Genomic DNA, 57,671 nt, shown 5'->3' on the forward strand with positions numbered 1-57,671 from the left:
TACCGGGGCCAGGCATTGACTTAGGCACCGGTATATGCTATAATCAGTTTCGTGACAAATGGAGGGGTGTCCGAGCGGTTTAAGGAGTTGGTCTTGAAAACCAATGATCTCGTAAGGGACCGTGGGTTCGAATCCCACCCTCTCCGCCAACTGAGTTTTATGGCGGGTGTAGGGAGAGATTTTTCCGGCAGACCTTCTTTTGAATAGATAGCTTGGATTGCAGCCATATTTTGCACAAAACTGAATAGCACAAGGTTTAGCCACAAATTTGGAGAAGTACTCAAGTTGGTGACGAGGCGCCCCTGCTAAGGGCGTAGGGTGGGCAACTGCCGCGAGAGTTCGAGTCTCTCCTTCTCCGCCAAAGCATTGTAATCCGAACTCTTTAACGCCAATTGGCGAGGGGTTCGGATTTGTGCTATTTATAGGGTAAAAAGACGAGGGATAACCGCGAAGGTTGTTCCTCGTTTCTTATGTATAGTGACATTGACCTGAAAACCTGCAACTGTGGCCACAGCTACATTGATTGCTGTTTAGCGTGAAAATAACCTGTTGACAATTGGAGTGCATAATGCTATCTTATTTATAGAGCGCATGGCGCACTCTAAAACGGGAGGGTTTGCTATGGCATTGCAAGTATCAGATTTTGAATTAGAACTTATGAAAATCATATGGATGAACGAGGGACCAACCCTATATACCGATATTGTAAAAGCACTCGAAGAAAAGAATATGTCTACCACAAAGAACACAATTATCTCTCTGCTTTTACGCCTTATTGATAAAGGTTTTCTCAAGTCAAACAAAATAGGCCGCAAAAACAAATATACCGCGCTTGTTTCTGAAGCGGAATACCAAGCGGAGCAGACCAAAACGTTTCTTGATAAGATTTACGAGGGTAGTGCCAAAGAAATGATCGCTACCTTAATTCAAAAAGAGATGATTTCGCTTGACGATTACGAAGACTTAAAAGCACAATGGAAAGCCGGTGACATGGAATGAATGAATTCTTGAAAGTCTTTTTGTCGCTCTCCTTTTCTGGAACGCTGCTCATTTTGATTCTGCTTTTATGCAAGCCGCTCTTTCGCAAAAAACTAAGTAAATCGTGGCAGTATTATATCTGGCTGATTGTAATAGTACGGCTCTTACTCCCTCTCACGCCGGATACCAGCCTTGTCGGGAATTTTTTTCAAAAGATAGATTCCGCCCCTGCACCAACCGTATTTGTGCCAAGTGAGGACTTACAGCAAAAAACACCGTCGGGAGATATTACGATCTCCTCCGATGTGGCGAACGAAACACAATCCGTGCCAACGGCAAGACCAAGTGGAAACGTCTTGCAAATAGTACCACAAAAACTCTGGCTAATCTGGATCATAGTGGCGGTGGCGCTCTTGATGCGTAAGATTACGGTCTATCAGAGTTTCGTAAATTATTTACGGGCGGGGCAAACTGAACTTACGGATATGGAAAAGTGGGAGCAATTCGGCAAACTCGTTGCCCAGTCGGGGGTTAAAGCGCCAGTGAACATTTACACTAACAGCTTGATTTCTTCTCCGCTTTTGATTGGCTTTTTCCGTCCTTGTATTATGTTGCCAACAGCGGAACTTTCTAAATCTGACTTTGAGTATACGGTGCTGCATGAGCTCACGCATTTTAAGCGGCGTGATCTATTTTATAAATGGCTTGTACAGTTAACAATCTGTCTGCACTGGTTTAACCCATTTGTATATCTGATGAGCCGAGAAATTAACTGCGCTTGTGAATTATCTTGTGATGAAGCGGTAGTGCGCTCGCTTGACAAAGACGGCCGCCGTGCTTATGGTGATACCCTACTGAATGCTATAGGAATAGGCGGTAGTTATAAAAACGCAATCGCATCCATGACCCTTACAGAGAGCAAAAAGCTCTTGCAAGAAAGGCTGGATTCCATAATGACATTTAAGAAAAAATCAAAAATCGCTGTTTGCGCATCTGTCTTTCTCGCAGCGTTTTTGCTGTGCGGTTCGGCATTTGCGGGCGCGTATACCGCGAAAGGAGACGCTAATGGCAGCGTAAAAAAACTCCTCGAAAATACCGGACGCTTAAGCGGTGGAGAAATACCGAAAAGCGCAGAGAAAATCGAGATTTCCTGTGATATCAATAATGGCGGAGTGGATATATTGCCTGCTTCCAATAATAAAATCGAAGTAAGCTACGATGATAAATACTATGATGTAAGTATCACACGAAAGGCAGACAAATGGCTTGTTCGTGTCTCAGGCAAAGTAGCAATGATGGGCACAACGGACGATGTTAAACTATATCTGCCAAATATAAAGCGTGTTATGGATATCAATGTGAACAATGGTAACTTGAGTTACGACTTGCCCGAAAACTCGATGGATATAATAAGCGTCACCGCCCTAAATGCAGGTTTGAATTTTACGTCTGCGAACAAGTACGCAAATAGTGCCATATCCTTAACAGCAACAGACAAAGACTTTCTAAAATATGAGCTGCCCGTATATCCAAGCTATTTCACGAAAACAGATTCTGGCTTTCAATATGAAAACGGCACAAAAGTAAATCAAATCGGCATCAAACTTACAGGGTATACTGGCGTTAACTTTGCCGAGCATCCAGCATCGGCAAACGAGGGCGCCGTAAAGAAAAAAACAGATGATAACGATAATTACGCAAAACGGGACTCGAACAGAACCTTCACTTACAACGATTCTCTGGCTCACTTATTAGAATACGCACAGTGGGGCATTAAAGAATCGGACGGCATCTTCTACTATAACAATGTGCGGATTCGGATATTTATAGATAAGAGAGCGGACGGTTCTTTTGAAAATGCCTTTATGGACGATGATGGGAAAATAGACATACGTTTGATCCGTGACAAAGGCGGCAAAATCATCAGAGTAGGAAAGATAAGCAAAGAGGAAGCAGCAGAATTTTCAAGTGATTTTGACGACACTTTTCAGTTTGGGGAGGAAATGAATAAAATAGGCGCCGAATTTGAGTTTGAGTTTGGGAATAAAATTAACCGTTTAGAAAAAGATGAGATACCCACCAAGGTACAAGAGGCTATCCGCACGTCTTGTACGGGTACAGATTTTTTTATCATCAAGGGAAATGACAGGCAGTATTTATACTATAATAACCTGTCTACCGGTTACGCTTATGAAATTAAAGATAAGACTGTAAATATCGTCAGTATGAGAAACTTGAAAAAGGCTACTGTTCTGCTTGAATTTCCCGCCGATTGGAATTTGAGCGTACAGTATAATTCTAAGGCTGTGACTTGTTACACTGTACAAATATAAGCACACGTATTACTTCGGACCAAGTGGTCTAAAGTCCGGCCCCACTGTGGCTCCACTCCTATTCCATTTCGATTCACTAACCCTTAAAAAACTGGAATGGAGGAACTTCGTATAATTAAAAACAATCTGCGGAATTTTACCCGTAATGTAACAGAGTAGCACTAGTTATCTAATACTTGTTCCGAATTGTCCATTATGTTTATGACATACATAAGAGGCAAGGGCTGATTATTTATATAACCGGAGGTAGTAAAATGAGGCCAAAAGAAGTCTTGCAGTTGTTTGTTGACTCTTTCAATCAAGCTGATGCCGAAGCATTATCATTGCTTTATGCAAAAGACGCCGTCAATCATCAGGTTGCAAATGAACCAATATGCGGTCGTGAAAATATTAAAAAGTTCTTTGAGGATGAATTTGCTCAAGCCAAGATGGTTTGTATCGTTGAAAATACGTTTGAGGATGGGCAGTGGGTGATCATGGAATGGCGCGATCCCCTTGGGCTAAGAGGTTGTGGCTTTTTTCAGGTTGTGAATGATAAAATTGTTTTCCAGCGTGGCTATTGGGATAAGCTTTCTTTTCTTAAGCAACATGGATTGCCGATCGAATAACATGTTTTGAGCACACTCGGTATTCCAGCGACAAATATGAATTGCCAGTTATGTTTATTCGAAATCAAATCAGCTTCGTTGTCCACTCCTCCACGTTCCACACCTGTGTGACCAGATCGCTGTAAAACTCCGGTTCGTGGCTCACCAGCAGCATGGTACCCTTGTAATCACGGATGGCGTCCCGCAGAGCGTCCTTCGCGTCCACATCCAGATGGTTGGTGGGTTCGTCCAGCACTAGCAGATTCATGGGGCGCAGCATCAGCTTGCACAGCCGAACCTTCGCGTTCTCGCCACCAGAGAGCACCCGCATCTGTGTGGTAATATGCTCGGTGGTTAGGCCGCAGCGCGCCAGCGCGCCCCGCACCTCACCGTTGCTCATTTTGGGGAATTCCTGCCAGATCTCCACCAGCGCCGTGTTGTCGTTGCCCCGCTCCTCCTGCTCGAAGTATCCCACCTCGGCAAACTGACCCAACTCCACCGTACCGGACACCGGCGGAATCAGGCCCAGCAGAGTTTTCAGCAGCGTAGATTTTCCCAGACCGTTGACACCGCGGATGGCGATTTTTTGGTTGCGCTCCACCGTCACATCCACGGGACGAGTCAGCGGCTCGCTGTAACCCAGCACCAATTGCTTGGCTATGATGACCTCGCGGCTAGGGGTACGGGCAGGTGTGAAAGAGAAGACAGGCTTGGGCTTGTCCATTGCCAGTTCAATGACATCCATCTTGTCCAGCCGCTTCTGACGGCTCCGCGCCAGCGTGGCGGTGGCAGCACGGGCCTTATTGCGGGCCACAAAGTCCTCCAGCTGGGCAATCTCCTTCTGCTGCTTCACATACGCCTGTCCCAGCTGATGGCGTTTGATGTCATAGAGTGCCCGAAACTGCTCATAGTCGCCGGAGTAGCGGGTCAGCACAGCGTTCTCCACATGATAGATCACGTTGACCACATCGTTGAGGAACGGAGTATCGTGGGATACCAGAATGAAGGCGTTCTCGTAGTTCTGCAGGAACCGTTTTAGCCACGCGATGTGGTTCTCATCCAGAAAGTTAGTCGGCTCGTCCAGAATCAGGATCATTGGGTTTTCCAGCAGAAGCTTCGTCAAAAGCACCTTTGCCCGCTGACCGCCGGACAACTCGCTGACATCCCGTTCCAGTCCGATGTCCCCCAGCCCCAGACCGTTGGCATACTCCTCAATGCGGGAATCTATCACGTAGAAACCGGACTGCTCCAGAATCTCCTGAATTTCGCCCACATCCTCCATCAGCTTCTCCAGCGCATCACCCTCGCACTCGCCCATCCGGTCATAATTTGCCAGCAGCTCCTGCTCCAGCTTGTACAGGGGCGCAAAGGCGGAGCGTAGAATATCGCGGATGGTTTTTCCTTTCTCCAGTGCGCTGAACTGATCCAGATACCCTGTTGTGATGTGGTTACACCACTCCACTGTTCCCTCATCTGGCATCCGCTTGCCGGTGATGATGTCTAAAAAGGTGGTCTTTCCCTCGCCGTTTGCGCCCACAAGGCCGATATGCTCGCCTTTGAGCAAGCGGAAGGACGCGTCTTTTAAAATCTGTCTGGCCCCGAAGCCGTGACTGACATGACTGACTGTCAATATACTCATGTTTGTTCCCTCAATTTCCTCTCACAGATTGCATGATTTCATTATCTTAACGGGATTTTGCACAAAATGCAACCGCGCATGGGGCAGTCTGCAAAATTTTCTGTCCCCACCGCCCCTTTTTTCGCAATATAATAATTCCAGTCTGCCGAGCTTTGTATTATGTTTAATAGCCATGATGCTCAGCTGAACATCATGGCTAAGGGATTGGAGTTAACGGCAGCTTGAAGTTGATTGTCGTCGACATGCGTATATATTTCTGTTGTAGCAATACTTTCATGGCCAAGAATTTGTTGTAATGATCGAATATCTACATGACCATATTTATACATAAGAGTTGCAGACGTGTGTCGGAGCTTGTGGGTGGATAGACCTTCTGGATTAATGCCAGAAGCAAGAATATGCTTTTTAACAACATTTTGAATAGAACGAGTAGAAAGCCTCTGGTGATTCCGGGAAATAAATAGTGCATTGGTATCTATATTCATGGAGTTGCGTACAGGAAGCCACTTTGACAAGGCTTGCTTTACTGATGGCGTCATATAAATTTTTCACTCTTTGTTGCCTTTTCCAATGACAGTTAAAACATCATTTTCAATCTGCTCGACGTTAAGTGCCGCCAATTCAGATAGGCGCAGAGCACAGTTTAGAAATATTGTGAGGATGCAATTATCGCGTACAGAACTGGAGCCTGCTTGAATTAGAAGCCGCACCGATTCCTTTAAGGTCATACAGCGAACAATACGCTTTGGTAGCGTTGGTGTCTCCAATCCTTCGGCAATGTTGTTATCAATGATATGAGCCTTAGCTTTGAGATGCTTCCAAAACTGCCGAATTGACACGATCTTTCTGCATCGTGTACCCGGAGAATTATGAAGCGTTTCCAGATGATATGAAATGAAGCCGTACATATCTGTTAATTGTATGGAACGAATAAAATCTGCATCTGCAAACTGAAAATGTGTTTCAGTAATGCCTCTTTGCACTGCAACATATCGGAAAAACTGAAGCAAGTCCATTCTGTATTCAAGGATTGTATTTTGGCTTTGGCCTTTGATTATAACGAGATAATCTAGATACTGCTCTAGTATTGGGCAAGTTTTATCAGACTGCATATTATCACCCGATGTGGAGTATAGGCTGCGTTCATTACCGACATACAGTGAATTGAACTTTTGGTAAAACCAATTTACCGTTCGCATTTGTAGCTTCGAAATGATAGCAAATTATGTAAAATTATGATACTATTTAAACAGAGGATAATTACAAATTATCCTCTGTTCATAAACAAGCTAAAAAAGCAAAGCTCCCGCATCAGCAGGAGCTTTTGGCTATATTGTAATTCGATTTCTTGGATGTTTATTTTCATAATGCTTCGTTGTTTGCTTAGTGAAACATGGGCATATATTTGAGTCGTTGTAATAGAACTATGTCCCAGAATACTTTGTATGTAGCGAATATCTACATCCTCTTCTGCATTAGAGTTGCAAATGAATGTCTAATCATATGAGGGGTAATGTGCTCAGGGATTTTTGCCCTGTTTGCATAAACATCGATCATAATTCGCACCGATTGCTCATTTAACCGATTTCCCAAACGATTGATAAAAAACCAATCTGTGTCTGAAATGATCTTGCAGTAAGTATTCTTATAGGTTCGTAAAGCAGATAATGCATCGATATTGCTGATAAAAACGATTCGTTCTTTTGCGCCTTTGCCTTGAACCTTAACAAAGCCATTTTTAAGATCTATGCTTTGAGGCGTGATTGAACACAACTCTGACACACGCAGACCCGTTGCAAACAGCAGTTCCAACACAGCAATGTCGCGTAGGTTTGTATTGTGTTGATATTGGGTTTGGGGCTTCTCTAAAGCTTGATAGGCCACTTTGAGAAGCCTTTTAATTGTATTTAAGGGAAGAGACCTCGGTAAGGCAATCGGTTCACGGAAATCTAAGTGGATTTTACTTATAGGATTTGATTCAATTTGTTCATCAAAATCTAGATAATTTATAAATGCCCGAATACAAGCAATTTTCCGTTTTACCGTTTTGGGCTTAAATTTTGTATGTAGTTACTAATACAAGATTTTGTGAAAGGCTCCTGTTCGTCTGCGCAGTAGCTTTTAAACTGATCTAAATCAATGCGGTAGGCCTTAATGGTCTTTTTATTTAATTTTTTTGAAACTGACAAAAATTGAGATAATTGCGGATATGGTCTGTGAGCTGATTCATATGATTCCTCCTGATTTTGAGCTGGAATCATTATGCCTTGTTTTTCACCCGCTGTCCAACTACCTCAATTACGCATTGTGTTTATGACATACATAAGAGGCAAGGGCTAATTATTTATATAACTGGCAGTTTGGAGATTAAGAATTGAACAAAATTAAGACGATTAGAAGGTTAAAAATGATAGTGCCGATATTAGTCTGCTTATTGCTGCTGTACTTAATTGTGCAGGGAGTGCGGTGCGGTTTTGCGGTTAAGCACGCAGAGCATCGGCTTGAAACTTATGGTGCTCAAACAGCTTCACTAAGCTACGGGAATATGACCTATATTGATAGTTTCGCCTTTGATGATACTGGAAAAAGTGATGTCATACTATCGGTTCATGGCATTTTTGGGGGATATGACCAAGCATTTGTCACTTGCAAAGACAAGGCTTCAACGTATAGAATTATTGCACCCTCCCGTTTTGGCTATCTGGAAAGCGATGTCTTAGGCAAGGGTACTCCAGCGGAACAAGCCATTGCTTATGTGGAGCTGCTGGATAAACTTGAGATTGATAAAGTGTATTTACTGGCGACTTCTGCCGGTGGGACTGTGGCCATTAGATTTGCATTAGATTATCCTGAACGGACAGAAGGGTTGATTTTGTACTGCTCTGCATCGCCTCTTACCCAAAAGCCCGATACATACCTTGAGTATCAAGGACCGCCGGCCTTTCTGTGTAATAATTATGGCATGTTCTTAATTAGCCCGTTCTTTGAACCGATTATGGGGATGGAGCCAAGCACAATCTACAGCATGCTGCCCATTCACAGGCGGAGTATTGGAGTGGAAATGGATGCTTCTATCACAAACCCCGATATGGCAAAAAACTATGATCAATACCCGATTGAGGATTTGCAGGCGCCTACGTTAATACTTCATGCAAAGGATGATAAAATGTCAAGCTATGATAATATGGAAAAGGCAGTCCCTCGCTTTCCTGATTGCACTTTTATATCATTTGAAACTGGTGGACATTTAATGGCAGGGCATTCAAAAGAAATAAACAAAGCGTTGTCCGACTTTACTAAAAGGGATTATAACCGTCTAAAGCCTTTTTAAGAGCTCGGTTGGTTTGAGCCCATTTTGTTTAGCGGCTGCGTTCCAGAAAAAGTGTGTTCCAGCGAACCGCCAGCCAAAACGCGGGAAATTAGGGCTGAATAGCAGAGTTTCGCCGCTGCTGCTGGAATTGAGATTATCCGCAAGGACGATTAACGCTCTGCCAAGGTTTTTAAGCGGGCCATGCCCCATAGGTACTTTATCTATAAATTCAATCATTTCCCCAGCACCTTGCCCGATTCCCTGTCCGAAATGAAGCCCGCACCTTATACACCAGTTTTGGATGATCTTGATTGCAATATGATTTTGCGCCCCCTCATAAAACCCGTTATTTACAATAACATAAACATGAATGTCCTTTTTTCGTTCTGCCTTCATGTGTTGCTCAAGAGAAATCAGCATTCTCAATAAATGTGAAGGCACGGCGTCAATGTATAAAGGAAATCCAAAAATCAACGTGTCCATGTGACAGAGCTCCATATATTGCTCTTTGGTAAGCGGGACTTTGCTGATGTTGTAATGTAATACCTGATGCTCAGGATTTATCAGGGATTGGAATGACTGGAGCATCAGACCGGAGTTACTCTTCCCGGGTTTTGGGCTTCCGTTGATCATCGCAATTTTCATTTTAAAACCTCCTGAACAGCATGCAGGCTGTCATAGAAATACGCCGTGTTTCCCGTGCTGTAAAAATTCACGCCATTTGCCTCTACCAAGGCTGTCGCTGTTTCCCGTTCCTCTTGGGTGATATTATCGCCGTAGAAATGCACAGATAGTAAGAAAGTGTTCTGATAGCGGCTCTTATGATGGGTTTCAGCGTTTTTGGTTATAAAATAGGGCAGAAGATAGGGGATGCTTCGATCCCAAACGTTGCGTATGAAAGGGCTGTAGCTGCCATATACGCATTGGCTGATGATGATTAATTCATCGCACTGGGAAAGCAGTTCTCCCATATTGCTGTAACCATCCTTTAATACGCACACCCCCGGTGTCTTAATCCAGCATCCAAAGCACCCAATGCAATGACGTATTGTGCCGTTGTCAGAGATAATGATCGTATCCGCATCCTTATTTAGCTGCCATGCCGTGAATTCTTGCTGATTCAAATCATGTAGAATAATCTTCATTATGCTTCCCTCCTGAATAAAATGTTGTTCTCAAAAATATCGCTCCAGTCCCCGGAATAATGTATGTTTTTATTGGTAAGCAGCGAGGAAATGCCATGTACCATTGACCATAATGTTATTAGTGTCTTTAAATACTCATCCTCCGGCAAGCCGATGCTCTGAAACATTTGATAGGCGGTCGTCCGAAATAAAACAAAGGGCGGACAGTTGTCAGCATTATCGTTGTTCAGATCAATGGTTGTTCCGGAGTTATAGAATAAGAACTGAAAATATTGCGGATGCTCGATGAAAAAAGAGATGTATGCCCGGCCAAGGAGCGAGATGGATTGGGGGCTGTGTTCCTGTCCAACCATCGACGCATTTAACTTTTCCATGAATTGTTTGGTTACATGTTCGCCCATTGCACAAATCAATTCATCAATATCCTTGAAATGGCTATAGGGCGCTGCATGGCTGACATTGCATTTTGCAGCAACTTTGCGTAAGGAAAAACCTGCTATACCCTCACGGTTAATCAAGTCAATCCCAGCTTCGATAAGATTATTCCGCAGGTCGCCATGATGGTAAGGCCTATTGTCCATTTTCATATACCCCCACATAAAACTTGACACTGTAAAGATTATAGCAAACAATCTTTACAGTGTCAAGCTAAGAAAAGCAGGTTAATTCAGATTGCAAGAAGTAAACTTTATATAATGGGCACACTCGGTATTCCAGCGACAAATATGAATTGCCAGTTATGTTTAAAATCACGCTGCCGAACAAAGCAAAGAATTAGACTGCCCTTTTGCCTAACAGCAATTGGACAGCCCCACAAGCAATCTTTCTTGATGTTCCCGCCAAAGTGTATTAAAGTATTGCTGTCCTTCTCCGCCAGATTAAAACCGCTTAAACATTACGTTTAGGCGGTTTTTCTTTGCGCGAAATTAGGCTCTGACCCCTTACGGGACTTTATAGAATACTCTTTTAAATAGGGAAGCGTTCAAACCCCGATTTTACTAGGAGGATTAAAAGAGCCTGTGGTGGCTTGCTCCTTATCTTGCACTTATGTATAATGATTTTATCACCTAAAATCATCCTTGTTGAGGAAGCATATGAAAAATAAAGTGTGGACACATTTACTTTTTATTATTGTTACAATAACTTTATCTTTGCTGTCAGCGGCTTGCTCAGGGGCGGAAAATCCACCTGCAAATACAATGGAATCGGATTATCCTCAATCAATTTCCATACCTGCGGAACCCAATACGGATTTTCAGAGCTCGTCCCAGCCGGAGCCCAATTTATGGGAGCACCCCATATCTATTCGTGAAGGCATGCCTGTGTTTACGCTGCAATTGCGGGGTGAACAAGACATTTTTACCCAGCTTTCCGTTATCAACACCTCCACTGGAGCCATTGCATATCAAATGGAGCTTGATGAATCCAATTGGATACACAAAGACCGGTTTGTAGTTGGAACTATCGATATGGATTTTGACGGTTACCCGGACATTGACATTGAGACTGGGTTTGGGGGGAATTGGAAGAAATATCACATTTACCTTATGTGGGATCCGGGTGCAGCAAATTTTGTGGGGGATATTTATGGCCTGGCTGGATTGGGATTGCCAAGCTTTGATGGAGAAAAGAAAATCGTTTCTTCAATGGCGCGAGCTTCGGCTTCCGACCATTGGTACTATAAGCATCGGTATATAGATGGCCAGTTGGTCACAATCGAAGAGGAAGCCTTGAATGGAGTCCGGGATTTGTATAATGATAATTTGGCAAAGGAACAAATTAAAACGCTCGAGCCTTTATATGATGAAGAACGAACGGATTTCATTCAATCCGTGAGAAAGCAACTGGACGAAGAGACGATGAAAACAGTAGTCACCGAAGTCAAATTCTTATTGCTGGACATCTCAGAGGTAAAAATACTTGCTGAGTATGCTCCCGATTCCACAATTGGCTTGTTGTTGGTACAATATGAAACCAGCGCAGATATTAATTAAAAACTAAAAAACAGCATGACAGTTTATATTACGGCCATGCCGAACAAATAAGCTATTCCGTTTTCACTCTTCTCATTATATGAAATACATGGTGACGAACAATCATGGTATCGATATCCTTTATCCAAATTGGGCCAAGTCCTTCAGGGCGCCACATTTTATCGCCATCTAAAATAAATATTTGAATAACATATGCATTCTGAAAATCAAAGCTGCTATACGATGCACGCTCAACGCTTGCAAATTCCGGTGGATTTTGCAGCACAAATCTATATTCCGGGTTGTCCAAAACCATTGTATTCTTAGGCCCGTGAAAAACAGCCTGCTCTTTGGTCAGAGACAGAATACCACCGATGGCTGCGCCTTTGGGGTCAATCGCATCGTAAACATAGCCATCTCCAACCATTTCTCCAACTAACCAGTCCCCATAGTAATAATCTATGGCAATATCCACCAATTGCCCCTCGGTGAGAGAGGGTAATTCTGATTGGGTTTGGGGTTCATTTGGGGTTACTATGTTTGTCTGCTGGTCATTGGGGAAGGACATTTCAACCTCAGGGTTGGGATTTACTAGGCTGAAAATAATGTATACAAGGGAAACAAGCAACAGCAATATTATTCCAGTGTGCCATCTTTTTTTGGCCATGTGTATCCCATCTCCTCCAATTCTGAGAGATCATAGTTATAGTATTCTCCTGTAATAAACAGCAAAGCTTCATTCATTCGCCTTTTCCATAAGCCCTCATGAGCAGTGGTTCCTGACACATCAAACCGGCCCATTTCATATACTATCTGCTCGGATGTCCATGTACCGGATTTCAATCTAAAATCCCTGTATTGCACATTTGCAGTTGGGATGGAACGGCGGAAGGTTTCCGCTTGCCTGCGCATCCCTAACCGGGTAGATGGCGCCTTCATGTCCTTCGCATTTCTCACAGGCGCCTTGATTGCTGATCACCTGATAATAAATAAAGCCTTTACGTGCAATAGATGCAATGTCCGTGTTTTTATGAATGAGACTCGCCATTTCTTCATTTGCATTTAGTACTTGACCGGCCTTGACAACCCGGTGTGACCAATAATCGGAAGCCTTTTTATAGAGATAAACACCATCGTTGTGCGTGCTGATTACATACCCTGTGGTTTTCTTACTATACATAAGATTATATCCTTTCCTACATGATTGTAAAGGATGAAATAGCCCTTTACAAATGTTCTAAAACACAAAAACTAGGCTTTATAGTGCAAAGCTCTTTTAAAATGCGTAAATGCCTGAGTGCGATAAGCAAGATTTTTTGTGTCGTGAGGAGGAATCCTGTATCATAGTTCGCATAATGGTGCTATTAAGCAAAGTTGAGAATTATAGGTTTTTTATTCGCCTGAAAGCGTTTAAATAACCTTTAATCAATTTTTTTATGTTCCCGCTAAGGCGTATTAAAGCATTGCTGCTTTTCCTCTCCAGGCAAAAAACGGCTTAAACATAACGTTCAGGCGCTTTCCTCTTTGCCTTAGAACAGGTTTTCACCCCTTGGTAGGTTCCTCACAGAGAAATAAACAGCAACAAGCCGCCGCCCTTATGTGAAAAGGGTGACGGCTATTTTTTTATGCCTTGCTGACATTTCGAATATACAGCTCCGTGCCGTTTGCAGAATCCCTTTTTGCTTGCCGGTTCTGGGGACACGACCAGCAGTATAACGGATCTCCACCGCCCGTCTGAGTGCTGCCGGATAGAGCCGATACCTTCAAGGTCCGGGGGTGGGATCCTCTTTAGAACTGATACTTTTTTTAGGCCAAGATGCATTTCTAGGTTAATCCTGATGGGAAAAGCCTTTTAAGAATTTGTATACAGTATCATAAACTGTCGAATTCTGTAAATTTATTAACAAAAAAATTGTTTTTTGCCGAGACCTTATATATTCAATATAAAAAAATCCATTTTTATGAATAAAGATTATAATTATAATCAAAAAAAAGTATCAAAAGTTCTAAAAAAATTGCGTAGAAAAATATTCAATTTTTATTCATAATATATATGGAATATTTTACCAAATAAGATTGATTGTATGGTAAACCAGCAAAAACATATTATTGAGTTATGATATCTGCTTTGTTGTTCCTTTTTTGAAATGTCAACGGGTCACGATCTGCTGGCTATTGTGATTGGGCTGTTACATCTACTGCTGTACAGTCAAGAGCATTTCAGCCAAATAGAAATGAAGGAAGGAGTTGCGTATATCAGCTCTATACGCAGTAGGATGTACAAAAAATTGAGAGGAGCCGTATCATGAAAAAGAGGTTGTTATCATTTTTGTTGGCGCTGGCTATTACCACTCAAATGCTTGCGGTTACAGTGAGCGCCGCCGCAGTGGTCGGCGGATCGGACAATGGAGATGGCACATACAGAAACGCCTTTATCGATGCAGATGTGCCCGATCTGGATATTATTCGTGTTGGCGATGCTTACTATATGTCCAGCACCACTATGCACATGGCTCCCGGTGTTCCGATTATGAAATCTTATGACTTGGTCAACTGGGAAACAGTAAGCTACTGTTATCTCGCAATGGAAGATACCGCTAACAACAAATTACAAGGGACAAGCCACATGTATTCCAATGGTACATGGGCCAGCAGCCTGAGGTATAAAAATGGCACGTTTTATCTTGTAGTGCCTTCTCAAACATCTAGAAAAACTTATATTTTCCAAACCACGGACCCAGAAAATGAGCCGTGGAAAAGATATGAGATTAACCAGCAGTTTCACGACTGCGGCCTGCTTATGGATGACGATGGCCGGAACTGGCTTGTCTGGGGCAACAACGGCCTCTATATTATAGAGCTTAACGCGGATGTGACCGGCCTTGCAGCGGGGGCAACCCAGCGGCAGTTTGTTACCGCTTCTCAGCTCAATGATTTGATCCGTGACCCGGTAACTGGCAATGTGCAGAATGCCGGCCTTCGGGAAGGTGCACATATACAAAAGGTTAACGGGCAGTATTACATATTTATCATCACAAACGGCAATAGCCGCAATGAAGTTGCTTTGCGAACTTCAGTGCCTCCAGCCAACTTCACAGGAACCGACTTTGAGTGCAAGGTGGTTTGCCAAGAGAGAATCTCTGGCGAAGGCCCGGCTCAAGGCGGCATTGTAGACGATGAAAATGGCAAATGGTGGGGCTTTGTATTCCGGGACAGCGGGCCTGTGGGCCGTGCCCCTTGGCTGATGCCCATTACTTGGGAAGATGGCTGGCCTTATTTTGGCCAGGATGCAAACGGTAAAGGTTCCCACACCAACTTGCAGAGAGTCGGCGAAAAGCCGGTGCAGGGCAAGGAAATGAAGAGTGTGGTTGCCTCCGATGAGTTTAATAATACTGATCCCAGACCCCAGTATTACGATTCGCCAAAACCGACTCGGGTCGACTATGTCGAAGGGGAATACGATGACAACGGCTCAAACCTGAATATGGCTTGGCAGTGGAATCATAATCCTGACAATCGTTACTGGTCTATGACAGAACGGCCTGGCTGGATGCGTTTGAAAGCGATGCTGAACAAAACAGCTTCAGACCGCAACCTGCTCAATGCCCGGAACACCTTGACCCAACGCACCTTTGGGCCACAAAGTGGTGCCACAACATTGCTTGATGTTTCCAACATGAAGGATGGGGACGAGGCGGGCCTAACACTTTTTACCGCCAAGTATGGTTCTATAGGCGTTAAAATGGAAGACGGCCAAAAATACCTTGTTACCACTCTTTCCAACAGCTGGTCAAGCGGACATGCCACCAATAGGGGTGTGGAAAGTGCCCGCATCGAGCTGGAGGGAGATAAAATATACCTCAAGGCTGAGGGCGAGTTCCCGCTGGCCAGCCTGTATACCCCACAGCCTGCCCGTTTTTATTACAGTTATGATAACAGATCCTGGACCAAGCTGGGCGATGACCTGAACATGGCCTACAGCACAGGCAACCACTTTATGGGTTACCGCTTCGGTCTTTATAATTTCGCCAAGACCGAAGAAGGCGGTTATGCAGATTTTGATTTCTTCCGCCTGAGCGATGTCAACACCGGCGCTGTGGAACCAAAGACATACTCCGCTTTTAACCCGATTGTTCAAACCACCTATACAGCTGATCCGGCTCCCTTGGTTTATAATGACACGGTATATCTCTATACCGGGCAGGATCTGGATCGGGCCGTGCAGGCAAACACCTACCGGATGACCGACTGGAAGTGTTATTCTTCTAAGGATATGGTAAACTGGACCGACCATGGCAGCGTGCTGGATGTAACAGCGTTCAGCTGGGCGAACCAGACGCAGGATGCCAACGCATCTCAGGTCATTTATAATCCCAAAACAGAAAAATTCTATTACTTTGTTTCGGTTGGAGGCCCGGGCGGCATTGCAGTGGGCGTGGCAGTTTCCGATAGCCCCACCGGCCCTTTTGTTGATGCAATCGGAGCCCCTCTTGTAACAAACGCTGATACCAACTATGCCACTCATAGCTGGGATAATTTAGACCCCACAGTCTTTATTGACGATGATGGGCAAGCTTATCTGGTTTGGGGCAACGGCGCCTGCTATTGGGCCACCCTCAGCGAGGATATGACTTCACTAACCAGCGAGATCGGCTGGTATGACATTAAAGATCCGGCTCAATTTGTGGACTTCACCGAAGGCCCATGGATTTATAAGCGCAACGGTCTTTACTATCTGCTTTATGCATCTTCTTTCCCAGAAACAATCAGCTATTCCACCAGTGACAGCCCCACCGGACCATGGACTTATAGGGGCATCATCATGGGGCGGACTGGAACTACCTGTTCCACCATTCATCCCGGAGTTGTGGATTTCAAGGGAGAATCCTATTACTTCTACCACAAGGATGGGCTGCCGAACCAAAGCGCGAACTTCCTGCGTGCCACATGTGTAGAAAAGTTTAAATACAACAGCGATGGCACTATCCCCCTTATTCCGATGACCAACGATGGCGGGATTCAGATTCTGGAATATGTTAATCCTTATGAAAAGGTTGAGGCGGAGACAATCAAACAGGCCTACCCACTCCTTGGCCTGATTACAGAACCCCGCAACCCTGCCAATCCGAACAACACCGTTGTAGAAGACTGGACTGTAGCCGACTGGCAGACCGGGCTGGTACTAGCTAGGATTAACAGCGGCGACTATGTTCAGGTAGGCGGCGTTGATTTCGGTGACGGTGCCGAAACATTCACCGCCAGTGTTTCCAGCATCTCGGATGCCGGAACCATTGAGCTGCGGCTTGATAGCCCCACTGGCAAGCTGGTGGGAACGCTGAAGGTACCCAACACAAACGGGGCATATGCCGACCTGACCACCGCAGTTTACGGCGCATCCGATGTTCATAACCTGTATTTGGTATTTAAGGGCACAGGCAGTGATGAGCTCTTTAAGATGGATTATTGGCAGTTCTCTCAAGAAGCCGCCAACCCTCTCTTAAAGCTGCAAAGTATGATTAGTCTGGCACAGCTGGTTGAAGAAACAAACTATTCCTCTGAGAGCTGGGCCACATTTGCCGCTGCGCTGCAAAACGCCATTGCTGTAGCCGCTATGGAGAATCCTACCGATGCACAGCTCAACGAGGCCTACAATGCGCTGTCTGCCGGTTATAACGGCCTTGCTTACAGCAATTTGTATAATCTGAGAGTTCTGCTGGCCAAAGCAGTAGCTGCCGATACGACCGATTGGTCCAACAAGGATAAGGCTGCTCTTACCAGCGCCATCACAACGGCACAGGCACTTTCCGACGAAAACTCCAGCGATTCTCAGGCCATTCTTGCCGCTATTTCTGCACTGGAAAGCGCCATGAAGGGCAAAGTGCTGGATCGGTACGGAATTATTCCTTATGGCACACCCCAACTGGGCGAAGGTGTGGTCGATCCCCTGTGGGATACTGTTGAAGGGCTTTATGTCGACAAGCATTTGACTATGGCCAGCGGCCCATCCAGCGGTATTGGAAAAGCCATGTGGGATGACGAAAACCTCTATGTAATGACCACAGTAACCGACCCCGTGCTGAACAATGCCAACAGCAACGATTATCAGCATGATTCGGTGGAGATCTTTGTGGATGAACACAACGCTAAAACCGCTTCTTATGGTGACGGTATGGGTCAATACCGGGTAAGCTACACCAACAAGAAGAGCTTCGGAAGCTCCACAGACAGCACAGGCTTTGAATCGTGGACCTGGACAGTGGATAAGGGATTTGTAGTACTCACAAAGATTCCCTTCAAGCATGCTTCTCCCGGTGCAGGCAGTGAAATCGGTTTCGATTTGCAGATTAACGACGCCAGCGCCAGCGGCTCCCGCCAAGACGTTGTCATGTGGTTTGATTTAACTGGTCAATCCTATGCCGATGGCACCGGTTGGGGTACTGCCCAGTTAATCGATAAATCTGCATTGCAGACTGCCTACAATGAAAATCAGGGCAAAGAAGAGAACTCCTATACCCCCAACAGCTGGAAAGCATTTAAACAAGCGCTGGATACCGCAGCTGATGTGTTGGCAAGCACCATTGCTACACAGACTAAAATTGATGATGCCAAAGAAGCACTTACAGCTGCCGCCGATGCTTTGAAACAATTTAGTGTTATCCTGAGTCACCCCATGGATAACCAGACAGCGTATAGTGAAGTTGTGGACCGATATATTAACCGGGTCAACAATTACGATGACAGGCGCTCGCCCAGCTACGATATTGCCCGGCAGGCTATGAACTATACCACCACCGGATTGTGGACCTCCAGCGGCTTCAAGTATGATATCACCGATTTGGTTTCGGAATATCCTGCCGGCACGGAGATCGAACTGTCTATGGAAGTGAGATCAGACGCAGCCTTCGCAAATATGGGCTTCTTGTATGACAGCAATACAAATGCCAACGCAGGGCCCGCCTTTACACTAACAGCCAATCAGTTTAACACCATTACCACCACCATAACCCTTGGCTCCTACAACTCCAATGTGTATTTCTATCTGTATCCCGGCACGCCCACAGTATATGTAAAGAATATTGTACTAGGGGTGGCCTCTAAAGTAGAGCCTCCTGTTGTGGACAAAACTGCGCTTAAAGCTCTGTATGATGCAAATGCAGGCAAGCAAAACATCGGCTATACCGCCGACAGCTGGGCTGCTTTCCAGGCTGCTATGACCTCTGCCGCACAGGTGCTTGCAGATAATACTGCAACACAGAATGCAGTGGATGCCGCAGTCTCCAAGCTACAGACCGCAATCGATGGTCTTGCTTTGGAGCCTGGAACTCCAGCAGACAAGAGTGCCTTAGAAGCACTGGTCCGTGATGCATCTTCTTTGAAAGAATCCAATTACACGGCAGAAACATGGAAGGTCTTCAAGGCCGCTCTGGATGATGCCAATGTTGTGATGGAGAAGAAAGACGCAACCCAGGCCGATGTGGATGCAGCGATTGCCGCTCTGCAATCCGCCATGGACAGCCTTGCCGAGGAACCCGGAGCCCCAGTGGATAAGAGTGCCTTGGAAGCGCTGATCAGCGATGCATCTTCTTTAGAAGAATCCGACTACACGGCAGAAACATGGAAGGTCTTCAAAGCCGCTTTGGATGATGCCAATGCTGTGCTGGAGAAGGAAGGCGCAACCCAAGCCGATGTGAATGCAGCCGTTGCTGCCCTGCAAGCGGCCAAGGATGCGCTAAAAGAAACCGATCCCGGTCAAGTGATTGAGGTTGAATCCATCCGCATCACTGGCAGTTTGACTGTAAAACGCAACAAGACTGTGAAGCTGACGGCTGTTGTGAATCCGACAAATGCCACTGTTCAGGATATTACTTGGACCTCCCTCACCCCGGATGTGGCCGATGTAGATGAGAATGGGGTGGTGACTTCCACAGGCAGTACCGGATTTGCTATCATTCAGGCAGAAGCCAACAATGGAGTCATTGCACAGTTCACGATTCGTGTAACTGCGTAATTCAAAAGGCTATCTGTTGGAAAGAGTGCTCCTTTTCGAAATAGATTCACTTGTATTTTAAAGGAGAACCAAACAGAAGCCCCGTCATATTGAAATGTGTGTAAGCACACAGCAAAGAAGCCATACCGTGCATTTCTACAATGCGCAGTATGGCTTTTGATGGTATTAGAGTGTATAAAAGTGTGGATATCTTGCTCTGCCAAAGAAAAAACCGCTTGAATATCACTTTCAAGCGGTTTTTTGTTATATGCCCACAGCGGCCATTTGTGTAACCACCTTTTCTATCCTTGCATTCATATCCTTTCCGTTGAATTGATCAAGCAGCAAATCCGATACGATTACTCCGTCTTTCATAAATAAAACTCTGTCAGCCTTAGCGGCCACTTTTGTGTCATGGGTTACAAGTAAAATAGCTGTGCTGTCTTTATTGATGTCTACAAGCAAATCCATAATTTCTTCGGCCGATTTTGAATTGAGCGCACCTGTGGGTTCATCCGCAAATAGAATCTCAGGTGAGTTCATCAGTGCGCGGCATATACCAGCCCGTTGCAGCTGCCCTCCGGATACTTCTGAGATATCTCTTTTTTCAAGTTCGGCTATCCCTGTTTTCTTCATAAGGGATTTTGCCTTTTGAATTATTGCGGCACTGTTTTTTTTATTCTCTTGCAAGGTGGGGAGAATAATATTATCCAACAGATTTAAATTTTTAAGCATAGTCGGCTGTTGGAACACAAAGCCCATCTTTTTGCGGCGAATATCCGCAAGAGCGTTTTCATTTAATTCAGACAGCTCAATGTCATCAAATTTGACTGACCCACTGGTGATGTTATCCATCCCACTTAAGGTAAACAGCAAAGTGGATTTACCCGAACCGGAAGACCCCATGACAGCAATGAATTCACCTTTTGCTATTTCTATATTTGCCCCGTTAAGCGCGTTGGTTTTCTCTTTTCCCTCGCCGAAAGTCTTTACAATATTTTTTCCTGTAATGATCTTTTTCATGGCTTACGCCTCCTTGATGTGATCCGAGATTTTCAGTGAGCGAATGTCCGAGACGCCCAATAGTGTGGCAATAAACACACATACCGCAATCAGCAAGGGCGAAAAGAGATAAGCAAACAACGGATTCACCACAAAATGAAAGGATGAAGCCCCAAATGAAGAGATAATTGCCATACCAACCAATTCACCCAAAGTATTTGATAGAATTGTTCCGATTATCACACCAAAGATCAGCACGACCACTCCGCGTGTTACATACTGTATGCGAATATCTGAGGTAGTAAAGCCCATGGATTTTAGGATCGCTATAGGATATCGGTCTTTTGTAACCAGCATTTTCATAAACAGCAATGTAATGAGTATCGTAAGTGCAATCGTTGCCGCAATAGAAGCATAAGAAGCTTTTTGCATGGCCGCAATCGTGGAACCAAACATCTGCTCAATGTGTTCATCAATGCTGGAAACCTTTGCAAAGGAAAATTCGTCTTTATACTGGGATACTTTCGCCTCTGTCACGGAGCTGTCGTAAAAAGCAATGGGTATTGTGCTCCAAAGGATATTGTTTTGACTTGTTTTGAAATTAGCCTTTGCCGTTTTGCCGCCATTGGTGATGTCGGAGTAAATTCCACATACTGTCAGTTGTTTTTCTTTTCCATCAAGAATCAACACAATTTCATCACCGACTTGTTTTTTCAAATCATCTGAATTCAGCTGAGAAATAGCAATTTCCGAATCGGTTTGCGGCATGTTGCCTTTGGAATACGTTATAGGAAAGATTGCATGGTCACCAAGCTCTATTTTAAGCCGCTGTACTGTGCTATTGTCTGCTTTCATATCAAACATCATGCTGGTGAGTACAGTGTATTTTGCAATGCTTTTATCTTGCGCCAACACGCCGGCTATTTTCTTTGTCTTTTGTTTTATATTGTCTGTTTGCTGAACATCAAGACGCATATCGCAGCTTCCAATGCCCATATAGGTTATAAAGCTTCTGGATGAAATGGTGTTATAGATATTTTGAGGAACAATCATAATAAAAGAAGAAATCACTACTACCACCAGCATGGTTACATAGAGTTTTTTTCTGGAAAGCACATCCTTTATTCCAAGAAATACATTGTGTGAAACGATTCGATTCCTGCTTAACAGAAAACTTCTTGTTGATTTTGATTTCTCCTGCGGAGCACCAAACCGTATGGCTTGTGCCGCAGAGATTTTGCGAAAACGGCTTAAAATGCCATTCACATACAGCATAATGACAAAGAATATTCCCACTGCACTCATAAAGCCAAGCAGCAGCCCCTGAAAAGAGCGGTCACTTTCACCCATATAAAGTCGGATGTTTCGCATAAAAGGTTCTTGAATGAGCAATGATGCGACAAAGCCAAAAGCACAGGCTATCCCTGCTACTAGGCTGTATTTTGCCAGATAGAGTCTCTTAATGTGCGACACTCGAAAGCCTACAGCCTTTAACACACCAATCTCCCTATAGTCCTCCTCAACTTTGGCAAGCAGGGTAAAACGAATGCATAAAAAGGTCACAACTATAACAAGTATGCTGATAAGCACCAATACGGCTATCATAATTCCATCTGAAATTGCGTTAGCCACCTTAAAAAGAGAATAGGTTATGGCAGGAGGTCCGTTGGCTTCTAACCCCGCCTCAAGATAGGCGGCTTCAAAAACAGCCAAAGAAGAACTGTCTTTCAGGCGAAATTCAATCAGATTTTCCAGTATTCCAAAGCTTCTTACCTTTTCAAAATCATTGGTGCTGACAAGAAATCTTTTAGATGATATCAAAGCGGGATTCATCATGGAATCTCTTAAAAACCCGGCAACGGTAAACTCAACGCCATGTATCGTTACCGCATCGCCTGCCTTGGCTTTGCCCTCTTTCATATAATAAATGGGGACATAAATTTCGCCGTCTTTGGGATGGATCATGTTATTGTCTAGGTCGAATAAAAAATCAAAGGTTTCACTTTGCACCGAAAGGCCATTATCCTGCACGCTGCCAGCAAGCGAATTTTCCCTAATAACAATTTCGGCACCTTCAATATTTAAAAACTCAAGCACCTGAAAGTATTCTACATTGCTTTGAATACCTGCAAAATCTGTTAGCCGTTCTATATCAATGCTGCCGGAGTGCATTTGCATAAAATGAGGCGTTTTTGCTTCTACAAGCATATTATCAATAGCGCCCACCAAATTTACAATCAATAAGGCAGCAAGAGAAGTCAGCATTGCGGCAATGAGAATAAACGCTGTAATCGATGCAGTGATGAGTGGGCTTTTTCGTATATCATTTTTTATGATCTTGTTATACATAGCGCACCTCTAGTTCTCCAAATTAAACAGTTGTATTACGGGAGAAAAGCTCCCCGGCTTTGCCCCAAATAGCCTATCCAGATTAAAAATAAATGCCCTGATTCTTTTAAGGCGTTCCTCAGGAGGTAATGTTTTCATGTAATTATCGAAAACGGTGTTCACATGGGCAATCACCATCTCCACTGTTTCATAAGGATAGGGCAGATCAAAAAGGCCTTCTTTTATGCCGTCTTCAATGATTCCGGTTATTATAGGTGTTAGATTCTCAAGTATAGCTCTATGGCTTTTTTGGTGCATTAACGCATTTTGAGGCTTGTGCATGTGTCCTGTTAATTCTTCGTTGTCAGGTGCATTCATGGCCATCAGCGTCTTAAATAAACGTTCAAAAACAGGTATGCTTTTATCGGCAGCGATTTCGTTGGCAGCTGTTAAAAGCCGCATATTGATTCGGTCAATAAGAGAATCCATAATATCCTCTTTTGATTTGAAATGGTAATATACCGTTCCTCGTGCAACCCCCACCTTTTCTATAATGTTGCTTATACTCGTTCCGTCAAAACCCTTTTGAGAAAAAAGTGTTTCGGCAGCATCTAGTATTTCGTTTTTTCGCTCGTCAGCATCCTTAATGATTCTCATCAAAGAACCCTCCATGTAATAGACTGAACGCCAGTCTATTACATAATAGTTTCATTCTATTAGTTTGTCAATAACAATTCAATATAATAGGAGTTTTTTTGCTTAAGACTAATCAAGCCAAAATTATTTTCTTAAGCAAAGTGAAAGATTGGAAGATGCACTTATATACTGCTCATCCCATGCTAGTAGTAAATCATCGTGGGAAGTAACATACAAAAGGCCGCCCAAACATTAGGTTTAGACGGCCTTTTGCATGTTTTCTTATCTTCAATGAAAAATTGCCAGTCCGCTCTCTTTATCGAATAAGTGAATTTTTGAGGTATCCATTGCCAATTGTATCGTAGCGCCATGATCTGCATGGCTATGAGCTGGCAGGCGGGCAATGATTTTTCCGTTTTCGCTGTCTCCATAAAGATATATTTCTGAGCCCATCATCTCGACTAACTCTGTTTTCACTTGGAAAACGCTGTTTTCCGGGTTTTCAAGATGCGCCGGATCATCGTATAGACTTTCCGGGCGAATGCCCAGCACGGCTTCTTGGCCGTCATACTGTGTCATATCCTTTTGCTGTATTTTGCTTTGCGGCAAGCGTATAGGGGTTTGCCCCAGCATGGCGGCCCATCCATCTTCCCGCTGCGTGATGATAACCGGCAGCATGTTCATCTGGGGAGACCCGATGAATTCTGCTACGAACACATTGCATGGATAGTCGTATAAATCCTGCGGCGTATCAATTTGCTGAATAAAGCCATCCTTCATCACAACAATTCGATCGCCCATGGTCATGGCTTCTGTTTGATCATGGGTTACATAAATAAATGTAGCTTCAAGTTCATGATGCAGCTTGGTTATTTCGGCGCGCATAGCTGCACGCAGCTTTGCATCCAGATTTGATAGTGGTTCATCCAGCAGGAAGGCGGCAGGGTTTCTCACCATTGCCCGGCCCAACGCAACACGCTGCCGCTGGCCCCCTGAAAGCTCCTTAGGCTTGCGTTGCAGCAAATGCTCAATATCCAATATCTGGGCGGCTTCGTTTACCTTGGCTTTAATCTCACTGCTGGGCACCTTGCGGAGCTGAAGACTGAATGCCATATTTTTGTAGACTGTCATGTGAGGATACAGCGCATAGTTCTGGAATACCATAGCAATATCCCGATCTTTGGGGGCGACATTGTTGATGAGTTTTTCGCCAATATGAATTTCTCCGTCGGTGACCTCCTCCAGCCCTGCAATCATACGCAGTACGGTTGATTTGCCACATCCGGATGGCCCCACGAGAACGATGAATTCCTTATCTGCAATCTCAAGGTTGAAATCGTGGGCAGCGGTCACGTTGCCGGGGAATATTTTGTATACATGCTCCAGTGTTATGCTTGCCATAACAAGACCTCCTTAACATCAGCCGTTTATGCCATTATTCCGTTTTGCCGGATTAGGTTTGTATACCAGACAGCGGAATCTTTTGAGATCAGCCGCTGTGAATGAAAATCTGTATAGAACAATCCCATTCGCTCGCCATATCCGCTGTGCCATTCAAAATTATCCATCAAGCTCCAATGAAAATAGCCCAAGATGGGAACGCCTTCTTGTATTGCCTGTTCCAGTTCCAACAAATATCGGTGCAGGAAATCGATTCGGTCTGCATCGTGCACTGCACCATCCAGAAATATTCTATCGTTGCAGGATTGGCCATTTTCGGTAATATAAAGGGGCAGCTTGTAGCGTTCGTACAGCCAAAGGCAGCCATACCGCATCACCTGTGGGGTCACCGGCCATTTCATTGCTGTCCTCGGGGAGCCGATAAAGCGAGGCAGATACCGCCCTTTTTCATCCACTTCATGGCCATTGTATGCGTTTATTCCCAGGAAATCCATGGGCTGGCAGATCACTTCCCAGTCGCTGAGAGGTACCCTGGCCGCAAACGCTGCCAATGGTTCGGGGGCTGATTCGGGATACCGGCCAAACACGGCAGCATCCAGAAACCAGTTGTGTGTAAAGCTCCAATCATCCTCCCGCAGTGCAAAGGTTGCTGAGCAGGCCGCATCTCTCCTTTGGGGTGTATCCTTTGCCGGATAGCACAAATTACCGGTAGAGGCCACGCCGATGCGAACGGAGCCGCTGCTTTCACTGCGCAGTGCCCGGCAAGCCATGCCATGTGCAAGCAGGGTATGGTGCATACACAGAAGCTGATATTCGATCGGAAGCGTTAGGCCCGGCGCATGGATGCCCGAACCATAGCCCAATCCAATAAAACATTGTGGCTCATTCAGTGTGATATAGTTCTGGACACGTCCATCAAAGTGCTTTGCGAGGATAGCGGCATATTCTGCAAAGGCATCTGCAGTTTTTCGGCAAAGCCATCCGCCTTGGTTTTGCAGCGCTTGGGGGAGATCCCAATGATACAGGGTAACATAGGGTGTGATGCCATTTGCCAGAAGAAGATCAATCAGCTTATCGTAGAAAGCCAGCCCCCGCTCATTCACGGGGCCGGTGCCTTCCGGAAGAATGCGGGACCAGCTAACGGAAAAGCGGTATGCGTGTACACCCAATTGTTTCAGCATCCGCACATCTCGTTCGTACATTTGATAGGAGCAGCAGGCCACATTGCCGCTGTCGTTGTTGCGGATTGCGCCGGGCTTGCGGCAGAAAACATCCCATATGTTTTCCCCTTTGCCATCCTCACGAAAGGCCCCCTCTGTTTGATATGCGGCGCTTGCCGCACCCCAAAGAAATCCATCCGGAAATTTCATCAAAAAATCCTCCTATATACTCATATGGCTTCGCCCACAAACAAGCATGGCGTGTAAAGGAGTATGAAGTCGGTATAGACCGCCTATGGCGGTTAGCGGCAGAGTGCCGCTGTTTAAAACCACGTTGTGGTTTTAAACCTATACAACTACAAAAAGACCTCCACGTTGTATTCTGCCCGGCCTTCTGTAAATGGGATATAGGATGTAGTTAGCGGGCTTCCATCCAGCAGCAGGCGATATTGCCCAGACCGGTTGTTGTGTACCGTGATGCGGTAAATGGCCCCACGGAACTGGCGTGTCACGGTAAAATGTGTAATGCGAGAGGGGAGACAAGGCTCCACAATGAGACCATCAAAGCCCGGGCGGATGCCTAAAATATATTGGCTGACGCTGACAAATCCCCACGCCGCTGTTCCTGTGAGCCAGCTGTTTTTTGCTTCTCCGTAACGGGCCGCACTTCTTCCGGCGATAGTCTGCGCATACACATAAGGCTCAGTGCGCCGGATTTCGCTGTGCTCTTCTGTAAAGGCAGGGGCAATGCGCCGGTAAGTGTCATAGGCACTGTCTCCATCCGACACGGCGGCAAACGCAATGGTCACCCATGGGTTGCTGTGGCAGAATACTGAACCGTTTTCCTTATAGCCGGGCGGATAGCTTGTGATTTCCCCCAGCTCCTTGTGATACTGTGTAAAGCAGGGGGCCAGCAGCTCAATTCCATAATCGTTCAGCAAGTGAGTTTGCACGCTGCTCAGTGCTTTTTCGGCATGCCCCTCTTTTATGCCGATGCCCGCCATTGCGCAAAACCCTTGAGGTTCAATGAAAATTTTGCCTTCCTCACATTCATGGCTGCCTACTTTATTGCCAAAAGCATCGTATGCCCGCAGGAACCATTGCCCATCCCATCCGTGGTTAAGTACGATCTGTTCCATTTCCTGCACATGCCCCAGAATCTCTGCCGCTTCCGCTTCATCTCCGAAGCGGCTGCACAGCTCGGCATATTCACAGCCATATTTTACGAACATAGCAGCAATGAAAATGCTTTCCGCTTTTCCACTTTCAAAGTTTGAACAGGTTTGAAACGATTCATCCGGCTGCTCGGAAAAGCAGTTCAGGTTCAAGCAATCGTTCCAGTCCGCACGCCCGATCAATGGCAATCCATGGGGCCCCGTGTGGGAGAGAATGTAGCGGATGCTGCGCCGGAGATGCTCAAACAGCGGTTTGCTTTTTTCTGCCTGATTATCAAAGGGGACCATTTCTTCCAGTATGGCGTGGTCGCCTGTCTCCCGAATATAAGCCGCTGTGCACGCAACGAGCCAAAGCGGGTCATCGTTAAAGCCATAGCCTGCCTCGGTGTTGCCTCGTTTGGTAAGGGGCTGATACTGATGATAGGCGCTGCCATCTTCAAATTGAATGGCGGCAATATCCAGAATGCGCTGACGTGCATTTTGAGGCACCATGTGAACAAACCCAAGAATATCCTGACAGCTGTCCCGAAAACCCATGCCACGCCCAAGGCCACTTTCAAAGTAGCTGGCACTGCGGCTCATATTGTAGGTGACCATGCATTGGTATTGATTCCAGATATTGACCATGCGATCCAGCTTTTCATCCGAACTGCTGACCTGATAATTAGCCAGCAGCCCCTTCCAATGAAGCGCCAGCTCCACCAGAGATTGTTCCACGGCTTCTTGGGTGGAAAACTGTTCCATCATACAGCGTGCCGGGAGCTTGTTGATTACACTGGGTGATTCCCATTTTTCAGCACCATCCAATTCCGCATAACCGAGCAAAAAGACGAAGTTTTTGCTTTCACCGGGGGCAAGGGCTACTTCCAGCTTGTGGCACGCTATTGGTGCCCATCCGTTTGCAATGCTGTTGCCCATTTTACCGGAAAGGATTGCGCCCGGTTGATCCCAAGAGCCAAACCGGCCAAGAAAAGTTTCCCTGTCTGTATCAAAGCCGGAGGTGGGCGCATTCACACCGAAAAATGTGTAGTGATTGCGGCGCTCACGGTATTCTGTTTTGTGATAGATAACAGAGCCTGCCACCTCGACTTCGCCGGTGTTTAGGTTGCGCTGAAAATTTTGTGCGTCATCTGTGGCGTTCCAAAGGCACCACTCCACAGCGCCGAAAAGTTCCAGTTTTTTTTCGCTTTGGGATGTGTTTGTCAGGGTGAGGCTGTTAATTTCACAAAGATGATTCAAGGGGACAAAGCAGGTCATATCCGCCCGCACGCCGTTCTTTTCACTCTCAAAGGCGGTATATCCAAGCCCATGGCGGCAGCGGTAATGATCCAGCGGTGTTTTACAGGGAAGAAATGCGGGGCTCCACAATACGCCCGCATCCTTTATGTAATAACAGCGACCACCCTGATCTGTTGGCACATTGTTATAGCGATAGCGTGTAATTCTGCGCAGTTTGGCATCGCGGTAAAAGGAATATCCCCCAGCGGTATTGGAAATCAGGCTGAAAAACGCGCTGTTTCCCAAGTAGTTAATCCACGGCAGGGGAGTCTGCGGTGTTTGTATGACATATTCCATAGCAGAGTCATCAAAGAACCCATATTTCATAGTGCTTCCACCCAGTCGTTTTGTTTTCGAAATCGATTAAGCTATCTTACTTGTGGACTATACAAATATCTGAGACGTTGTTTGTGTAAAATAATCCATGGCCAAAGTCTGTTTTTCAGCACTTCCATTCTGTAGTTTGATTTACGAAATCGATTAAGTTGACTTGATTATAGTATATGTATATAAAAAAATCAACAATAAATTCAAATTAATAATGCATTTTTTCTTTATTTTAGCTTTATATCTCACAATAATTGACCATTAAAATTTAAATTCGAGGTTATTTCCGTATATTTATTGCGGATTTTGATTTGTCTTTCAGGTGTTATCGTGGATTTTAGCTTATAAAACTTGTGCATAATCGATAAAATTTACTTTTATTACAAAAATACAAATAATTATATTGAATTAATAGCAATTATGTGATAGCATTAATTTACGAAAACGATTAAGTAAAGTTTCTGTAAGCTCGGATTGGCCTAAATCAAGGGGGGAACGTGAATGGTGACCATTAAGGATATTTCAGATAGGCTGGGTGTGTCCCCTGCGACTGTCAGCAAGGCGCTGAACGGTTATTCGGATATTGCAGAAGCAACGGTTGAGAATATACGCAAAACAGCGAAGGAAATGGGGTATCTCCCCAATGCCGCTGCTCGTACGCTGAAAACAAACCGGACACACAACATCGGGGTTCTTTTCACAGATAAGATGCGCAGCGGTCTTGCCCACGAATATTTTTCTCCCATTTTAGAGAGCTTCAAGGTGGAGGCAGAACGTCTTGGCTACGACATTACGTTTATCAGCCAGAATATCGGCTCCACCCCCATGAGCTACTATGACCATTGCCGTTACCGCAACTGTGACGGTGTGGTGATTGCCAGTGTAACCTTTGATGACCCGATGGTATTGGAACTGGTTCAGAGCGATATTCCCACGATTACCATCGACTATGTGTTTAACAATCGCACCGCTATCCTTTCCGATAATGTTGGAGGCATACGTGATTTAGTGACCTATATTCATAGCAAGGGGCACCGAAAAATCGCATACATACACGGAGAGGATACTTCCGTTACACAAAAGCGCTTGTCCAGTTTTTATCACACCTGCCTACAGCTGGATATCACACTGCCCGACAAGTATATTAAGAGCGCAAATTATCATGATCCGCCTTCCAGCGGGCTGGCAACTCGTGAGCTGCTTGCACTTCCCGAAAGGCCCACTTGCATTATGTATCCGGATGATTTTTCTTTCATCGGTGGCATGAATGAAATTGAGCGCAGCGGGCTGCGTATCCCTGAGGATATCAGTGTGGTGGGGTATGACGGCATTTATCTTTCACAGGTGCTGCGGCCAAGGCTGACTACACTGCGGCAGGATACCCACGCCATCGGTACTCATGCAGCCGCCCAATTAATAAAAGCCATCGAGAATCCCAAGTCTTCTATTATTGAGCAGATTATGGTCAAGGGCGAACTTCTCCCGGGTGATTCTGTGCGCCAGCTTTAAGCGCACAACAGTAGTTACAACCGCAATTCGTGTTTATAGTGCGGAAGCTCTCCGCTTCTATAAAATCAAGCAGATTCTATTCACAAATTATAATAAGGAGGATCTTTATGAAAATGCACAAGAGGATTCTGGCTTTTGCTATGGTGTCGCTGATGTTGATCTTGACTATCACCGCATGCGGCTCGAACCAAACGCCAAACGCTGCAAATCCTGCACCGTCTTCTCAGGGAGGCGAGCCTTCATCGGAAACACCTCCAGCAAGCGCCTCGGATAAAACACTGCGTATCTTTGCCTGGAACGAGGAGTTCCAAAGCAGATTCAATGATTATTTCATTAAACCTGGCAAACTTCCTGCTGACATTCAGGTGGAATGGGTGATTACGCCAAATGAAAACAATGCATATCAAAACAAACTGGATGCTGAATTAAGAAATCAGGATTCCTCTGATAATAAAATTGATATCTTTCTTATAGAGGCAGACTATGCAGCAAAATATGTGGATACAGATTATTCGCTGGATGTAAAAGCCGATGTAGGCTTAACCGATGCGGATCTCAAAGACCAGTATAAATACACACAGGAGATTGTAACGAATACAAGCGGCAAGCTTAAAGGCGTGACATGGCAGGCAACCCCCGGATTGTTTGCTTATCGCCGTTCGATCGCCAAGGACGTGTTGGGAACAGATGATCCTGCCGAAGTGCAGAAGTATCTGAGCGATTGGGATAAATTCAATGAAATTGCTGTAAAAATGAACGCAAAGGGCTATAGAATGCTTTCGGGTTATGATGATTCTTACCGCACCTTTGCCAACAACATTTCGGCTCCTTGGGTAGATGCGAACGATGTCATCCGTGTGGATGAGAATATGTTCCGCTGGGTAGACCAAACCAAGGATTATACCGACAAGGGGTATAACAACAAGACTGCTTTGTGGGCTCCCGAATGGGGTGCAGACCAAGGGCCGGAGGGCAAGGTGTTTGGTTTCTTCTATTCCACATGGGGCATTAACTTCACATTGCTTGGAAACTCTCTTGCGGTTCCGCTGGCAGAAGGTGGAAAAGCAGAAGTCGGCAACGGCATCTATGGTGATTACGCTGTATGTGAAGGGCCTGAAAGCTACTATTGGGGCGGCACATGGATTTGTGCAGCAAAAGGCAGCGACAATATCGATCTGGTTCGTGAAGTCATGCTCACTCTCACCAGCGATGCCGCAACAATGAAACAGATTACGCTGGATACAGAGGATTACACCAACAATCAGGCGGCTATGACAGAGATCGCAAACAGTGATTACCAGTCTGCATTTTTGGGCGGGCAGAACCACATCAAAATGTTTGCGGCTGCAGCCCCCAATATCGATATGAGCAATATCTCGAAATACGATCAGGGTATGACAGAAGAATTCCAGAAATCATTCAAAGACTACTTCGATGGGAATGTCAGCAGAGAGGAAGCTCTGGAGAATTTTTATACCGCTGTCATTGAAAAATATCCCAACCTGAAGAAGCCCGCTTAACCTTGAGTTAAAGCACGCCATCCATATTAGCTGCAAAGGCGGTTCTCTCCGCCTTTGCAGGCTATCCTTTGAATCATGGCGCCGTATTACCAATTCGGATTGAGGTGTTTTTATGGACGAGAAAGGTTCTCCCCGCAAAAAAAGCCGATCGATCAGCTACGGCAAGTGGGGATATCTGTTTATTGCCCCGTTTTTTTTGGCATATCTTGTTTTTTCGCTCATCCCTTTGATTTCTACCTTTTACAACAGCTTTTTTGAGCGGTATATGGTGGGGCTGGATCTAATTGGTCCAACCTTTGTGGGTTTGGAAAATTATTATTCTCTCTTCACACAGGGGGATTTTTCAAAATATTTATCCAACACGTTTATCATTTGGATTTTAGGGTTTGTGCCACAGCTTCTTGTGTCTTTGCTGTTGGCGGCATGGTTTACCGATTTACGTCTGCGTTTGAGGGCAAGCGGATTTTTTAAAACGGTAATCTATATGCCTAACCTCATTATGGCGGCAGCTTTTTCCATGCTTTTTTACACCATTTTTGCGGATGCCGGCCCGGTCAACAGCGTATTGATGAGCATGGGGATGGAAAGCCCTTACCGCTTTCTGGCAAATATAGGGAGCACACGGGGACTGATTGCGCTGATGAACTTTTTAATGTGGTATGGAAACACAACTATTTTGCTAATGGCGGCCATCATGGGGATCGATCCTTCCTTATTTGAGGCGGCACAAATCGATGGTGCATCTTCTCCACAGATATTCCGGCAGGTTACGCTTCCACTGATTAAGCCAATTTTAATTTATGTTATGATCACTTCTTTGATCGGCGGTATCCAGATGTTTGATGTTCCGCAGATTTTGACCAACGGAAACGGGAACCCCAATCGAACCAGCATGACATTGGTGATGTATCTGAACAAGCATTTGTTCAGCGAAAACTTTGGCATGGGCGGTGCTGTATCGGTGATTCTGTTCCTCATTTCAGCCGTTTTAAGCCTGATTGTATTTTATTCCTTTACAGGCAAAATGCAAAGAGGAGGAAATAAAGCATGAATTCCAGAGCAAAAAACGCCGCACAGCGCTCTTTATCTGTTCGCCGAGTATTCTGCTACATATTTCTCATCTTGCTAACGTTTCTTTCTTTATTCTCGTTTTATATCCTGGTTATCAACGCCACAAGATCACATCCCGATATACAAAAAGGCTTTTCTTTTTTACCAGGCAAATCCTTAATATTTAACCTGAAAAATTTATTTACCAATCAGAATCTTCCTGTGCTTTCCAGTTTGCGCAACAGTCTTTTTATTTCTGCATGCACGGCATTGGTGGGAACTTATTTTTCTGCGATGACAGCCTTTGGAATTCATGCATATAATTTTCGTTTCAAAAAATTTGCCTTTGCTTTTATTATGATGGTTATGCTGGTGCCCACACAGGTATCTGCCCTTGGCTTTGTCAGGCTCATGTCTACCATGGGGCTTCGCAATTCTTTTATCCCTCTTATTTTACCGTCTGTTGCGGCACCCATTGTATTTTTCTTCATGAAACAATACATGGAAAGCACACTCCCCATAGAGATCATAGAAGCCGCCAGAATTGACGGTTCCAACGAATTTCACACCTTTAATCGCATTGTGCTCCCCATTATGAAGCCCGCTATGGCGGTGCAGGCCATTTTTATGTTTGTGGCTTCATGGAATAATTATTTTATGCCGGCATTGCTGCTGGATTCTTCCAACAAAAAAACATTGCCGATCTTAATTGCGCAGCTGCGCAGTGCGGATTTTATGAAATTTGATATGGGGCAGGTATACACATTGGTGGCGATCGCCATCGTGCCGGTTATTATCGTCTATTTGCTGCTCTCTAAATTTATTGTGCGGGGTGTAGCACTAGGCAGTGTAAAAGGATGACTTTTTTCAAATGCAATTCTCAATTAGCAGTTGATTTAATGCGCTCAACAAAACGGAGAAGCAACCGCTTAAGCAGTAGATTAAGCGGCTGCTTTTTTTCTTTTTGGATTTCATAATTGGTTCCAAACAGATAGTGTTTATCTGGAAAACCGATAAGGCAGAATAAGTTGGCGAGCAGGATTACCCGCAGATTCAGTTTGAATTGGGGAAACATTCGAACGAAGGCATTTTTTATATGCTAACAAAGGCTTAACTACAGGCAAGTATATGGTATGAGACACGCGGAAACATAATTGCAGGCTGAAAGATAATACTAAAGTTATCGGTATCGTGTATACGGAGGAAATAAAATGAAAGTTGCAATTATGGGCGCCGGTATGGCAGGTCTCTCCTGCGCGTTTACACTCATCAAACATGGAATTACCCCTGCTATATTTGAAAAAAGACGCTGTGTCGGTGATCGGTTTATCAATGCGGAGAGCATGTTCCATATTTTAAACCGGCCGGTTCAAGATAGCCTGCCCTATTTAAAAGAAATTTTCGGCATCCATTTGCAGCCGGTGACGGAAGTGCATAAAATTGTGATTCATTCGCAAAATGAAACAGGCTGTATCAATGGCGATATTGGATACACAAATATTAGAGGCAGGCATGATCGTTCCTACGAAATGCAATTGCAGCAACAGGTTAAAGCCGATATCGAATACAACTCTGATTATGAATATGAAGAATTGTGCAAAAAGTTTGATGTGGTTGTTTTAGCCACAGGAGATGCGGCCTATGCCAGCCAGCTGGGCAATTTCAGGAGCGATTTAAGCTGTACCGTAAGGGGCGCCACCATAGAGGGACAGTTTGAAACAGACATACCGCATGTGTGGTTTGATTATGAGATCATACCCAAAGGGTATGGATGGATAATTCCCTATTCCCAAAGTGAAGCCAACTTGGTTATGCTCTACCCGGATTACCCCAGCACCAGCCGATTGAATATCAATGCAATGTGGGATCGTTTTTTTGAGAGAACATCCAAAGAGTTTGACCAAGCCTTTAAGATTACGGATAAATTTGAAGTAACAAAATATCTGGTAGGCATCTGTGAACGTCCTAAAGTGGAAAGCACCTATTTTGTTGGGAATTGTTTCGGTGCCATTTCGCCTGGGCTGGGTTTTGGGCAGTTCACTTCTATTCTGACAGGTATTCACAGTGCTTATGATATATGCGGCTTGGGTTCTTATGAAGAATTGGTAAAGCCGCTTTTTAAAAATTACGAGCACTCTCTTGTTCTCAGGCGCTTTTTGGAAAGCCTTACCGATGAAGATTTAGACATGTTGGTAAAAAGCTCAAGCATGGAGTTGTTCCAAAAAATAGCCGATCACGTCTGTGACAGAGAGAGCCAGTCTCAGGTGCTGCGAAATGCTACTCCATTTATGAAGATTTTTAACAAAATAAAGGAAGGGCAAAAGGAAAAGTGACATTTTTCTATGCCTTCTATTGTTGTTTTAAACAAAAAGTCATTCTTAAACGCGGTGCAGTTTAAGAATGACTTTTTAGGTTTGTGGTCTTGAATGGAAATACAGTTGATACAACGCTATGCTTTACAAAAAATAGTATTAACCCTTTTGGCTCTCAATGGCAATTTTTATCGCCAGACGGATGGATTCCTCCAACCGTTTGCGGGTTTCGGCAGTGAGCTCTTCGCCCGGCATTAGAACCCTATTATCGATTAGTTTTTGCATATAAAGGGCTTCTAGCTCTTCCAGCGATAAAGGCTTTTCCTGTTTTGCATCCGGGGGGGTCGGATCGCTGGTTCGCCCCATCAAATAATCTGTAGAGGTATTTAGATGAGAAGCGATTTGATCCAGCACGTCGTGACTGGGCTGTATCTCGCCACGTTCATATTTGGATATTGCGGATTTTTGAACGCCAACAAGCTTCCCCAATTCTTCACCCGTTAAGTTCTTTTTCTTTCTTAACCATTTTATTCGCTCCATAAGCAATACCTCCAAAAACAGTTTAGCGTATCCTAATAGGAAACACAACTAAAATATCTCAAAATGAAACTTTTGTCAATAAATTCCTAAAAGTTTATTGACAGGAAACTTTAATCGTGCTATACTATAAGTATCCCAATAAGATACTGGGCGGCAAAGAAGGCGTGTGAAAAAAGAAAGTGGAGCGGTTTCTTGGTGAATAAAAAAGCCTCCTCAAAAGAGGGGGCGGGATACGGCCGTGAGCATTTGAAATGGAGTTGCCTAGCAGAGTCTGTTGCCATATCCAAAGCCGGACATCTTTGATATGTTGATGGCTGTAATTTGCGGAGGGATACTCATAGCCATAATTCCACTATAACGAATACACACAGAATCACCAATGCGGAAACGCCCGGCATCGGCTGTATGTACGACTACCTTTTGCGACATAGCCTGATTGAACACGAGTAATTGGCCTTCTTGAACCTGAAGCACAGTGGCCTGCATACTCATCATAATAACCACCTCCAATATAATGTATAATACAGGGTATGCCATTAGCGGAGGAGGAGTGCGAAACGGTTTCTAAAGCAGTTTGTATTTCGGCTTTTCTTTGCCAAAGAACCAGTGCCTTATATAATCATCCAACAGGATGGCTATGCCTGACAGCAGAAACCATATGAATGTATACTGCGGGCAAATCTGCCCCCATAGATTTCCGGGCAGATTGCTGTAATTCCAGATGTGCATTTTAAGCCAGATATTCAGAATAAGCCCGGCTATTAGTTCTATCAAGGTTATACCTATTGCACCAATTGCCATCTGCAATAACAAGGGCAGATTTTGTGTCAGCTCACGTTCATTGATTTGCCCAATAAACAGGAAGCACAGGCCGCCTACAACCCACATAAGAAAATGAGAATACCCACGAGAAAGCACCTCAAACAGATAAAATGCTCCGCCACCTATGGCAAACAGAAAACAGTTTTTGAATAAACGACGGTGCACCTGCCCACTCTCCCTTTTGCAGCATGATCTACTATATGTATATTGAACAAATGCTGTCAGTATACAATTATTTCACTGCCATTAAGGATAAATATCGGGAAAGGGCGGGGTAACAATTTCGCATCGGGCCTTCATGGTAGAAAGTGTAACCAAGGTGTTGCTGAGCTGCCCGAACACGGCGGCCAGCAAAGCAGTATCGGTGGCGGATAGATTCTTGGATATGGCAATAGCAGTGGTGGCAACTATTACAGCAACTTCTTCCGGGCAAGGCATCATAACACCCCCATTTACCAGAGTATGCAAACACTGCGCAAAAGGGGAAAGCACATATTAAAAGATTGGTTGAACTGTTTGGAAGATGCAGGTATATGATTGGCTGTTGCCGCAGCGAAAAAGAAAGGATGATTTGCCATGCCTGAAATATGTATGCAGGATGTTGTTCGCCAATACAATAACAGGGACCAGTGCTATTGGCTGGTATGTGAACATTGCGGCAAAGGGTTATTCCCGGAAGATGGCTGCACCAATATAGGGCATCTTTCCTTTAAGTGTAAAAAATGCAGCCGTATATTAAACATTACATATAAAAGCGCCTGAGCCTTTGAGCCTGAGCCGTTGTCTTGAACATGATGCTGTCATTGTGTTCAAGATAACGGCTTTTTGTTTGCACAGAACCTTTTGAATTTTACATAAACAGCACCCCGAAAGCTGGCAGATCGGTGCCGGGAGGCCTGGAACCGATTCAAGATACAACATACCAAGTATCCTATACCCTTGCCGGGTGTGGAGAAACAGCGATATGGAGGGATGAAACAGTAAAGAAGAATACAATCTCACAAATACTTTGGCCGGGCTGCAAAACAAGGCTGATCGCGTTGGTGTATGATGGCAGTTTTGCGGGCAGCTCGGCCCATACGCCGCAAGAGAAGGGAGAAGGGAATGATTACCTGTGTAGACATTGTTGGTGCTCTTCACACGTTGATAGTTGAACAAATCCCTGAGTTCGAGGGGGTGTATATCGAATATATGCCCGAAGTTTTTAATCGGCCATGCCTTTTGATTCAGGCCGTTACATCCAGCATGCTTCCAAGTAACTGCGGGCTGGTGGAGGTGACTGCAAATTTCAAACTGACTATATTTGATTCCCCATATGATGATTCCTATACCCCGATGGGCGGCGTTCTGAGCCTTCAGGATAAGCTGTTGGGCTTGTTCCGCAAGGGGCATATCTTTGTGCCGGATGGCAGCAAAAAGCCCCGGGCGCCTAAGGTTCAGGCAGGCATCGGTGATCGGGAGGAGGGAAACGCTTTTGTGAATCTTCAGGTGGTCTTTTTGGATGCCCGAGATGAAACGCTGGATACCACCCCTCTGATGGAAAGTATAGAAACTAAAACCCAATTGAAAGGATGATAAACATGCCAATGCCTAATATTACCATCACCTTTAAAACCCTTGGTGCTACAGCAATCAAGAGGTCTGAGAAAGGTACTGTCGCCATGATTCTATCGGAAGCTGCCCCAGCCCTTCAAGGGGAACATATTCTGACCAACGTAACCCAGGTTCCCGCACTGAGCGCCGCCAATAAAGAACAGGTTAGCCTTGCCTTTATGGGATATAGTTTGCCGCCCCGTAAAGTGATTCTTTATGTAATCGGTGCCGAGGGGAACGATCTGGCAAAAGCGCTGGAGTATTTCGCAACCCAGCAGTTTGATTATTTGGTGGGTGCACCGGAATTTACCGCTGAGGAGGTGGAGACCATTGCCTCTTGGGTGAAATCCCGCCGGTCTGAAAAGCACACTGCTAAGGCGGTATTGCCTAATTTGGCCGCCGATACCGAAGGGGTTATCAACTTTGCTACCGCCGATATCACGACCGGAGCCAAAACCTTTACCACAGCTGAGTATTGCGCCCGTATGGCTGGGCTGATTGCAGGCACACCTATGGCTATGTCGGCTACTTATGCGCCTCTTTCGGAGGTTACCAATGTGACCCGACTAACCAAGGAGCAGATGGACACTGCTGTGGATGACGGCAAGCTGATCCTTTTCCACAACGGCAAGGAGGTTCTGACCGGCCGGGCGGTTAACTCTCTGACTACCACCACTCAGGATAAGGGGGAAGCCTATCGGAAGATCAAAATCCTTGAGGTTATGGATATGCTTCAAAACGATATCCGTATGACTGCCCAGAACAGCTATATTGGCAAATATGCCAACAGCTACGACAACAAGTGCCTGCTGGTTACCGCCATTCAGGGTTATTTGGAAGGGCTTGAGGTATCCGGCATTCTGCAAAAGGGCGCCAGCGTGGTTGAGATTGATGTGGCCGCTCAGGAAAATTACTTAAAATCCAAGGGTAACGATACCTCCGAAATGTCGGAGCAAGAAATCAAGGAAGCCAACACCGGCAGTGAGGTGTTTATCCGCATGACTGTCAAAATTCTTGATGCCATTGAGGATATCACCATCGCCGTGTCCATTTAACAAACATTATTTGAAGGAGGAAAACAATATGGCAATGGATAAAGCCAGCCGCGTAATGTCCGGCACCTATGGGGAACTGTGGTACGATGGGGAGCTTGTTGCGGAGGTCTATAAATTTCAGGCCAAGGTAACCCTGAACAAAGAGGATATCTCTATGTGTGGGGTAATCTGGACAGACAGCAAGGTGAAGAATGTTTCCGGCAAAGGCTCCATGGGGCTTTATAAGGTCAACTCCCGCATGGCGCAGAAGCTGGGTGATGCCCTTCTTTCCGGTAAGGACCCCCGGGGCACCATTATTTCTAAACTTAATGATCCCGATTCTTATGGGGCTGAGCGTGTGGCCATTCAGGATGTCAGCTTCGATGATCTCACTCTAGCCGATTGGGAAGCAGCTGTAATCGGCAAAGTGGAATGTCCTTTTACATTCCGTGGCTATAAATTTCTTGATATGGTAAGTGCATGATGGAAAAGAAAAGCAATGTGCTGGATCTTTTGCTGCAGTCGGAAATTCCACAGCCTCAGACCAAGCAATATAGGCACAAACGCCTTTCGCAGCTTTGCGGCGAGGATGTAATCCTGACGCTCAAAGAAATCCCCTATAACCGGGTCGGGGAGTTGCAGAGGATGGAAGAAACCAGTGTTCATGTGGTGCTTTCAGGAGTGGTGGATCCGCCCTTGAAAAGCTCGGAGCTTCTGGCCAAATATGCGGCAGAAACCCCGGCGGAGCTTGTGAAAAAGCTTTTCCTCCCCGGCGAGGTGGAGGATATCTCCCGGGCCATTGAGCGCCTTAGTGGTTACCGCACCACCACCATTGAAGAAATTAAAAAAAAATAAGTAAGGATCCCGAGGTAACTGTGATGTTCTGGCTCCTACGTGAACATCACATTTTACCCGGGGATTATTACCGTCTGCCGGAAGGGGATAAAACCATTCTGAAAGGCTTTTTTGCTTATGAAATGGAGCGCCGGAGCGAATTGTAGGAAAGGAGGGTATCATGGCCAGAGAGTACGGTATTGATATTAACGGTTGGGATGATTATGTCAGAACTCTCACCACGATAAAGAATGCCAACAAGGCATTCAATAAAGACCTGGAAGGCACCGTGCAGTGGCTGAATCAACTCAACAGAACCAAAGTATCCATCAAGATGGATATGGAAACCATGCATAGTGAGCTACAGCAGGCCGAGAGGGAATTCCAAGAGACAGGCTCTGCGGCGGCATTAATGGCAAAAAGCATTATAGAAATGAATCTAGCCAATGCCCATCAGAATCTAAATTTGGTCAGCGTGAATGCCCGGGAGGCCCAAAAAGATCTGCAAAATCTTAGCGATGCTGCCAGCCGTGCAGGGAACCGGACGGGTATGTCAGACGAGTCAATCAAGGCTCTAAAAATCGGTTCGGCTAAAATGTTGGGTACATCTGCTTTAGAGGCTCTAAAAGTTGGCGTTGACTCTGCCTTTGGCGATACAGCTGGCAATGCTTTTTCTACTGTTATTGACAGCACTATATCGGGGGCTGTGATGGGAGCTCAAACCGGAAGTCCAATTGGCATTGCCATCGGAGCCGGTGTTGGGTTGGCTTCCGGGGGAATTTCAGCGGCTACCCAGTCCTTCCAAAAGGACGATGAAGCCTTTAAAAGCTATCGAGACTCGGAACTGGATAGGGTAGCGAAAAAAGATGCTGCGTTTTCTCAGGATGGCCTTGCCATATATTCGGAACGGGAACAATACGAGCTGTACCTTTCCAATAGACTCGGAAGCAAAGAAGAAGCAGAGAATTTTTCAAATGAACTCCGGCAAATGGAGACCGAAAGCCCTTATAATTACACAGAATTGGCGGATGTGGCTCAAAATCTGTTTGGGCAGGGTTATGGAACCGAAGAAACACTAAAAATGCTGCAGAATATCAGCAATATGGGTGCTTCGATAGGCGCCAGCGCTGCGGATATGGGTCAGGTGGCAAGCAGCATAGCTCAAATAAGCCAGCTTTCAGCCATTAGCATGGAGGATATTAATGCTCTCACGGGTCAAGGTATTCCCATTGTTGAGTACTTATCGAAGGCAGGCAAAATTGATCCGGAAAGGGTAGTGCAGCAGATAACGGATGGCAAAATCAGCGGTGCTGCTATGGCTCGTATCGCCTCGGAGGGTATGGCCGGAGATACCAGGTTCCAGGACAGCGGCACTATGATGGCCCAAACCTTCGCAGGGCGAGAATCCATGATAGCCAGCAAGGAAAACAATATAAAGGAAGCTCGCGGCTCTGGATATGCTGATGGTATGGAGGCCAGTCAGAATGAAGAGCTGGCTTTTTATGATTCGGATGCGGCGGTGAAATTGGCCGAAGCAGAGTATTTTAAGGGGCAATGGGACGCTGAATTGGAAGGGCTCAAAAAAAAATATGACAACCAAACCTTAATAGCTGTTATGGGTGGGGAGCTATCCCCAGAAATTAGCGATCAATACAGCGAAGAAGGCCTTCAGGAGCTGCAAGACCTGCGAAACCAATACGATCAAGCCGCCATTGAGGGAAACGGTGCTGAGATGGGCAAGATACTGGCTCGTGCGGAGATATTAGCCCGGGCAGAATACAACCGCAGCGAGGGCGCACAGTTGGAATTAAAAGCGCAGACCCAGCTTATTAATGATGTTACAAGTATGCTGGTTGAGAATGAAACCTATTGGAATGCCGGTAAAATCCTGGGTGAGGCACTTTCCAAAGGCATGGCCGCAGGTATGCGAGAGAATAGGTTGGCACTATGGAGAGAAAATGCCTTAGATATTGAGTTGAATGATATAAATGATTCTGGGGCGTATATACATCAATTCGCCTATGATGAAAACCTTGCATATGGCATGCCGTATGTCCCCTATGATGGATACCGTGCCCGGCTTCACGAGGGGGAACAGGTTTTGACAGTCAGCGAAGCCCGGCAGAGCCGAGGCGGCAGACAGCCTGTTCAGGTTACAGTGGGGGAAATGGTGGTTCGGGAGGAAGCCGATGTATATAAAGTTGCCCGACAGCTTGCCGCCGAACTGCACAGAGCCCAACAAATAAGCTAAAGGGGGAATACCAGTGGCAAAACGTAGTTTTATTTTTCGGAAAGGCTCTGAGGAACTGATTCTGCCGGTAACTCCTGCCAGCTTTCGGGTGGAAAAGGGCATTAACATTGAAGTGGTCAATATCCATGAGCTGGGAGATGCCATACTGGCGGGCAAAGGATCGCTGGCTACCATCCAAATAAGCTGCCTGTTCCCTGAGATGGATTATTCCTTTGCAGAGGGCTCCGGTGCTTCCCGGTATGTGAGCCAGTTTGAAGAGTGGATTGAGGCGGGTGAGGTGGTACGGTTTATTATAGGTGGGGCCAATGTAAACCTGCCGGTTATGGTACAGTCCATAAATTGGGGTGAGCAGGATGGCACCAACGATGTGTACGCAGACATCACTATGCGGGAGCACCGTCCATTGGAAGCGGTTCAAATATCCGCCACACCGGCAGCGACACTGGAACGCGCGGCTCATCAGCCTAATCCGGGGGAAAGCAGCTATACCATCCAGTCAGGTGATACCCTTTCGGCTATTTGCCGCAAGTATTATGGGGATGCTTCCCCAGCCAGCTACAACAAGCTGGCGCAGGCTAATGGTATTTCCAATCCTCACCTGATCTTTGCGGGCAAAACCCTGAAAATCCCCCAACCACTGCAATAGGAGGCAAGCTGTTATGGAAATACATATTACCACTCAAAATGGTACTGTAAATGCCACGCAGCTGATTCCCGCTGTCAGCTGGTCAGGGGATTATAAGCAGGCTGCCCGTACATTGGATTTTACTCTCCTCTGCTCCGCCTCTGATCACACCATTCCCACAGTAGAATGCCCTCTGGGTGCCGGGGTACAGCTTATAGAGGGCGGAGAGGCGTTATTTGATGGGTTTATCATCAGCCGTACCAAAAACACCGAAAACAGCCAGATTAATATTTCCTGCTTTGACCGTGCCTTTTATCTCAAGCGCAACAAGGTCATGAAAAAATATACTGCTGCCCGGCCGGAGGGGATTATCCGGGAACTGGCAGAGGAATTTGGCTTTAAGCTGGGATATATTGAGCCGGTTAATATGCAGATTTCCCGCAATTTTCTGGGTGGAAATGAAAGCGTTTATGATATTATGCTGACTGCTTATACTCTGGCTGCCAACACCACAGGCAAAAGCTATCACATTGGGTTTCGTGGTGCTGCGCTGTATATCACCGAAAAAAAGCCGGATAACCGCACGCTGGTTATCAAGGGCCGCTCCAATCTGATCGGGGCTTCCACCACCGAGAGCATCGAAAACATGGTCAATCAGGTGAAAATCTATGATGCCAACGGCTCTTTTGTGCGGGAGATTCAAAAAGCGGAAGAAATCAAGCTTTATGGCAGGCTGCAGGAGCTCATTAAGCAAAGCGGCGCTGACAACAAGGCGGCTGAAGCCCAGCGCCTGCTGGATGAAGGTGGTATCAGCCAAAAGATTACAGTGGATTGTCTGGGTAATGTGGCCAATGTTGCTGGCGGTACCGTGGTGGTGGAAGAGCCCTATACCGGCCTTTATGGATTGTTTTACATTGATTCTGATCAACATGAATGGAAACGGGGCCAGTATTATAACAAGCTGGTGCTGAATTTTAAAGCCATGATGGATAGAAAAGAAGCAGGCAGTCTGCCAAATGCCAATGGCAATAAAACCAGTGGGGTAAAATCCACAGATGATGTTAACTGGGATGATGCCAACATTACCGGACCCAATAAGGGTAAGAGTCCTATTAAAGAACATAGACGACAGTAGTGTAGGAGGCTTTTTATGTATGATATACAGGATAACCCATACAGCACTCTGTTGGGTGTTATTCGAACCGATAGCGATGAACGCAAAACCAGCAGCTGGCGGTTGGGCGTTATAGCCAGTATCAGCCCTTTGTTGGTGAGGTTGGGTGGACATCTCCTTTCTGGGGCGGATTTGCGGATTAATCCCTCGCTATTGGGCGGCAGCAGGGCTATTAGCATCAGCAATGCTTCCAGCACCCTTGGCGGAGAATCCGTATCCGGGGAGTTGGCAGGCACTGCCCATTGGAGCGGTATGCTGGAACCCGGTGATCAGGTGATCCTGCTGCCAAGCGATGATGGGCAGCAGTTTATAATCTTATGTAAGGTGGTGAATGCCTGATGGCAGAGCTTTTCCCTATTATTCAGCCAAGGTCTGCGGCTTCGGTGAAAGAATTGCCGCTCTATAAAGAGGCAGCATGGGATTTTGTAAACGGTCGGCCTGTTTTTCAGGATGGCAGCCCGGTATTTGTCACTGGGAAAGAGGCTGTCAAGGTCTGGATATGGAAAGCCCTTGTCACCCCCCGAACCGTTTATGATATATACAGCTGGTCTTTTGGCAACGAGCTGGAAAGCCTCATGGGCCAGAATTTCACCAAGGAAACCAAGCTGGCTGAGGCAAACCGTTACATCCGAGAGGCGCTGGAGATCAACCCCTACATAGCCGGTATCAATGATATAACGGTGGAGTTCGCAAAGGCCCGTTTAACCATTCATGTGAGGGTTACCACAATCTATGGGGAGGTGACAATAAATGTATGAAAACCAAACACCGGAAGCCATTAAAGCTGAAATGTTGGAAGGCATTTCGGGGGATTGGGATACCCGGGAGGGCAGCTTTGCCGACGATATGCTGGGGCCTATGGCCTCGGCACTTCACAAGATGTATGGAGCCTTAAATGCAGTGAAGCCTATGGCGTGGGTGGACGAAACCAGCGGCCCCTATCTGGATATGGCGGCCGAGGATTTGGGGCTAGAACCCCGAAAATTGGGTACTAAGGCAAAAGCAATTCTGGAAATTCAGGGAAGCGCCAATCATATCATTACAGCTGGCACTACCTTCTTGACAGACAGCAACCAGTATTTTTATACCACAGAAGATGCGGTGATCCCAGAAACGGCAGTGGTTACGGTAGAGGCAGAAGCAGCTGAAATCGGAAGCGGATACAATGTAGAGTCTGGTGCGATTTGCAATCAGTTCAGCAACTCAGCCTCCATTATCGCCGTTGCCAATCCAGAGCCTGCACAGGGTGGAACCAATGCAGAAACGGATAAGGAGCTTTTTGTACGCATCGATCTTGCTCGTAAAAAGCCCCGCACCAGTGGCAATAAATATGATTATGAAGAATGGGCTACAGCTGTGGATGGCGTTGGAATGGCCAAAGCCTATCCTTTATGGGAAGGCCCGGGAACAGTAAAGATATTGGTTGCGGCACCCGATGGGCAGCCTGTTGAGCAGGCTATCATCCAAAAATGTACCGATCACATCGAAAGGTTGCGCCCTGTTGGGGCGCTGGTAACCGTTGTATCCTCTGTTCCCAAGGAAATTACAGTTGAGATGTCTGTTAAAGCATACGCAGAAGTGGATACACAGGCAATTACCCGGCAGTTTCAAGACGCTGTAACAGCTTATTTGGCAGGCCTTTCGCTACAGGTGGGAGAGATTGTTAACAATTATGTTGGCAGCCTGCTGGTAGCCATTCCGGGAGTGCTGGATTATAGCGACCTAAGGTTGAACGGCGAATCTGGAAACATTTCATTGACAGGGGAAGAATCGCTGAAACTGGGGGAGGTATCCTTAAGATGGAGCTGATGGATTATTTGGTTCCCCATGTTTATAACAGGGAGCCTCATGTAGAGGCTTTGCAGCGTGCGCTGCAAAAGCCTCTCGACAAACTGCAGCGCCAGCAGCAGGAACTTTTTTTACAGCTTCGGCCAGCTACCGCCACATGGGGCATGGCCTTCTATGAAAAAGCCTTTGGATTGCCTGCCAATTCAGGTAAATCGGCCGATCAAAGGCTAGCTGTATGGAGGGCTAAGCGCCGAGGCCAAGGCACAACCACATTATCCGTTATGCAGAGTGTAACACAAAGCTTTGTACCCGGCGGAAGGGTAGAAGCCAGCGAGCAGTTTGACCAGTATGCGATTCGCCTGTTCATAGTCAATCAAACCTTAAAAAAGCCCAGTATCCAGAGCATTGTTGATGCGCTGGATGAAATTAAGCCGGCGCATTTGGCTGTAGAAATAAAGATGCAAACGCAGTTGGCGCAGGAACATTCACCGGCAAAAGCTGCTCTTTTGGCGGTATCCCGCACCATTTGTATTCACAAGCACATGCTGCAAAGGGGGCAGAATATTGGCACAGTATAAATCCACAATTACTGAAAAAGGAGCCCAACTGTTGACACGGTCTTTGCAATTGGGTCAGATGCTCACTCTGGTACGGGCACAATGCGGCGAGGGGGTGCCTGCCACCGATCCCTCCAGAATGGTGATGCTGGTTTCACCGCTGCTGGTGGAGGCCAACCTGCATAACAAGGAGTATATTAAAGGCAGCTCTCCCGCCATAAAAATACCGGTGCAGATCACCAATCAAGGCTTAGAAGAAACTGTTTTTATTCGTGAATTGGGCCTATTTGCAAAGGACGAAAACAATCAGGAAGTTCTGTTTGCTTATTCCTGGTTGGTCGGCGATGATAGTGATAACGTGCTGCCGCCATCGGCTGATCCGGCAGAGGCAGACACAATCCACCTGCATGATCTTATTGTGCTGGTGACAGCCCAGGAGGCCGACACCATTGTGGTGTCGGTGGGAGCAGGAGCATATATAACTGCATCTGAAATGAGGGCCTATGCCGCTCCTGTGCTCCATGGTCATGCGGCCTCGGATATTACAGAAAGCACCGGCAGCACCACAGAGCAGACCCAGCGCCGGCAGGATGAAAGGCTCTCGACTATCGAATTGGCACTCAATACCGGTTTTTCCGGCGAGGAAATCAGCCATTATATAACCTCGGAGCAGATTGACCAATGGCGGGGTTATGATGGGGCAGGATTGCCAGAGGGTGTCTGGAATCAGGTGAGGGGCCGATTGGAATATTGAGGAGGAATGAGATGTGGCGGTAGTAATAAGTACTAAAGCTGTAGGCAACATCGTAAAACTACGGGAAAACGGAGCATTAGCGGATTACATCATAGTCCACCAAGGGTTACCATCTGGGGCGTACGATGGTTCCTGCAGTGGGGCGTGGTTGCTTCGTAAAGACATCCTTGAGATCAGGCAGTTTAACGATACCGCTGTAGACAATTATTCCACGAGCACTATTCATAACTATCTGAATAGTGTATTTCTTAACACTCTTGATGTTAAGAACAGTGTAAAGCAGGTAAAAATCCCCTATCGGCATGGTGGTTATGGGACTTATGTCCGTGATGGTGCCAATGGGCTTCCATGTAAGGCTTTCCTGCTGTCTCTTTATGAGGTGGGCGAAACCTTTGGTGGCAGTGAAGGATTCGCTAAAGAGGGTACAAATCTGGCCTTTTTCCAAGGCAATAACACACGCATAGCCTACTACAATGGCAACGCCTCAGATTGGTGGATTCGTACTCCTGCCACAAACACTACCGGTGAGAAGTCCCCAATGAAAGTCCGTGCAGATGGTGTTGCTTACGGCTGGAGATTTGCTTCCTACGCTGAGGGAATTCGCCCCGCCCTAATTGTACCATCGTCTGTTTGGATTGCTGACGATGGTACTCTTGCCACTAACATTGCCCCCACCACACCCAGCAGCATATCATTGCCATCCACCATTAAGGGCGGCACTAGCATTACGGTCAGCTGGGGCGTCGCCAGTGATGCGGATGGTAACCTGTCTGGCTATCGTCTTGAACGCAGTGTCAATGGCGGCACATGGTCGCAGGTGTATCAAGGCACAGCTTTGTCCAGTTCACAGGCTATTACAAAAGGCTGGAATACAGTAGCTTTCCGAGTGAAGGCCTATGATTCCATTGGTGAGGAAAGCGGCTATAGGGCCAGCTCAGCGGTGACCGTGATCAACAACACTGCCCCGACAGTGCCCGCCAGTATTACGGTCCCCTCCACCATCAAAGGCGGTACTTCTATTACGGTCAGTTGGGCTGCTTCCAGTGATGAGGACGGAAATCTTTCCGGTTATCGCTTGGAGCGCAGTGTTAATAACGGTGCTTGGTCTCAGGTATATGAGGGCAGTGCTTTAACCAGTGTACAGGCAATTACCAAAGGCTGGATCACCGTGGCATACCGGGTCAAAGCATACGATGCCGGGGGGCTGGAAAGTGGATACAGGGCTGGCTCCGCTGTTACAGTAATCAACAACACCCCACCTACTGCACCGGCCAATATCAGCTATTCTGCGCCTCAAGCCGGTAAGGCAATCACCCTAACTTGCGCCACCTCCACCGATGTGGATGGCAACCCCATCACCTATATTTGGGAACGCCTGGTTGACAGTGGAGCGTACACCCAGATCGGCGCCACCTCAGCTACCACCTTTACCGATACAGTACCCACCAGCGGCGAGATCTATCAGGCCCGGGTCAAGGCGGCGGATGATCAAGGCGGCGAATCGGCCTATACCACCGGTGAGGCGCTAGCCATTGATTATAATACTCCGCCTGTAATCAGCGGTAGTGATGAGGATCTGGGCAGCTTTGATAACCCGCCCGAGTATACATATATCGTTACAGATGCCGATGCGTGGCAGACCCTGAAGGTAAGCGAAAAAATAGGAGACATCACTATTAGAGAATACGAGGCCGTAGCAGGTGAAACCAATACGGTGAATTTTACCAAAGTGTGGATTCGCCTGGCAAAAGGCCCGCATACACTGCGCATTACCGTAAGCGATGGGGCAGGGGGAACAGCTGTCCGTACCATTACCTTTGCCCGGAATGTTAACAGGGTTGCGGTGTCCCGAACTACCCCAACTGAACAATTGGTAACACGGGCTCTGTTTTCTGTTTTTCCACCCAACCAGCCAGAAGGCACTGTATTGCACGCTGAGGCTTGCAACAATCCTTTTGATGATGCACCGGCGTGGGAAGATATAACCTCCAAGCTTGGCAAAACGGTGCATTTGTTTAACAATGCACAAGTGGCCAACGGAAGCGGTATAGGCTATCGGGTAAGCATTCGGCCGGGTTCTGAGGCCTCTGAACCAGTGAAATTTGAGGCCATGTATATTCGATATGCTTCGGGTGAGGATCGGCTAACTGCCGCTGAAAACGCAGTTATGGCCATTATGCTGGGAGGCGCTGCCCAATGAAAAGCTTAGCCTATAGTTTTTGGATGAATATGTATATGACAGCCCGTGCAGACAAAGATACGCTTAAAAAAGCAAAAGAAAAGCAATATATAACGGCATCCGAGGAAAAAGAAATATTGAAAACCAAGCGGGAAAAATCAAAGCTGCGTAAATCATAGGAATTGCCCATGACGTAAAGTCTTAATTGCTGCGAACAAATAATAGTTACCATCTGCCAGCATAAAACAAATCAAAAGGCTCCCGCATCCATTCACAGATGCGGGAGCCTTTTTGGTTATAACACTTCTCTTTACTTTTAAGAGGTTGATCTAGGCAAAGTAAGTTCCGCCGTTGATATTCAGTGCCACGCCTGCAATGTAGCTTGCATCAACGTTTTTTTCAAAACTATGCTTCTTGTCATACTCAAATCTGCGTTTATCTATGCAGAACAAATTTTTGGCAGGGATAATCCATTTCTGTTATCAACTCACCCGGAACAAAGCCGCATCGTAAATACAGTGCACGAGCGGCCTTACCCATGGGATCATTTTCACGATAGGTAGTTACCCAGATATCGCTGCCCGATGGGAGAGCTGAAACCATTGTGTTTATCAGATTAAATGCTATGCCATGCTTTCTAAAATCAGGATGTACGGCTAAAAAGCAAGAACTCCATCATGAGTGGAAAACAGCAGTATGCCGACTGTTTTTCCATGCAACTTTGCGCAAATAGCCTGGTTTTTTTCGATGCACAGCATCAGTGACTGGCGATACTGCTTTTTATCGAGACCAAGAGAGTGGTTCTCCACAGTACCGACAAGAGCTGTCCGGATATCTATATCATGATGATGTGCAAACGTTGTTTTAATGTCCATTTGCATGCTGAAACTTCTTTCGTCCCGGGCAATTTTCGGCTTTTACTCTCCACATACAAATTTTGCAGTAAAGGCAGGTTCCCACATCACGGCCAGCCTTTGCGTCGTTTGCCCAATGGGGGTTTACCAGCGTGCCTCTGCCGATATCCACCATGTCAACCTTGGTTTTTTCCAAGATTTCTTCTGCCTGCTGTGCCGATGCTATTTCACCAACCGCAAAAACGGGAATCGAAACCTTTTCTTTGATCTTCTGTGCGGCATAAATGCGGTCGCTAAAGGGATAATCTTCGGGCTTGGTGGGCTGGGAGCGCTGTTCAAATCCATAGGAAATATCCAAAAAGTCGATGCTGTTTTCGGCTAATTCAGCCCCATGGGCGATGCTCTCTTCCAAGGTGGGTTCGAAGGCACCAAGGCGCACTCCAATCACAAAATCTTCCGGAACCCGGCGGCGAATCTCCCGGAAGATTTCCAGTATAAACAAAGAGGGCTGTTTGCCGTAAGCATCGGTGCGCTTGTTCACCAAGGTGTTATAAAACTGAGAAATCAAATAGCTGTGGCAGGCATGGAGCTCTATGCCGTCATACCCTGCGGCAACAGCACGCTCAGCCGCCGCAACAAAAGCATCCTGAATCTGGTGCAGTTCATCTTCAGTGAGAGCGCGGGCTCGCTTTTCCTGCTCTCGAACGGTGCAGACAATATCGCTGGGGCAAAGGGTTTCATCCGCAAAGCCAAAGATTCCCGCATGGTGAATCTGTATAATAATGGGCGTGTTGAATTCATGAACAGCCTCGGTGATTTGGCGGAGCCCGGGGATTTGGTTATCATCCCAGATACCCAGCTGCGTATCCGCAAGGCGGCCATCGGGGCTTATGCAAGTGGCCTCCTGAATGATCAGCCCAGCGCCCCCTTTTGCCATTTCTCTGTAATGAGCAATGTTCTTCTCGGTAACACAGCCGGAATCATCCGACCAGTGCTGCACCACCATGGCCGGAATGGCGATGCGATTGCGCAACGTAAGGTTGCGAAGGGTCAGCGGTTGGAAAAGGTGGCTCATTGTGAAGATCCTTTCTGAATATTTTTATAAACACAGTATAACACGTATGAGGCAAATTCGCACTTTGCAAACAGCACTTTTTGCAGGGACCCGGTATGTGTGTCTGGTGGCATCCGCCGCAAAGGAAGCACCGCCTATATGCTTGGAGCAATATGCCTGGGTGCACACATTATGTTGCTGCAAGCATATAGTCTTTCTCTTGCCGGGTTAGTGCATATTTCAGGCGGAACAAGGCCGGCGCAAACAAAATTTTTCATATACACATAAAACGAATGCGAAAACTTTTGAGTTTCTATGGACAATATAATCCATATGCGCTACAATTAGAAAGAAATTTCAGCTGAATGCTGTGAAAACGCTGAGGCTGAATTATATTATATTGTGAAATTTACCACAGAATCTGGTGGATTATTTGCAGAGCGATATGGGTCAGCCAAATCATGGCTCAAAACCTTTTAAGACAGCTCAACATTGGAGAAATTGGGGAGATCAATATGAAAACATATAACTTAAAAGCAGCGCAAAAGTTATATGGAGGGCGGCATGAAAAAATAGCTTGGATTCTGCTGCATGCGACTAGGGCGGTTCCATTGCTGCTTGGAGTTTGGTTCATTGTATTGGGTTTTACCGTGCCGGGAGCGCTGGTGTATCATATCATTATAGCGGCTTTATGCTTGCTGCCTTTCTTTGTTTCAATCCGGATTACAGAGATACGCCAAAAGAAAATATGGAAGCGCTTCAATGGAACAGAACTAGATCGAATTAACGAACAGGCCCTTACCGCAAAGCATATTGGCCCTCTTTTGATTACACAGGATGCAGTGGTGTATCTATTGCCCGGTTATATCATGGCTCTGCCTATCCGTGATATCGTTTGGGCCTATGGGCGGCGGGCTACTTGGGAGAATGACCTGCGTAGTGATGCTTTTTCCTCACTCTGCATTGTTCTGCGGGATAAAATGGTCTATACAACATTAAACAGCAACTCCTTTGGGCCGCAAATCATAGAGGATGCTCTGGAATTTTTGAAAATAAATTTACAGGAGCAGCGCCCCCACTTGCTTTACGGTTATTCTGACGAACTGAAAACGATGCATGCAAAGCAGTTTCATCAAATGGTAAAAAGTGCAGATGGCAAAAGGTAAGGCTATCAGTGCCCATTCTATATGACATATCCCTTGACTATTGAGGCCAGAGCGGCTAAGATATCACTATGTTTGCCATCACCGGGTAACTTTCAGATAATAGCGGCGAACAAAATAGAATTTGGTCTACAGAACATTCTGTGCCAAAACAGGAGATTTGTAAATGATAGGGTTGGGGACAGCGATAAATGCTGCCGGCATTTTGATAGGCGGCGTTGCGGGGCTGCTTGTTGGAAAAGGATTAACCAAGCGCTTTCAAGATACCTTAATGAGTGCTATGGGGATTTGCATACTATTTATCAGCATCGCAGGTGTTCTGAAAGAGGTTTTCGTCATAACCGGCGATCAGATTTCCACACAGGGAACCTTTATGATGATTGTTTCCATGGTGGCGGGTGCTTTAACGGGTGAGCTCATTGATATTGAACGACGTACCGTTCAGTTTGGGGAATGGCTCAAGAAAAAAACCAACAATAAAAAGGATACCCAATTTGTTGATGGTTTTGTTTTGGGATCGCTCACTGTATGTGTGGGTGCAATGGCTGTGATCGGTGCCATCAAGGATGGCATTTCGGGGGATTATTCCATTCTGCTGACCAAAGCAATCCTTGATGCTGTGATCATTCTGGTTATGACCGCATCCTATGGCAAGGGGTGCATCTTTTCTGTAATTCCGGTTGTGCTGTTTCAAGGGTCTGTCACGGTTCTGGCGAGATTGATGCTGCCTATTATGACTGTGCAGGCGCTTTCAAATCTATCTCTTGTGGGCTCTATTCTGATCTTTTGCGTTGGAATCAATCTGACCTTCGGCAAAAAAATTAAAGTGGCCAATTTACTGCCGTCCATTGTTTTTGCTGTTTTATGGGCGCTGATTCCTTGGCTTGAATAGTATTTCAGACACGATTCACCCCGGGTTTTCCGCCGAAGTTTGTTCGGTGAGAGACCCGGGGTGTTTGGTTTTAGGCTGTGTAATGCCAGATTCGATTGGGGGATAGAACCGCTTTGCCGGGGTTTTCACCGGATATCACACCATTTTCTACCGTGATCTTTCCGGCAATGGCAACCGCTCGAATGCCCTCTGGCGGTGCGGCGGGGCTACCAAGGTGGGGGAACTGGGAACGATCTGTCAGCTCATCCAGACTAAAAATCACCAGATCAGCGTCACTGCCGGGGGTAATGCGTCCTTTGACATCCAAATCCATCCGCTTGGCGGGCAGGATGGTGGCTCGGGCAACCGCATCGGCTAAGGTCAGACGGCCGGTTTTTCTAACCAGCTGACGGATAAACCGGGGGAAAGTCCCTGCATCCTGTGGGTGGCCATAGCTGGGGTCCGGCTCTTTGTTAACACCGCAGTCGCTGGAAATCATCATATAGGGCAGATCAAAGGCCATGAGAATCTCGTGGGGATTGCCAATTAAGGCGATAGCCGTTTCGCTGGGGGTTTCACGCCGCAGTTCCTCAAAGGTATCCCGATTGAGCCGCTGCCCGGCGTATTTCCCTGTTGCGGCCAGAATGGCATCGTAGCCGCACCGCCATTTTTCCAGACAGCCCTCATCAAATACAGCGGAGCCGATGGCGGTGGCAAAGCTGGTATACATGCCGCTGTCGCAGGAAATATCCAGCCCGGATTTAACCGCATCGTCAATCATGGCAAGGGCAAGCTTCATCATGCCAAAACCGTATTGATAAACCACATGGGAAATTTGAACCCCGGCTCCGGTGAACCGGCTGATATCAATGGCCTCCTGTAAGGCGGCCAACCCGGTGAAGCAATCGGTGCGGGTGTGGATGGTGACCGGCTTGCCATAGCGGGCGGCAACCCGGCTCAAGGCCAGAACCTCTTCCCGGGAACTGCCGGGCATGTATTCCAGCCCGAAGGAAAGCCCGGCGGCACCTGCCTCCAAATCTTCCCGCAGCATGCCGCAGGCCTGCTCTAACTGGGCGGGTGAGAGGGGGGCATATCGGTCTTGCAGGCCTGCCCGTTCCCGCAGGGTGGAGGCTCCGGAAAGCTCCAGCTGGTTGAGGATAAACCCCTTCCGGTTTTGCTCCTCAAAGAAGCTAGGCAAATCCGCCAGCCCCAGTCCGCAGTTGCCGTTGATGACAGTGGTCACCCCTTGCAGAGCCAGCAGGGAGCCGGGATAGGCGCTGCCTTCAATATGAGCATGAATGTCAATGAAGCCAGGGGAAATGTAATCTCCCTTCGCATCCAGCGTTTGGGTGGCCTCATGAACCTCCCGGCTGATTTCGGCAATTTTCCCATCCCGGCAATAAAGGTTTGCGGGAATCAGTCTGCCTGCCTCGGGGTCAATGAGAATACCGTTTAAGATGGCAAGATCATACATGAAAGCACCTTCTTTTGAGGTTTTTGGTTGAGGATTACTTGGTGAATTCAGTCCAGATATCGTTGTAGATATCCAATGTGGCGGCGTCCAAATCCTCGGGGCTGTAACCCTTGGCAATGACCTCGGGGGGGATATTTTTGGTGCCGTTGTTTTTGTATTCCTCATCCATCAGCTCCAGAGCCGCTTGGTTGGGATTCAGGTAGGGGAAGTTTTCAGAAATGATCTTGCTGGTCTGGGCATCCAATACATAGTTGAGGAACTTGTGAGCGGCTTCTTTATTTTGGCTGGCCTCGGTAATGGCAAGAGAATCAAAGCCGAAATACTGGCCTTCTGCGGGATAGATGATCTGGATTTCAGGGTTTTCTTCGTGGGCAATGGCAATTTCGCCGTTATAGATCAGTCCCACGCTGGTTTCGCCGCTGAGCATGGCGCTCTTGGGGGAATCACTGTCCAGCAGTTTAATGTTGGGCTTGAGCGAAAGCAGCTTTTCTTTGGTCTGCTCCAGCTTGGCTGGGTCTGTTTCGCTGAAATCAAAGCCAAGCATCAGGTTAATGGTGCCGATGATCGCCCGGAAATCGTTGATCACCACCATGGAATTGGCAAGCGCGGGGTCAAATAAATCCTCGTAGGAGCTAATAGGCTTGGAATACAGGGCAGGGTTTACGCAAATGAAGGTGCCCGCTCCCTGATAAGGGATGGTATATACATTGCCGGGGTCTTCTGTGCGTTTCATATATGCCTCAAAGAGGTTGGACATGTTGGGGATTTGGGCTTGATCCAGCTTGGAAATCAAACCTTCATCGGCCATGGTCTTAGCATAAAAACCCGCTACGTCAATGACATCGTAGGTGCCGGGGGCGGCGCTTTTCACCATGGCGTACATATCCGCAAGGGAAGAAAAGGTTTTCATATTCACATGGATGCCGGTTTCCGCTTCAAAGTTATCCAGAACCTCTTGAGGCATGTATTCAGTCCAGATGAACAGGTTGATTTCCTGCTTTTTACCGGAGGCCGCACTGGAAGTGCCGGTGCCTGCGGAAGAAGCGGGTGTGGCGCTGCCGCAGCCTGCCAGCAGCAGTAAAGCAAGAGCTAAAAGAACAGAAGTCAGTTTTTTCATGGGGATTCTCCTCCAAATCTTTGGAATTTGTATTTTACCCATTCTGCCGGGGGCAGGTAGGTCAGGTAACGGGTTCTCCATCCAAGGTCAGCAGATGGCGGTAAAGATCGGGCCTGCGGTCACGGAATACACCCCAAGCCTGCCTTGTCTGGGCGATTTCATCCAGATCAAAAGAGGCAGTCAGCACCGATTCGGTGCTTCGGTCGGCCTGCGCTTGAATCTGACCATGCTCATCGGCGATAAAGGAGGAGCCGTAAAAGGTCAGGCTGCCATCCTCCTGTGTTTCGGTGCCGATGCGGTTGGAGGCCGCCACCGGAACCAGATTGGCGGCTGCATGACCCTGCATGCAGGTCATCCAGTGGGGCATGGAATCCAGCTCTGGGTCTTGGGGCTCGGAACCGATGGCGGTGGGATACAGGAGCAATTCCGCCCCTTGCAGTGCCATGGAGCGGGCCGCCTCGGGGAACCACTGATCCCAGCAGATACCCACCCCAATTTTGCCATAGGCAGTATCCCAAATTTTAAAACCGGTATCGCCGGGGGAAAAGTAATATTTTTCCCGGTAGCCCGGGCCATCGGGAATGTGGGATTTGCGGTAAATTCCCAGCAGGGAGCCGTCCGCATCCAGCATCCCCATGGAGTTGAAAAAAGCATTGCCCCGCCTCTCGAAAAAGCTGATGGGCAAAACCACCCCGTATTGACGGGCTGTGTGAGAAAAGCGGCGCAGAAGCTTGCCTTGCTCTGCCTCTTCGGCCAGCGAAAAATATTTGGGCTGCTGCTTCTGGCAAAAATAAGGGCCTGCGAACAGCTCTTGCAGCAATATGACATTGGCGCCTTTTTCGGCAGCCTGGGCAATCAGCGCTTCCGCTGCCCGGCAGTTTTCCTCCGGCTCACCTTTATGTTTCATCTGGGTGACAGCCACTACAATTTTGCGCATACTCTTTCTCCTTTCGGCTCACGCCTTATTGGGGAATGGGGCAGGTAATGCAGTGAATGTTGCCCCCACCCCGAACGATAGCCAGTGTTTGCGGGGTGAGAATTTCCCGCTCGGGGAAAAGCCCCTGCACAATGGCCTTTGCCTGCAAATCACTTTCTTCACACACACCGCCGAAGGCCGGCATCACAATACCGCCGTTGGCGTAAGCAAAGTTGGCATAGCTCAGGGTCAGCGGGTTCCCCTTATGGAGCACAGTGGGAGGCAAAGGGAGCTTTATCACCTTTAGATTGGCTGCCGCCAGCTCCTCGTAGGCATCGTGCACTCGATTGAAGTTGGGGTTTTCGGGGTCATCTGTCCACGATAAAAGCACTGTGCCTTCATTGGTAAAGCAGCAAAGGTT

At 46.5% G+C, this 57,671-nt stretch carries 53 protein-coding genes and 2 tRNA genes (1 of these 55 cut by a window edge); 29 read left to right on the forward strand and 26 right to left on the reverse strand.

The window, feature by feature from the left end:
• Positions 1-60 precede the first annotated feature (60 nt).
• The 5 genes from U6B65_12690 (at position 61) to U6B65_12710 (ending at position 3,919) form a co-directional block, all read left to right on the forward strand.
• Positions 61-149 (forward strand) — tRNA-Ser (locus tag U6B65_12690).
• Between the two features lie 121 nt (positions 150-270).
• Positions 271-361: transfer RNA gene (locus tag U6B65_12695), tRNA-Ser, on the forward strand.
• A 260-nt stretch (positions 362-621) separates the two neighbouring features.
• A complete protein-coding gene (locus U6B65_12700) occupies positions 622-999 on the forward strand; it encodes a BlaI/MecI/CopY family transcriptional regulator (GenBank protein WRS27174.1) in 378 nt (125 codons plus the stop codon).
• Entirely contained in the window at positions 996-3,311 is a 2,316-nt protein-coding gene (locus U6B65_12705) for a M56 family metallopeptidase (protein WRS27175.1), read from the forward strand. Before U6B65_12700 ends, U6B65_12705 begins: the two co-directional genes overlap by 4 nt.
• Positions 3,312-3,565: 254 nt before the next feature.
• On the forward strand, positions 3,566-3,919 hold the full coding sequence (locus U6B65_12710) for a nuclear transport factor 2 family protein (GenBank protein WRS27176.1): 354 nt from the start codon (positions 3,566-3,568) through the stop codon (positions 3,917-3,919).
• A 64-nt stretch (positions 3,920-3,983) separates the two neighbouring features.
• Here U6B65_12710 and U6B65_12715 read toward each other — a convergent pair whose 3' ends face one another.
• From U6B65_12715 to U6B65_12730, 4 genes are all read right to left on the reverse strand, one after another.
• Complete coding sequence (locus tag U6B65_12715; protein ID WRS27177.1) at positions 3,984-5,537, reverse strand: ABC-F family ATP-binding cassette domain-containing protein; 1,554 nt, start codon at positions 5,535-5,537, stop codon at positions 3,984-3,986.
• A gap of 179 nt (positions 5,538-5,716) precedes the next feature.
• Entirely contained in the window at positions 5,717-6,076 is a 360-nt protein-coding gene (locus U6B65_12720; protein WRS27178.1) for a tyrosine-type recombinase/integrase, read from the reverse strand.
• 9 nt (positions 6,077-6,085) lie between these two features.
• Positions 6,086-6,649 carry a site-specific integrase gene (locus U6B65_12725; protein ID WRS27179.1) on the reverse strand — a complete coding sequence of 188 codons (564 nt, stop codon included), beginning with the start codon at positions 6,647-6,649 and terminating at the stop codon, positions 6,086-6,088.
• A gap of 346 nt (positions 6,650-6,995) precedes the next feature.
• A complete protein-coding gene (locus tag U6B65_12730; GenBank protein WRS27180.1) occupies positions 6,996-7,421 on the reverse strand; it encodes a tyrosine-type recombinase/integrase in 426 nt (141 codons plus the stop codon).
• A gap of 490 nt (positions 7,422-7,911) precedes the next feature.
• On the opposite strand from U6B65_12730, the gene U6B65_12735 reads away from it, so the two are divergent.
• A complete protein-coding gene (locus U6B65_12735; protein WRS27181.1) occupies positions 7,912-8,868 on the forward strand; it encodes an alpha/beta hydrolase in 957 nt (318 codons plus the stop codon).
• Here the strand turns inward: U6B65_12735 and U6B65_12740 are convergent.
• Genes U6B65_12740 through U6B65_12750 form a run of 3 tightly spaced genes read right to left on the reverse strand, consistent with a single transcriptional unit; the run spans position 8,854 to position 10,579 of the window.
• The gene (locus U6B65_12740) at positions 8,854-9,492 is read right to left on the reverse strand and encodes a hypothetical protein (GenBank protein WRS27182.1); all 639 of its coding nucleotides are present in this window, start codon (positions 9,490-9,492) and stop codon (positions 8,854-8,856) included. The genes U6B65_12735 and U6B65_12740 overlap by 15 nt on opposite strands.
• Positions 9,489-9,992 (reverse strand): flavodoxin family protein, encoded by a 504-nt coding sequence (locus U6B65_12745; protein WRS27183.1) that lies wholly within the window; start codon positions 9,990-9,992, stop codon positions 9,489-9,491. Before U6B65_12745 ends, U6B65_12740 begins: the two co-directional genes overlap by 4 nt.
• Positions 9,992-10,579: a TetR/AcrR family transcriptional regulator gene (locus U6B65_12750; protein WRS27184.1), complete on the reverse strand. Its 588-nt coding sequence runs from the start codon at positions 10,577-10,579 to the stop codon at positions 9,992-9,994. The genes U6B65_12745 and U6B65_12750 overlap by 1 nt, the downstream gene beginning before the upstream one ends.
• Before the next feature lie 507 nt (positions 10,580-11,086).
• Between U6B65_12750 and U6B65_12755 the strand changes: the two genes are divergently transcribed.
• Complete coding sequence (locus U6B65_12755; GenBank protein WRS27185.1) at positions 11,087-11,986, forward strand: hypothetical protein; 900 nt, start codon at positions 11,087-11,089, stop codon at positions 11,984-11,986.
• A gap of 52 nt (positions 11,987-12,038) precedes the next feature.
• Here U6B65_12755 and U6B65_12760 read toward each other — a convergent pair whose 3' ends face one another.
• From U6B65_12760 to U6B65_12770, 3 genes are read right to left on the reverse strand one after another with little or no spacing between them, the layout of a single operon-like run.
• Positions 12,039-12,632 (reverse strand): hypothetical protein, encoded by a 594-nt coding sequence (locus tag U6B65_12760; GenBank protein WRS27186.1) that lies wholly within the window; start codon positions 12,630-12,632, stop codon positions 12,039-12,041.
• Complete coding sequence (locus tag U6B65_12765) at positions 12,602-12,808, reverse strand: hypothetical protein (protein ID WRS27187.1); 207 nt, start codon at positions 12,806-12,808, stop codon at positions 12,602-12,604. Before U6B65_12765 ends, U6B65_12760 begins: the two co-directional genes overlap by 31 nt.
• Position 12,809: 1 nt before the next feature.
• A complete protein-coding gene (locus U6B65_12770) occupies positions 12,810-13,145 on the reverse strand; it encodes a phage minor head protein (protein ID WRS27188.1) in 336 nt (111 codons plus the stop codon).
• Between the two features lie 1,125 nt (positions 13,146-14,270).
• Here U6B65_12770 and U6B65_12775 point away from each other — a divergent pair.
• Positions 14,271-19,973, forward strand: a complete 5,703-nt coding sequence (locus U6B65_12775) for a family 43 glycosylhydrolase (GenBank protein WRS27189.1) — start codon at positions 14,271-14,273, stop codon at positions 19,971-19,973.
• Between the two features lie 243 nt (positions 19,974-20,216).
• Here the strand turns inward: U6B65_12775 and U6B65_12780 are convergent, their stop codons facing one another.
• The 6 genes from U6B65_12780 to U6B65_12805 all read right to left on the reverse strand — a co-directional run bounded on the left by U6B65_12780 (position 20,217) and on the right by U6B65_12805 (position 29,259).
• Positions 20,217-20,975 carry an ABC transporter ATP-binding protein gene (locus U6B65_12780; GenBank protein ID WRS27190.1) on the reverse strand — a complete coding sequence of 253 codons (759 nt, stop codon included), beginning with the start codon at positions 20,973-20,975 and terminating at the stop codon, positions 20,217-20,219.
• Between the two features lie 3 nt (positions 20,976-20,978).
• On the reverse strand, positions 20,979-23,303 hold the full coding sequence (locus tag U6B65_12785) for an ABC transporter permease (protein WRS27191.1): 2,325 nt from the start codon (positions 23,301-23,303) through the stop codon (positions 20,979-20,981).
• Between the two features lie 9 nt (positions 23,304-23,312).
• A complete protein-coding gene (locus U6B65_12790) occupies positions 23,313-23,939 on the reverse strand; it encodes a TetR/AcrR family transcriptional regulator (GenBank protein ID WRS27192.1) in 627 nt (208 codons plus the stop codon).
• 267 nt (positions 23,940-24,206) lie between these two features.
• Entirely contained in the window at positions 24,207-25,319 is a 1,113-nt protein-coding gene (ugpC, locus tag U6B65_12795; protein ID WRS27193.1) for a sn-glycerol-3-phosphate ABC transporter ATP-binding protein UgpC, read from the reverse strand.
• 26 nt (positions 25,320-25,345) lie between these two features.
• Entirely contained in the window at positions 25,346-26,689 is a 1,344-nt protein-coding gene (locus tag U6B65_12800) for a GH1 family beta-glucosidase (protein WRS27194.1), read from the reverse strand.
• A gap of 146 nt (positions 26,690-26,835) precedes the next feature.
• Positions 26,836-29,259 (reverse strand): glycosyl transferase, encoded by a 2,424-nt coding sequence (locus U6B65_12805; protein ID WRS27195.1) that lies wholly within the window; start codon positions 29,257-29,259, stop codon positions 26,836-26,838.
• A gap of 501 nt (positions 29,260-29,760) precedes the next feature.
• Between U6B65_12805 and U6B65_12810 the strand changes: the two genes are divergently transcribed.
• From U6B65_12810 to U6B65_12830, 5 genes are all read left to right on the forward strand, one after another.
• Positions 29,761-30,768, forward strand: a complete 1,008-nt coding sequence (locus U6B65_12810; protein WRS27196.1) for a LacI family DNA-binding transcriptional regulator — start codon at positions 29,761-29,763, stop codon at positions 30,766-30,768.
• Positions 30,769-30,875: 107 nt separating this feature from the next.
• Positions 30,876-32,288 (forward strand): carbohydrate ABC transporter substrate-binding protein, encoded by a 1,413-nt coding sequence (locus U6B65_12815; GenBank protein ID WRS27197.1) that lies wholly within the window; start codon positions 30,876-30,878, stop codon positions 32,286-32,288.
• Positions 32,289-32,400: 112 nt separating this feature from the next.
• Positions 32,401-33,339 carry a sugar ABC transporter permease gene (locus tag U6B65_12820; protein WRS27198.1) on the forward strand — a complete coding sequence of 313 codons (939 nt, stop codon included), beginning with the start codon at positions 32,401-32,403 and terminating at the stop codon, positions 33,337-33,339.
• Positions 33,336-34,199: a carbohydrate ABC transporter permease gene (locus U6B65_12825; GenBank protein WRS27199.1), complete on the forward strand. Its 864-nt coding sequence runs from the start codon at positions 33,336-33,338 to the stop codon at positions 34,197-34,199. Before U6B65_12820 ends, U6B65_12825 begins: the two co-directional genes overlap by 4 nt.
• A 350-nt stretch (positions 34,200-34,549) precedes the next feature.
• Positions 34,550-35,671 carry an NAD(P)/FAD-dependent oxidoreductase gene (locus U6B65_12830; protein WRS27200.1) on the forward strand — a complete coding sequence of 374 codons (1,122 nt, stop codon included), beginning with the start codon at positions 34,550-34,552 and terminating at the stop codon, positions 35,669-35,671.
• A 138-nt stretch (positions 35,672-35,809) separates the two neighbouring features.
• On the opposite strand, the gene U6B65_12835 is transcribed toward U6B65_12830, so the two are convergent.
• The 4 genes from U6B65_12835 to U6B65_12850 all read right to left on the reverse strand — a co-directional run bounded on the left by U6B65_12835 (position 35,810) and on the right by U6B65_12850 (position 37,450).
• A complete protein-coding gene (locus U6B65_12835) occupies positions 35,810-36,190 on the reverse strand; it encodes a helix-turn-helix domain-containing protein (protein ID WRS27201.1) in 381 nt (126 codons plus the stop codon).
• A 261-nt stretch (positions 36,191-36,451) separates the two neighbouring features.
• Complete coding sequence (locus tag U6B65_12840) at positions 36,452-36,685, reverse strand: hypothetical protein (protein ID WRS27202.1); 234 nt, start codon at positions 36,683-36,685, stop codon at positions 36,452-36,454.
• Positions 36,686-36,754: 69 nt separating this feature from the next.
• Positions 36,755-37,078 carry a hypothetical protein gene (locus U6B65_12845; protein WRS28956.1) on the reverse strand — a complete coding sequence of 108 codons (324 nt, stop codon included), beginning with the start codon at positions 37,076-37,078 and terminating at the stop codon, positions 36,755-36,757.
• Positions 37,079-37,258: 180 nt separating this feature from the next.
• Positions 37,259-37,450 (reverse strand): hypothetical protein, encoded by a 192-nt coding sequence (locus U6B65_12850; protein WRS27203.1) that lies wholly within the window; start codon positions 37,448-37,450, stop codon positions 37,259-37,261.
• Between the two features lie 666 nt (positions 37,451-38,116).
• On the opposite strand from U6B65_12850, the gene U6B65_12855 reads away from it, so the two are divergent.
• From U6B65_12855 to U6B65_12920, 14 genes are all read left to right on the forward strand, one after another.
• Entirely contained in the window at positions 38,117-38,587 is a 471-nt protein-coding gene (locus U6B65_12855; protein WRS27204.1) for a hypothetical protein, read from the forward strand.
• A 5-nt stretch (positions 38,588-38,592) separates the two neighbouring features.
• The gene (locus U6B65_12860; protein WRS27205.1) at positions 38,593-39,660 is read left to right on the forward strand and encodes a phage tail sheath C-terminal domain-containing protein; all 1,068 of its coding nucleotides are present in this window, start codon (positions 38,593-38,595) and stop codon (positions 39,658-39,660) included.
• 28 nt (positions 39,661-39,688) lie between these two features.
• Positions 39,689-40,123: a phage tail tube protein gene (locus U6B65_12865; GenBank protein ID WRS27206.1), complete on the forward strand. Its 435-nt coding sequence runs from the start codon at positions 39,689-39,691 to the stop codon at positions 40,121-40,123.
• On the forward strand, positions 40,120-40,494 hold the full coding sequence (locus tag U6B65_12870; GenBank protein WRS27207.1) for a hypothetical protein: 375 nt from the start codon (positions 40,120-40,122) through the stop codon (positions 40,492-40,494). The genes U6B65_12865 and U6B65_12870 overlap by 4 nt, the downstream gene beginning before the upstream one ends.
• 160 nt (positions 40,495-40,654) lie before the next feature.
• Positions 40,655-42,724 carry a tape measure protein gene (locus U6B65_12875; GenBank protein ID WRS27208.1) on the forward strand — a complete coding sequence of 690 codons (2,070 nt, stop codon included), beginning with the start codon at positions 40,655-40,657 and terminating at the stop codon, positions 42,722-42,724.
• A gap of 13 nt (positions 42,725-42,737) precedes the next feature.
• Entirely contained in the window at positions 42,738-43,370 is a 633-nt protein-coding gene (locus U6B65_12880) for a LysM domain-containing protein (GenBank protein WRS27209.1), read from the forward strand.
• 13 nt (positions 43,371-43,383) lie between these two features.
• Positions 43,384-44,484 (forward strand): hypothetical protein, encoded by a 1,101-nt coding sequence (locus tag U6B65_12885; protein ID WRS27210.1) that lies wholly within the window; start codon positions 43,384-43,386, stop codon positions 44,482-44,484.
• A 15-nt stretch (positions 44,485-44,499) separates the two neighbouring features.
• Positions 44,500-44,862 carry a DUF2577 family protein gene (locus tag U6B65_12890; GenBank protein WRS27211.1) on the forward strand — a complete coding sequence of 121 codons (363 nt, stop codon included), beginning with the start codon at positions 44,500-44,502 and terminating at the stop codon, positions 44,860-44,862.
• A complete protein-coding gene (locus U6B65_12895) occupies positions 44,862-45,281 on the forward strand; it encodes a DUF2634 domain-containing protein (GenBank protein ID WRS27212.1) in 420 nt (139 codons plus the stop codon). Before U6B65_12890 ends, U6B65_12895 begins: the two co-directional genes overlap by 1 nt.
• Positions 45,274-46,332 carry a baseplate J/gp47 family protein gene (locus U6B65_12900; protein ID WRS27213.1) on the forward strand — a complete coding sequence of 353 codons (1,059 nt, stop codon included), beginning with the start codon at positions 45,274-45,276 and terminating at the stop codon, positions 46,330-46,332. Before U6B65_12895 ends, U6B65_12900 begins: the two co-directional genes overlap by 8 nt.
• Positions 46,323-46,889, forward strand: coding sequence for a putative phage tail protein (locus U6B65_12905; protein WRS27214.1), 567 nt, complete (start codon positions 46,323-46,325; stop codon positions 46,887-46,889). Before U6B65_12900 ends, U6B65_12905 begins: the two co-directional genes overlap by 10 nt.
• A 31-nt stretch (positions 46,890-46,920) precedes the next feature.
• Entirely contained in the window at positions 46,921-47,622 is a 702-nt protein-coding gene (locus U6B65_12910) for a hypothetical protein (GenBank protein ID WRS27215.1), read from the forward strand.
• 13 nt (positions 47,623-47,635) lie between these two features.
• The gene (locus tag U6B65_12915; protein ID WRS27216.1) at positions 47,636-49,822 is read left to right on the forward strand and encodes a DUF6273 domain-containing protein; all 2,187 of its coding nucleotides are present in this window, start codon (positions 47,636-47,638) and stop codon (positions 49,820-49,822) included.
• Positions 49,819-49,980: a hypothetical protein gene (locus tag U6B65_12920; GenBank protein WRS27217.1), complete on the forward strand. Its 162-nt coding sequence runs from the start codon at positions 49,819-49,821 to the stop codon at positions 49,978-49,980. Before U6B65_12915 ends, U6B65_12920 begins: the two co-directional genes overlap by 4 nt.
• 477 nt (positions 49,981-50,457) lie before the next feature.
• On the opposite strand, the gene U6B65_12925 is transcribed toward U6B65_12920, so the two are convergent.
• The gene (locus tag U6B65_12925; protein ID WRS27218.1) at positions 50,458-50,682 is read right to left on the reverse strand and encodes a hypothetical protein; all 225 of its coding nucleotides are present in this window, start codon (positions 50,680-50,682) and stop codon (positions 50,458-50,460) included.
• Complete coding sequence (locus U6B65_12930) at positions 50,666-51,730, reverse strand: NADH:flavin oxidoreductase (protein WRS27219.1); 1,065 nt, start codon at positions 51,728-51,730, stop codon at positions 50,666-50,668. The genes U6B65_12925 and U6B65_12930 overlap by 17 nt, the downstream gene beginning before the upstream one ends.
• A 590-nt stretch (positions 51,731-52,320) precedes the next feature.
• On the opposite strand from U6B65_12930, the gene U6B65_12935 reads away from it, so the two are divergent.
• Together U6B65_12935 and U6B65_12940 are read left to right on the forward strand one after the other, a co-directional pair.
• Positions 52,321-52,875, forward strand: a complete 555-nt coding sequence (locus U6B65_12935; GenBank protein ID WRS27220.1) for a DUF6709 family protein — start codon at positions 52,321-52,323, stop codon at positions 52,873-52,875.
• 163 nt (positions 52,876-53,038) lie between these two features.
• Entirely contained in the window at positions 53,039-53,764 is a 726-nt protein-coding gene (locus tag U6B65_12940; protein ID WRS27221.1) for a DUF554 domain-containing protein, read from the forward strand.
• 70 nt (positions 53,765-53,834) lie between these two features.
• On the opposite strand, the gene U6B65_12945 is transcribed toward U6B65_12940, so the two are convergent.
• The 4 genes from U6B65_12945 to U6B65_12960 all read right to left on the reverse strand — a co-directional run.
• Complete coding sequence (locus U6B65_12945) at positions 53,835-55,217, reverse strand: amidohydrolase family protein (GenBank protein WRS27222.1); 1,383 nt, start codon at positions 55,215-55,217, stop codon at positions 53,835-53,837.
• 34 nt (positions 55,218-55,251) lie between these two features.
• Positions 55,252-56,334 (reverse strand): spermidine/putrescine ABC transporter substrate-binding protein, encoded by a 1,083-nt coding sequence (locus tag U6B65_12950; protein WRS27223.1) that lies wholly within the window; start codon positions 56,332-56,334, stop codon positions 55,252-55,254.
• Positions 56,335-56,395: 61 nt separating this feature from the next.
• A complete protein-coding gene (aguB, locus tag U6B65_12955; GenBank protein ID WRS27224.1) occupies positions 56,396-57,271 on the reverse strand; it encodes an N-carbamoylputrescine amidase in 876 nt (291 codons plus the stop codon).
• Between the two features lie 25 nt (positions 57,272-57,296).
• Positions 57,297-57,671: the 3' portion of an agmatine deiminase family protein gene (locus tag U6B65_12960; protein ID WRS27225.1), read on the reverse strand. It continues 618 nt past the right edge of the window; only the last 375 of its 993 coding nucleotides appear in the window; its start codon lies off the right edge, out of view — the gene reads right to left on this strand; it ends in the stop codon at positions 57,297-57,299.

The sequence above is a fragment of the Oscillospiraceae bacterium MB08-C2-2 genome, from assembly GCA_035621215.1.
Classification (GTDB): domain Bacteria; phylum Bacillota; class Clostridia; order Oscillospirales; family Ruminococcaceae; genus WRAV01.

Coding starts and splice junctions, on each gene's coding strand:
- U6B65_12700 (WRS27174.1), top strand. CDS start 622: ATGGCATTGCAAGTATCAGATTTTGAATTAGAACTTATGAAAATCATA.
- U6B65_12705 (WRS27175.1), top strand. CDS start 996: ATGAATGAATTCTTGAAAGTCTTTTTGTCGCTCTCCTTTTCTGGAACG.
- U6B65_12710 (WRS27176.1), top strand. CDS start 3,566: ATGAGGCCAAAAGAAGTCTTGCAGTTGTTTGTTGACTCTTTCAATCAA.
- U6B65_12715 (WRS27177.1), bottom strand. CDS start 5,537: ATGAGTATATTGACAGTCAGTCATGTCAGTCACGGCTTCGGGGCCAGA.
- U6B65_12720 (WRS27178.1), bottom strand. CDS start 6,076: ATGACGCCATCAGTAAAGCAAGCCTTGTCAAAGTGGCTTCCTGTACGC.
- U6B65_12725 (WRS27179.1), bottom strand. CDS start 6,649: ATGCAGTCTGATAAAACTTGCCCAATACTAGAGCAGTATCTAGATTAT.
- U6B65_12740 (WRS27182.1), bottom strand. CDS start 9,492: ATGAAAATTGCGATGATCAACGGAAGCCCAAAACCCGGGAAGAGTAAC.
- U6B65_12745 (WRS27183.1), bottom strand. CDS start 9,992: ATGAAGATTATTCTACATGATTTGAATCAGCAAGAATTCACGGCATGG.
- U6B65_12750 (WRS27184.1), bottom strand. CDS start 10,579: ATGAAAATGGACAATAGGCCTTACCATCATGGCGACCTGCGGAATAAT.
- U6B65_12755 (WRS27185.1), top strand. CDS start 11,087: ATGAAAAATAAAGTGTGGACACATTTACTTTTTATTATTGTTACAATA.
- U6B65_12760 (WRS27186.1), bottom strand. CDS start 12,632: ATGGCCAAAAAAAGATGGCACACTGGAATAATATTGCTGTTGCTTGTT.
- U6B65_12770 (WRS27188.1), bottom strand. CDS start 13,145: ATGTATAGTAAGAAAACCACAGGGTATGTAATCAGCACGCACAACGAT.
- U6B65_12775 (WRS27189.1), top strand. CDS start 14,271: ATGAAAAAGAGGTTGTTATCATTTTTGTTGGCGCTGGCTATTACCACT.
- U6B65_12780 (WRS27190.1), bottom strand. CDS start 20,975: ATGAAAAAGATCATTACAGGAAAAAATATTGTAAAGACTTTCGGCGAG.
- U6B65_12785 (WRS27191.1), bottom strand. CDS start 23,303: ATGTATAACAAGATCATAAAAAATGATATACGAAAAAGCCCACTCATC.
- U6B65_12790 (WRS27192.1), bottom strand. CDS start 23,939: ATGAGAATCATTAAGGATGCTGACGAGCGAAAAAACGAAATACTAGAT.
- ugpC (WRS27193.1), bottom strand. CDS start 25,319: ATGGCAAGCATAACACTGGAGCATGTATACAAAATATTCCCCGGCAAC.
- U6B65_12800 (WRS27194.1), bottom strand. CDS start 26,689: ATGAAATTTCCGGATGGATTTCTTTGGGGTGCGGCAAGCGCCGCATAT.
- U6B65_12805 (WRS27195.1), bottom strand. CDS start 29,259: ATGAAATATGGGTTCTTTGATGACTCTGCTATGGAATATGTCATACAA.
- U6B65_12810 (WRS27196.1), top strand. CDS start 29,761: ATGGTGACCATTAAGGATATTTCAGATAGGCTGGGTGTGTCCCCTGCG.
- U6B65_12815 (WRS27197.1), top strand. CDS start 30,876: ATGAAAATGCACAAGAGGATTCTGGCTTTTGCTATGGTGTCGCTGATG.
- U6B65_12820 (WRS27198.1), top strand. CDS start 32,401: ATGGACGAGAAAGGTTCTCCCCGCAAAAAAAGCCGATCGATCAGCTAC.
- U6B65_12825 (WRS27199.1), top strand. CDS start 33,336: ATGAATTCCAGAGCAAAAAACGCCGCACAGCGCTCTTTATCTGTTCGC.
- U6B65_12830 (WRS27200.1), top strand. CDS start 34,550: ATGAAAGTTGCAATTATGGGCGCCGGTATGGCAGGTCTCTCCTGCGCG.
- U6B65_12835 (WRS27201.1), bottom strand. CDS start 36,190: ATGGAGCGAATAAAATGGTTAAGAAAGAAAAAGAACTTAACGGGTGAA.
- U6B65_12840 (WRS27202.1), bottom strand. CDS start 36,685: ATGATGAGTATGCAGGCCACTGTGCTTCAGGTTCAAGAAGGCCAATTA.
- U6B65_12845 (WRS28956.1), bottom strand. CDS start 37,078: ATGTGGGTTGTAGGCGGCCTGTGCTTCCTGTTTATTGGGCAAATCAAT.
- U6B65_12850 (WRS27203.1), bottom strand. CDS start 37,450: ATGCCTTGCCCGGAAGAAGTTGCTGTAATAGTTGCCACCACTGCTATT.
- U6B65_12855 (WRS27204.1), top strand. CDS start 38,117: ATGATTACCTGTGTAGACATTGTTGGTGCTCTTCACACGTTGATAGTT.
- U6B65_12860 (WRS27205.1), top strand. CDS start 38,593: ATGCCAATGCCTAATATTACCATCACCTTTAAAACCCTTGGTGCTACA.
- U6B65_12865 (WRS27206.1), top strand. CDS start 39,689: ATGGCAATGGATAAAGCCAGCCGCGTAATGTCCGGCACCTATGGGGAA.
- U6B65_12870 (WRS27207.1), top strand. CDS start 40,120: ATGATGGAAAAGAAAAGCAATGTGCTGGATCTTTTGCTGCAGTCGGAA.
- U6B65_12875 (WRS27208.1), top strand. CDS start 40,655: ATGGCCAGAGAGTACGGTATTGATATTAACGGTTGGGATGATTATGTC.
- U6B65_12885 (WRS27210.1), top strand. CDS start 43,384: ATGGAAATACATATTACCACTCAAAATGGTACTGTAAATGCCACGCAG.
- U6B65_12890 (WRS27211.1), top strand. CDS start 44,500: ATGTATGATATACAGGATAACCCATACAGCACTCTGTTGGGTGTTATT.
- U6B65_12895 (WRS27212.1), top strand. CDS start 44,862: ATGGCAGAGCTTTTCCCTATTATTCAGCCAAGGTCTGCGGCTTCGGTG.
- U6B65_12900 (WRS27213.1), top strand. CDS start 45,274: ATGTATGAAAACCAAACACCGGAAGCCATTAAAGCTGAAATGTTGGAA.
- U6B65_12905 (WRS27214.1), top strand. CDS start 46,323: ATGGAGCTGATGGATTATTTGGTTCCCCATGTTTATAACAGGGAGCCT.
- U6B65_12920 (WRS27217.1), top strand. CDS start 49,819: ATGAAAAGCTTAGCCTATAGTTTTTGGATGAATATGTATATGACAGCC.
- U6B65_12925 (WRS27218.1), bottom strand. CDS start 50,682: ATGCAAATGGACATTAAAACAACGTTTGCACATCATCATGATATAGAT.
- U6B65_12930 (WRS27219.1), bottom strand. CDS start 51,730: ATGAGCCACCTTTTCCAACCGCTGACCCTTCGCAACCTTACGTTGCGC.
- U6B65_12940 (WRS27221.1), top strand. CDS start 53,039: ATGATAGGGTTGGGGACAGCGATAAATGCTGCCGGCATTTTGATAGGC.
- U6B65_12945 (WRS27222.1), bottom strand. CDS start 55,217: ATGTATGATCTTGCCATCTTAAACGGTATTCTCATTGACCCCGAGGCA.
- U6B65_12950 (WRS27223.1), bottom strand. CDS start 56,334: ATGAAAAAACTGACTTCTGTTCTTTTAGCTCTTGCTTTACTGCTGCTG.
- aguB (WRS27224.1), bottom strand. CDS start 57,271: ATGCGCAAAATTGTAGTGGCTGTCACCCAGATGAAACATAAAGGTGAG.